55 protein-coding genes and 1 pseudogene (1 of these 56 only partly in view) are annotated in these 55,071 nt (G+C 61.6%); 24 read left to right on the top strand and 32 right to left on the bottom strand.

The window, feature by feature from the left end; all coding sequences use genetic code 11:
* Positions 1–21: 21 nt before the first annotated feature.
* The 8 genes from AB4N92_RS10590 (at position 22) to AB4N92_RS10555 (ending at position 9,588) form a co-directional block, all read left to right on the top strand.
* On the top strand, positions 22–2,280 hold the full coding sequence (locus AB4N92_RS10590; RefSeq protein WP_021492653.1) for a heavy metal translocating P-type ATPase: 2,259 nt from the start codon (positions 22–24) through the stop codon (positions 2,278–2,280).
* Between the two features lie 16 nt (positions 2,281–2,296).
* Complete coding sequence (locus AB4N92_RS10585) at positions 2,297–3,160, top strand: LysR family transcriptional regulator (RefSeq protein WP_042571406.1); 864 nt, start codon at positions 2,297–2,299, stop codon at positions 3,158–3,160.
* 240 nt (positions 3,161–3,400) lie between these two features.
* The gene (locus AB4N92_RS10580; RefSeq protein WP_044288031.1) at positions 3,401–4,465 is read left to right on the top strand and encodes a putative 2-aminoethylphosphonate ABC transporter ATP-binding protein; all 1,065 of its coding nucleotides are present in this window, start codon (positions 3,401–3,403) and stop codon (positions 4,463–4,465) included.
* A gap of 1 nt (position 4,466) precedes the next feature.
* Positions 4,467–6,179, top strand: a complete 1,713-nt coding sequence (locus tag AB4N92_RS10575; RefSeq protein ID WP_031291088.1) for a putative 2-aminoethylphosphonate ABC transporter permease subunit — start codon at positions 4,467–4,469, stop codon at positions 6,177–6,179.
* Positions 6,180–6,201: 22 nt separating this feature from the next.
* Entirely contained in the window at positions 6,202–7,215 is a 1,014-nt protein-coding gene (locus AB4N92_RS10570) for a putative 2-aminoethylphosphonate ABC transporter substrate-binding protein (protein WP_010207286.1), read from the top strand.
* A gap of 54 nt (positions 7,216–7,269) precedes the next feature.
* Positions 7,270–8,403 (top strand): TIGR03364 family FAD-dependent oxidoreductase, encoded by a 1,134-nt coding sequence (locus AB4N92_RS10565; protein WP_042571408.1) that lies wholly within the window; start codon positions 7,270–7,272, stop codon positions 8,401–8,403.
* On the top strand, positions 8,403–8,957 hold the full coding sequence (locus tag AB4N92_RS10560; protein WP_010207283.1) for a phosphonate degradation HD-domain oxygenase: 555 nt from the start codon (positions 8,403–8,405) through the stop codon (positions 8,955–8,957). Before AB4N92_RS10565 ends, AB4N92_RS10560 begins: the two co-directional genes overlap by 1 nt.
* Before the next feature lie 91 nt (positions 8,958–9,048).
* A complete protein-coding gene (locus AB4N92_RS10555) occupies positions 9,049–9,588 on the top strand; it encodes a hypothetical protein (RefSeq protein WP_154847793.1) in 540 nt (179 codons plus the stop codon).
* Between the two features lie 5 nt (positions 9,589–9,593).
* Here AB4N92_RS10555 and AB4N92_RS10550 read toward each other — a convergent pair whose 3' ends face one another.
* The gene (locus tag AB4N92_RS10550) at positions 9,594–10,961 is read right to left on the bottom strand and encodes a DUF3482 domain-containing protein (RefSeq protein WP_236266803.1); all 1,368 of its coding nucleotides are present in this window, start codon (positions 10,959–10,961) and stop codon (positions 9,594–9,596) included.
* On the bottom strand, positions 10,954–12,324 hold the full coding sequence (locus tag AB4N92_RS10545) for a DUF2868 domain-containing protein (RefSeq protein WP_236266804.1): 1,371 nt from the start codon (positions 12,322–12,324) through the stop codon (positions 10,954–10,956). The genes AB4N92_RS10550 and AB4N92_RS10545 overlap by 8 nt, the downstream gene beginning before the upstream one ends.
* Positions 12,325–12,393: 69 nt before the next feature.
* Here AB4N92_RS10545 and AB4N92_RS10540 point away from each other — a divergent pair, with 69 nt between their 5' ends.
* Positions 12,394–12,906, top strand: coding sequence for a dihydrofolate reductase (locus AB4N92_RS10540; RefSeq protein ID WP_106119497.1), 513 nt, complete (start codon positions 12,394–12,396; stop codon positions 12,904–12,906).
* Between the two features lie 95 nt (positions 12,907–13,001).
* Here the strand turns inward: AB4N92_RS10540 and AB4N92_RS10535 are convergent, their stop codons facing one another.
* Positions 13,002–14,393, bottom strand: coding sequence for an L-cystine transporter (locus tag AB4N92_RS10535; RefSeq protein ID WP_069672937.1), 1,392 nt, complete (start codon positions 14,391–14,393; stop codon positions 13,002–13,004).
* Positions 14,394–14,634: 241 nt separating this feature from the next.
* Between AB4N92_RS10535 and AB4N92_RS10530 the strand changes: the two genes are divergently transcribed.
* Complete coding sequence (locus AB4N92_RS10530; RefSeq protein ID WP_021492660.1) at positions 14,635–15,693, top strand: HAD family hydrolase; 1,059 nt, start codon at positions 14,635–14,637, stop codon at positions 15,691–15,693.
* Positions 15,694–15,870: 177 nt separating this feature from the next.
* Here the strand turns inward: AB4N92_RS10530 and ilvD are convergent, their stop codons facing one another.
* The 3 genes from ilvD to AB4N92_RS10515 form a co-directional block, all read right to left on the bottom strand.
* On the bottom strand, positions 15,871–17,712 hold the full coding sequence (ilvD, locus tag AB4N92_RS10525) for a dihydroxy-acid dehydratase (RefSeq protein WP_010207273.1): 1,842 nt from the start codon (positions 17,710–17,712) through the stop codon (positions 15,871–15,873).
* A gap of 363 nt (positions 17,713–18,075) precedes the next feature.
* Positions 18,076–19,275 carry an MFS transporter gene (locus AB4N92_RS10520; RefSeq protein ID WP_236266805.1) on the bottom strand — a complete coding sequence of 400 codons (1,200 nt, stop codon included), beginning with the start codon at positions 19,273–19,275 and terminating at the stop codon, positions 18,076–18,078.
* Positions 19,276–19,408: 133 nt separating this feature from the next.
* On the bottom strand, positions 19,409–20,605 hold the full coding sequence (locus AB4N92_RS10515) for a class I SAM-dependent rRNA methyltransferase (protein ID WP_003195152.1): 1,197 nt from the start codon (positions 20,603–20,605) through the stop codon (positions 19,409–19,411).
* Between the two features lie 293 nt (positions 20,606–20,898).
* Between AB4N92_RS10515 and AB4N92_RS10510 the strand changes: the two genes are divergently transcribed.
* Together AB4N92_RS10510 and mutM are read left to right on the top strand one after the other, a co-directional pair.
* Positions 20,899–21,711, top strand: coding sequence for an HDOD domain-containing protein (locus tag AB4N92_RS10510; RefSeq protein WP_198581779.1), 813 nt, complete (start codon positions 20,899–20,901; stop codon positions 21,709–21,711).
* A 21-nt stretch (positions 21,712–21,732) separates the two neighbouring features.
* On the top strand, positions 21,733–22,545 hold the full coding sequence (mutM, locus tag AB4N92_RS10505) for a bifunctional DNA-formamidopyrimidine glycosylase/DNA-(apurinic or apyrimidinic site) lyase (RefSeq protein ID WP_010207270.1): 813 nt from the start codon (positions 21,733–21,735) through the stop codon (positions 22,543–22,545).
* 133 nt (positions 22,546–22,678) lie between these two features.
* Here the strand turns inward: mutM and AB4N92_RS10500 are convergent, their stop codons facing one another.
* From AB4N92_RS10500 to AB4N92_RS10480, 5 genes are all read right to left on the bottom strand, one after another.
* A complete protein-coding gene (locus tag AB4N92_RS10500) occupies positions 22,679–22,930 on the bottom strand; it encodes a YfhL family 4Fe-4S dicluster ferredoxin (RefSeq protein WP_003195146.1) in 252 nt (83 codons plus the stop codon).
* A gap of 103 nt (positions 22,931–23,033) precedes the next feature.
* On the bottom strand, positions 23,034–23,513 hold the full coding sequence (gene coaD / locus AB4N92_RS10495) for a pantetheine-phosphate adenylyltransferase (RefSeq protein WP_003176711.1): 480 nt from the start codon (positions 23,511–23,513) through the stop codon (positions 23,034–23,036).
* A 114-nt stretch (positions 23,514–23,627) separates the two neighbouring features.
* The gene (locus AB4N92_RS10490) at positions 23,628–25,223 is read right to left on the bottom strand and encodes a GMC family oxidoreductase (protein ID WP_042571415.1); all 1,596 of its coding nucleotides are present in this window, start codon (positions 25,221–25,223) and stop codon (positions 23,628–23,630) included.
* 85 nt (positions 25,224–25,308) lie between these two features.
* Positions 25,309–25,854: a hypothetical protein gene (locus AB4N92_RS10485; protein WP_010207265.1), complete on the bottom strand. Its 546-nt coding sequence runs from the start codon at positions 25,852–25,854 to the stop codon at positions 25,309–25,311.
* A 28-nt stretch (positions 25,855–25,882) separates the two neighbouring features.
* Positions 25,883–27,310, bottom strand: coding sequence for a coniferyl aldehyde dehydrogenase (locus AB4N92_RS10480; protein ID WP_042571416.1), 1,428 nt, complete (start codon positions 27,308–27,310; stop codon positions 25,883–25,885).
* Positions 27,311–27,456: 146 nt separating this feature from the next.
* Between AB4N92_RS10480 and AB4N92_RS10475 the strand changes: the two are divergent.
* Together AB4N92_RS10475 and AB4N92_RS10470 are read left to right on the top strand one after the other, a co-directional pair.
* Positions 27,457–28,127, top strand: a pseudogene (locus AB4N92_RS10475) (TetR/AcrR family transcriptional regulator).
* 33 nt (positions 28,128–28,160) lie between these two features.
* Positions 28,161–29,024 carry a sulfurtransferase gene (locus tag AB4N92_RS10470; RefSeq protein WP_198729467.1) on the top strand — a complete coding sequence of 288 codons (864 nt, stop codon included), beginning with the start codon at positions 28,161–28,163 and terminating at the stop codon, positions 29,022–29,024.
* A 29-nt stretch (positions 29,025–29,053) separates the two neighbouring features.
* Here the strand turns inward: AB4N92_RS10470 and AB4N92_RS10465 are convergent, their stop codons facing one another.
* The 4 genes from AB4N92_RS10465 to AB4N92_RS10450 form a co-directional block, all read right to left on the bottom strand.
* Positions 29,054–30,049, bottom strand: a complete 996-nt coding sequence (locus AB4N92_RS10465; RefSeq protein WP_236266806.1) for a hydrolase — start codon at positions 30,047–30,049, stop codon at positions 29,054–29,056.
* 71 nt (positions 30,050–30,120) lie between these two features.
* A complete protein-coding gene (gene rsmD, locus AB4N92_RS10460) occupies positions 30,121–30,729 on the bottom strand; it encodes a 16S rRNA (guanine(966)-N(2))-methyltransferase RsmD (RefSeq protein ID WP_010207259.1) in 609 nt (202 codons plus the stop codon).
* Entirely contained in the window at positions 30,729–32,219 is a 1,491-nt protein-coding gene (locus AB4N92_RS10455) for a M16 family metallopeptidase (protein WP_010207257.1), read from the bottom strand. The genes rsmD and AB4N92_RS10455 overlap by 1 nt, the downstream gene beginning before the upstream one ends.
* Complete coding sequence (locus AB4N92_RS10450) at positions 32,212–33,567, bottom strand: M16 family metallopeptidase (RefSeq protein ID WP_010207255.1); 1,356 nt, start codon at positions 33,565–33,567, stop codon at positions 32,212–32,214. The genes AB4N92_RS10455 and AB4N92_RS10450 overlap by 8 nt, the downstream gene beginning before the upstream one ends.
* 232 nt (positions 33,568–33,799) lie before the next feature.
* Between AB4N92_RS10450 and ftsY the strand changes: the two genes are divergently transcribed.
* The 4 genes from ftsY (at position 33,800) to rpoH (ending at position 37,859) form a co-directional block, all read left to right on the top strand.
* The gene (gene ftsY / locus AB4N92_RS10445; protein ID WP_010207253.1) at positions 33,800–35,185 is read left to right on the top strand and encodes a signal recognition particle-docking protein FtsY; all 1,386 of its coding nucleotides are present in this window, start codon (positions 33,800–33,802) and stop codon (positions 35,183–35,185) included.
* Entirely contained in the window at positions 35,182–35,853 is a 672-nt protein-coding gene (ftsE, locus tag AB4N92_RS10440) for a cell division ATP-binding protein FtsE (protein WP_003234627.1), read from the top strand. Before ftsY ends, ftsE begins: the two co-directional genes overlap by 4 nt.
* Positions 35,850–36,875 carry a permease-like cell division protein FtsX gene (gene ftsX, locus AB4N92_RS10435; protein WP_010207250.1) on the top strand — a complete coding sequence of 342 codons (1,026 nt, stop codon included), beginning with the start codon at positions 35,850–35,852 and terminating at the stop codon, positions 36,873–36,875. The genes ftsE and ftsX overlap by 4 nt, the downstream gene beginning before the upstream one ends.
* Before the next feature lie 129 nt (positions 36,876–37,004).
* Entirely contained in the window at positions 37,005–37,859 is an 855-nt protein-coding gene (rpoH, locus tag AB4N92_RS10430; protein ID WP_003176698.1) for an RNA polymerase sigma factor RpoH, read from the top strand.
* A 108-nt stretch (positions 37,860–37,967) separates the two neighbouring features.
* Here rpoH and mtgA read toward each other — a convergent pair whose 3' ends face one another.
* On the bottom strand, positions 37,968–38,690 hold the full coding sequence (mtgA, locus tag AB4N92_RS10425; RefSeq protein WP_021492665.1) for a monofunctional biosynthetic peptidoglycan transglycosylase: 723 nt from the start codon (positions 38,688–38,690) through the stop codon (positions 37,968–37,970).
* A 74-nt stretch (positions 38,691–38,764) separates the two neighbouring features.
* Between mtgA and AB4N92_RS10420 the strand changes: the two genes are divergently transcribed.
* From AB4N92_RS10420 to trmB, 4 genes are all read left to right on the top strand, one after another.
* Complete coding sequence (locus AB4N92_RS10420) at positions 38,765–39,142, top strand: DUF423 domain-containing protein (protein ID WP_010207248.1); 378 nt, start codon at positions 38,765–38,767, stop codon at positions 39,140–39,142.
* A gap of 71 nt (positions 39,143–39,213) precedes the next feature.
* Positions 39,214–39,414 (top strand): sulfur carrier protein ThiS, encoded by a 201-nt coding sequence (thiS, locus tag AB4N92_RS10415; protein ID WP_010207247.1) that lies wholly within the window; start codon positions 39,214–39,216, stop codon positions 39,412–39,414.
* A gap of 52 nt (positions 39,415–39,466) precedes the next feature.
* A complete protein-coding gene (locus tag AB4N92_RS10410) occupies positions 39,467–40,261 on the top strand; it encodes a thiazole synthase (protein WP_021492666.1) in 795 nt (264 codons plus the stop codon).
* 9 nt (positions 40,262–40,270) lie between these two features.
* Positions 40,271–40,996, top strand: a complete 726-nt coding sequence (trmB, locus tag AB4N92_RS10405) for a tRNA (guanosine(46)-N7)-methyltransferase TrmB (protein WP_010207243.1) — start codon at positions 40,271–40,273, stop codon at positions 40,994–40,996.
* Between the two features lie 144 nt (positions 40,997–41,140).
* Here the strand turns inward: trmB and AB4N92_RS10400 are convergent, their stop codons facing one another.
* The 9 genes from AB4N92_RS10400 to AB4N92_RS10360 all read right to left on the bottom strand — a co-directional run bounded on the left by AB4N92_RS10400 (position 41,141) and on the right by AB4N92_RS10360 (position 47,846).
* A complete protein-coding gene (locus tag AB4N92_RS10400) occupies positions 41,141–41,464 on the bottom strand; it encodes a DUF3392 domain-containing protein (protein WP_010207241.1) in 324 nt (107 codons plus the stop codon).
* Between the two features lie 19 nt (positions 41,465–41,483).
* The gene (hemW, locus tag AB4N92_RS10395) at positions 41,484–42,686 is read right to left on the bottom strand and encodes a radical SAM family heme chaperone HemW (protein ID WP_236266807.1); all 1,203 of its coding nucleotides are present in this window, start codon (positions 42,684–42,686) and stop codon (positions 41,484–41,486) included.
* A complete protein-coding gene (gene rdgB / locus AB4N92_RS10390) occupies positions 42,683–43,279 on the bottom strand; it encodes an RdgB/HAM1 family non-canonical purine NTP pyrophosphatase (RefSeq protein ID WP_021492667.1) in 597 nt (198 codons plus the stop codon). Before rdgB ends, hemW begins: the two co-directional genes overlap by 4 nt.
* Positions 43,276–43,710: a DUF4426 domain-containing protein gene (locus AB4N92_RS10385; protein WP_010207238.1), complete on the bottom strand. Its 435-nt coding sequence runs from the start codon at positions 43,708–43,710 to the stop codon at positions 43,276–43,278. Before AB4N92_RS10385 ends, rdgB begins: the two co-directional genes overlap by 4 nt.
* A 21-nt stretch (positions 43,711–43,731) precedes the next feature.
* Positions 43,732–44,352 carry a methionine biosynthesis protein MetW gene (metW, locus tag AB4N92_RS10380; protein WP_010207236.1) on the bottom strand — a complete coding sequence of 207 codons (621 nt, stop codon included), beginning with the start codon at positions 44,350–44,352 and terminating at the stop codon, positions 43,732–43,734.
* A 7-nt stretch (positions 44,353–44,359) separates the two neighbouring features.
* The gene (gene metX / locus AB4N92_RS10375) at positions 44,360–45,499 is read right to left on the bottom strand and encodes a homoserine O-succinyltransferase MetX (protein WP_010207235.1); all 1,140 of its coding nucleotides are present in this window, start codon (positions 45,497–45,499) and stop codon (positions 44,360–44,362) included.
* Positions 45,500–45,706: 207 nt separating this feature from the next.
* Positions 45,707–46,297, bottom strand: coding sequence for a YggT family protein (locus AB4N92_RS10370; RefSeq protein WP_010207234.1), 591 nt, complete (start codon positions 46,295–46,297; stop codon positions 45,707–45,709).
* Between the two features lie 9 nt (positions 46,298–46,306).
* Complete coding sequence (gene proC / locus AB4N92_RS10365; RefSeq protein WP_010207233.1) at positions 46,307–47,125, bottom strand: pyrroline-5-carboxylate reductase; 819 nt, start codon at positions 47,123–47,125, stop codon at positions 46,307–46,309.
* 34 nt (positions 47,126–47,159) lie between these two features.
* Positions 47,160–47,846, bottom strand: coding sequence for a YggS family pyridoxal phosphate-dependent enzyme (locus AB4N92_RS10360; protein WP_047542517.1), 687 nt, complete (start codon positions 47,844–47,846; stop codon positions 47,160–47,162).
* 57 nt (positions 47,847–47,903) lie between these two features.
* On the opposite strand from AB4N92_RS10360, the gene AB4N92_RS10355 reads away from it, so the two are divergent.
* A complete protein-coding gene (locus AB4N92_RS10355) occupies positions 47,904–48,938 on the top strand; it encodes a type IV pilus twitching motility protein PilT (RefSeq protein ID WP_236266808.1) in 1,035 nt (344 codons plus the stop codon).
* A gap of 140 nt (positions 48,939–49,078) precedes the next feature.
* Here the strand turns inward: AB4N92_RS10355 and AB4N92_RS10350 are convergent, their stop codons facing one another.
* The gene (locus AB4N92_RS10350) at positions 49,079–49,717 is read right to left on the bottom strand and encodes a C40 family peptidase (RefSeq protein ID WP_021492670.1); all 639 of its coding nucleotides are present in this window, start codon (positions 49,715–49,717) and stop codon (positions 49,079–49,081) included.
* A gap of 268 nt (positions 49,718–49,985) precedes the next feature.
* On the opposite strand from AB4N92_RS10350, the gene AB4N92_RS10345 reads away from it, so the two are divergent.
* A complete protein-coding gene (locus tag AB4N92_RS10345; RefSeq protein ID WP_164673138.1) occupies positions 49,986–50,396 on the top strand; it encodes an NINE protein in 411 nt (136 codons plus the stop codon).
* Positions 50,397–50,545: 149 nt separating this feature from the next.
* Here the strand turns inward: AB4N92_RS10345 and AB4N92_RS10340 are convergent, their stop codons facing one another.
* The 6 genes from AB4N92_RS10340 to AB4N92_RS10315 form a co-directional block, all read right to left on the bottom strand.
* The gene (locus AB4N92_RS10340) at positions 50,546–51,817 is read right to left on the bottom strand and encodes a dihydroorotase (protein ID WP_460130002.1); all 1,272 of its coding nucleotides are present in this window, start codon (positions 51,815–51,817) and stop codon (positions 50,546–50,548) included.
* The gene (locus AB4N92_RS10335) at positions 51,814–52,818 is read right to left on the bottom strand and encodes an aspartate carbamoyltransferase catalytic subunit (RefSeq protein ID WP_010207224.1); all 1,005 of its coding nucleotides are present in this window, start codon (positions 52,816–52,818) and stop codon (positions 51,814–51,816) included. The genes AB4N92_RS10340 and AB4N92_RS10335 overlap by 4 nt, the downstream gene beginning before the upstream one ends.
* Positions 52,819–52,842: 24 nt before the next feature.
* A complete protein-coding gene (gene pyrR, locus AB4N92_RS10330; RefSeq protein WP_010207223.1) occupies positions 52,843–53,349 on the bottom strand; it encodes a bifunctional pyr operon transcriptional regulator/uracil phosphoribosyltransferase PyrR in 507 nt (168 codons plus the stop codon).
* Between the two features lie 81 nt (positions 53,350–53,430).
* Positions 53,431–53,868 (bottom strand): Holliday junction resolvase RuvX, encoded by a 438-nt coding sequence (ruvX, locus tag AB4N92_RS10325; RefSeq protein WP_003195067.1) that lies wholly within the window; start codon positions 53,866–53,868, stop codon positions 53,431–53,433.
* Positions 53,868–54,437 (bottom strand): YqgE/AlgH family protein, encoded by a 570-nt coding sequence (locus AB4N92_RS10320; protein WP_010207221.1) that lies wholly within the window; start codon positions 54,435–54,437, stop codon positions 53,868–53,870. The genes ruvX and AB4N92_RS10320 overlap by 1 nt, the downstream gene beginning before the upstream one ends.
* Before the next feature lie 67 nt (positions 54,438–54,504).
* Positions 54,505–55,071, bottom strand: the 3' portion of a protein-coding gene (locus tag AB4N92_RS10315) for an energy transducer TonB (RefSeq protein ID WP_010207219.1). The gene runs 339 nt beyond the window's last position; the window shows 567 of its 906 coding nt (coding positions 340–906); its start codon lies beyond the right edge, outside the window; its stop codon occupies positions 54,505–54,507.

The following is a 55,071-nucleotide window of genomic DNA, read 5'->3' as shown; positions in this document are numbered from 1 at the left end:
CACCTTTACGGACGCGACAGAATGAGCGACTCCATCCACACCCCGCATAAACACGATCACGACCATGATCACGACCATGGTCCGAAAAAACTGACCCCCGTGCATGACCACGGCCACGGCGGCTCCTGCTGTTCCGGCACCCCAGCCCCTGCGTTGGTGCAACTGAGCGAAGCGCCCACCGCCGGTTCGCGGCTGAGCACCTTTCGCATTGAAGCCATGGACTGCCCCACCGAGCAGACGCTGATCCAGAACAAACTGGGCAAGCTGGCCGGCGTGCAGCAACTGGAATTCAACCTGATCAACCGTATCCTCGGCGTCACCCACGACTTGCCGAGCACCGCGCCGATCATCGACGCGATCAAATCCTTGGGGATGCAGGCTGATCCTATCGAGGAAGGCACTCCGGCTGCTGAACCGCCTGCCAAGAAACACTGGTGGCCGCTGGCATTGTCCGGCGTTGGCGCGTTGGGGGCCGAAGTGCTGCATTTCGCCAATGCTGCGCCGACGTGGGTGATCGCGTTGGTGGCCTTGGTGTCGATCCTCAGCGGCGGCCTCACGACTTACAAAAAGGGCTGGATTGCCCTGAAAAACCTCAACCTGAACATCAATGCCTTGATGAGCATCGCCGTCACCGGTGCGATCCTGATCGGGCAATGGCCGGAAGCGGCCATGGTGATGTTCCTGTTCACCGTGGCCGAGTTGATCGAAGCCAAGTCCCTGGACCGTGCGCGCAATGCCATCAGTGGCTTGATGCAGATGACGCCGGAGCAGGCCACCGTGCAGCAAAGCGACGGTTCGTGGGCTGAACAGGAAGTCAAAAGCATTGAGTTAGGGGCGATCGTGCGGGTAAAACCCGGCGAGCGCATCGGCTTGGACGGTGAGGTCACGGCTGGACAGTCCACCATCGACCAGGCGCCGATCACCGGTGAAAGCCTGCCGATCGAGAAGACCGTGGGCGACAAAGTCTTCGCCGGCACCATCAACCAGGCAGGTTCCCTGGAGTACACAGTCACCGCAGCGGCCAACAACTCCACCCTGGCGCGCATCATTCACGCGGTGGAACAGGCCCAAGGCGCGCGTGCGCCGACTCAGCGGTTTGTCGACAGCTTCTCGAAAATCTACACCCCAGCCGTGTTCCTGTTCGCCTTGGGCGTAGCGCTGATTCCGCCGCTGTTCATGGCCGGTGTCTGGTTCGACTGGGTGTACCGCGCCTTGGTGCTGCTGGTGGTGGCGTGCCCGTGTGCCCTGGTGATTTCCACTCCGGTGACCATCGTCAGCGGCCTCGCGGCGGCTGCGCGCAAAGGCATCCTGATCAAGGGCGGCGTGTACCTGGAAGGCGGATACAAGCTCGACTACCTGGCCCTCGACAAGACCGGCACCATCACCCATGGCAAGCCGGTGCAAACCGATTACCTGGCACTGTTCCCCAATGTCGCAGACAGCGCGCCGGCCTTGGCCGCCAGTTTGGCCGGGCGTTCCGATCACCCGGTGTCGCTGGCGATCGCCAACGCCGCGGTGGATAAAAACCTGCCGAGCCACGCTGTGGATAACTTCGAGGCCCTGGCCGGGCGAGGCGTGCGTGGCGACATCAACGGCGAAACCTATCACTTGGGCAACCACCGCCTGGTAGAAGACCTGGGCCTGTGTTCGCCTGAGCTGGAAGAAAAACTCTTCGCCCTGGAAAAACAGGGCAAGTCCGTGGTGCTGTTGCTCGACAAGTCCGGCCCGCTGGCACTGTTCGCCGTGGCCGACACGGTCAAGGACAGCAGCCGCGAAGCCATCCAGCAACTGCACGATCTGGGCATCAAGACCCTGATGCTCACCGGCGACAACACCCACACCGCCCAGGCGATTGCCGCCCAGGTCGGCATCGACCAAGCCCAGGGCGACCTGTTGCCGACCGACAAACTGCAAGCCATCGAAACCCTCTACGGCCAAGGCCACCGCGTGGGCATGGTGGGTGACGGCATCAACGACGCCCCGGCGTTGGCCCGTGCCGAGATCGGCTTTGCCATGGCCGCAGCAGGCACCGACACCGCCATCGAGACCGCGGACGTGGCGTTGATGGACGATGATTTGCGCAAGATTCCGGCATTCATTCGTCTGTCGCGGCAAACGTCGAGTATCCTCAAGCAGAACATCGCCCTGGCGTTGGTGATCAAGGCGATCTTCCTTGCGGTCACCTTCCTGGGCATGGCCACTATGTGGATGGCGGTCTTCGCCGACATGGGCGTCAGCCTGCTGGTGGTGTTCAATGGCTTGCGCCTGTTGCGCAAATAGACGATGAGAGGGTGGTGTGCTGAGTGCCGAGTTAAAGGCGTTTTTCATGGTCGCCCGCCTGGGCAGTATCACCCAGGCGGCAAAAAAACTCGGCCTGAGTCAACCCACGGTCACCACCCAGGTCCGTAACCTGGAAAGCCAATACGGCGTCGAGCTGTTCTACCGCGGCGGCCGCCGCCTCACCGTCAGCGACGAGGGCGCGCGCCTGCTGCCTATGGTCAAGGCGCTGTTGCAGCAGGAAGCGGACATCGAGTTTTTCCTGCGCAACAGTGGCCAGGTCCAGGGCGCATTGAGGATTGCCGCCACGGCGCCTTACTACATTCTCGACCTGGTCAAAGCCTTTCGCGAACGCTTGCCCCACGTGGAAGTGTCGGTAGAAATCGGCAACTCTCAACAGGTGCTCGAAGCGCTGGATGATTACCGCGTCGATCTCGCCGCCTCCTCTCAACTGCTGGAAGACCCGCGCCTGATTCGCCGTGTGCTGGGCACCGACCCTTTGGTGCTCGCGGTGCATCGTCACCATCCGTTGGCCAAGCTCGATCATGTACCGCTCACTGCATTGGCCGGGCATACCTTGTTGATGCGTGAAGCCGGCTCTACCACGCGGCGCCTGACCGAAAAAATGCTACAGGATGCAGGCGTGAGCTACGGCCCGCTGCTGGAAATCGGCAGCCGGGAATCGATTCGCGAGGCGGTGTTGCGCAATATCGGCATCAGCATCATCGCCCGCCAGGAAGTGCCGCATGATCCACAGTTGCGGGTGTTGACCATCGAGAATGCGCCGCAGATTCCCGAGTATTTGTACTGCCTCAAGGAGCGTAAAGGCGCGCGGCTGCCCGCGGCGTTTCTGGGGTTGGCGCAGGAAATGTCACCTATTTAAGGTTGTGCGGTGGCCTTTGAATCGCCATCGCAGGCAAGCCAGCTCCCACCGTTGAATGTGTTCACAGATCAACACTGTGGGAGCCGGGCTTGCCCGCGATGAGGTTAGGCCAGGCAGCAAATCCCCACCCGTCCTACCCAAATCCACCAATACCACTATCACCGCGTTTTGCCTTTCTGCCACATGAGGGACGCATTGCCTGCCTAGCATGGGCTTCATCAGTTTGATGAGGTGCCTTGCATGAACACAGCCCTGACCCAACCCGGCGCGCCTATGAAGGTGCGCGGTATCCAGAAACGCTTCGGCGCCTTTACCGCGCTGGACAACGTCTCCCTGGACGTCGCCGCCGGCGAGCTGGTGTGCCTGCTGGGCCCGTCCGGTTGCGGCAAGACCACCTTGCTGCGCTGTATCGCCGGCCTTGAGCGCCAGGACAGCGGCGAACTGTACCTGGGCAGTCGTGATGTTTCTCTGCTGCCGCCCCAGGCGCGGGACTACGGCATTCTGTTCCAGTCCTACGCGTTGTTTCCCAATCTCACCGTCGAAGCGAACATCGGCTACGGTCTCACCGGCAGCGGCCGTGAGGAAGTACGCCTGCGCGTCGGGCAGATGCTTGAACTGGTCGGCCTGGTCGGCAGTGAGAAGAAATACCCCGGTCAACTCTCCGGCGGCCAGCAACAGCGCGTCGCCTTGGCCCGCGCGTTGGCGCCTGCACCGTCGTTGTTGTTGCTGGACGAACCGATGTCTGCCCTCGACGCCCGCGTCCGTGAGCATCTGTGCACCGAGCTGCGCCAACTGCAACGCCGCCTGGGCATCACCACGTTGATGGTCACCCACAACCAGGACGAAGCCATGCTGATGGCCGACCGCATCGCCGTGATGAACAATGGCAAGGTCGAGCAATACGCCACGCCCCAGGCGATCTACGACCGTCCGGCCACTCCGTTCGTGGCGGAGTTTGTCGGCCAGGGTAATTGGCTGCCGTTCAGTCGCAACAGTGCCAGCCATGCCCAGGTCGGCGGGATGAACATGCGCTTGGCCGACGATGCTGGCATCGCCAAGTCCGGCCGTCTGTTCTGCCGCCCGGAAGCGATCAGCGTCAACCCGGCGGTGCACGAAGAAAACCTTTTCCCGGCCAAGGTCCGCGAAATCACCTTTCTCGGCAACCGCTGCCGCATGAGCTTCGAGCTGGAGCAATTGCCCGGCCATCCGCTGCTGGCCGAAGTGGCTCCGGAAGCCATGGCACGTCTGGGTGCTCAGGATATTTGGGTCGCCTTACCGCCGCGCAGCCTGCAGGTGTTTGCCTGAGATGGCCAGCGAGATGACACTGCCCATGCCGCGTGAAGTTTCCCGCGCTGAAAGGGGCGACCGCATTTTCGTGGTCGGCGGCAAACTGGTGTGGCTGTTGCTGCTAGGGATTGCCGTACTGCTGCCATTGCTGGCGATCTTCTGGCGCGGCTTCAGCAGCGAAGCCGGGCAGGGCGGTGGTCTGGTGGCGGCGCGGGAACTGCTCACCAGTGACAACTTCCACTGGCTGCTGGGCAATAGCCTGAAAGTCTCCCTCAGCGTCGCGGCCATTGTCGTACCGCTGGCTTACCTGTTTGCCTACGCTCTGCAGCGCACGTTGATCCCCGGCAAGGCGATCTGGCGCGGCATGTCGCTGCTGCCGCTGATGGCGCCGTCGATGTTACCGGGCATTGCGCTGGTTTATCTGTTCGGCAACCAAGGCATGCTGCGCGGGTTGCTCTCGGACAATATCTACGGCTTCTGGGGCATTGTGCTGGGCGAAGTGATCTACACCTTCCCACACGCCTTGATGATTCTGCTGTCGGCGCTGTCCCTGGCGGATGCGCGCTTGTTTGATGCCGCATCCAGCATGGGCGCCAGTCCGGCGCGGGCGTTTCGCAGTATTACCTGGCCGGCCACGCGTCAGGCGGTGTTCGCTGCGTTCTGCCTGGTATTCACACTGACCATTACCGACTTCGGCGTGCCCGTGGTGGTGGGCGGGGACTATCAAGTGCTGGCGCTGGAAGCCTACAAGGCGGTGGTCGGCCAGCAACAGTTTGGTCGCGGCGCGTTGATCGGCATGGTGTTGCTGCTGCCGGCGCTGTTCAGCTTTGCTGTGGATGCCTGGCTGCGCCGCCGTCACGGCGACGCCATGAGCGGTCGTGCCCAAGTGTTCCAGCCGGCGCCGTCGCGCTTGAGGGATGCCTGCTACCTGGCCATCGTCCTGCTGATCTGCGCGGTGTTGCTGCTGGTGTTCGGCATGGCGGTGTATTCGTCGCTGGTGAAGTTCTGGCCCTACAACCTGTCGTTGTCGCTCAACCATTACCAGTTCGAAGACACGGCCGGCGGCGGCTGGCTGGCCTATCGCAACAGCCTGACCATGGCGTTGTGCACGGCGTTGATCGGCAGCGTGTTGATCTTCACCGGCGCGTACCTGATGGAAAAGACCAAGGGCCAGAAGGGCCTCAACCTGGCCCTGCGCATGCTCAGTTTCGTGCCAATGGCTGTACCGGGCTTGGTGCTGGGCCTGGGCTACGTGTTCTTTTTCAACCTTAATGGCAACCCGCTGCATGTGTTCTACGGCACCATGACGTTGCTGGTGGTGTGCACCATTGCTCACTATTTGACCACCGCGCAGATGACCGCGACCACGGCGCTGCGTCAACTGGACGCCGAGTTCGAAGCCGCCGCGTTGTCGCTCAAGGCGCCGTTGTACCGCCATTACCTGAAAGTGACGGTGCCGATCTGCCTGCCGGCGCTGCTGGACATCGTGCGCTACCTGTTTGTGTCGGCGATGACCACCGTGTCCGCCGCAATCTTCCTTTACAGCCCCGACACCCTCCTCGCCGCCGTCGCCGTGTTGAACATGGACGATGCCGGCAACGTGGGCGGCGCGGCGGCCATGTCGACCCTGATCCTGTTCACCTCGGCCAGCGTCTCGCTGCTGCTGGCGTGGGCTTCACGTGGCGCGTTGCGTCGCTCCCAAGCCTGGCGCCAGAGCGCACCCGGCCAATAAACATCCCTGAAGGAGGTGCTCCATGTTCAAGCCCCTGGCGCTGGTCGCTGCCGTACTGACTGCATTCAGCCTGAATGCCTTCGCCAAGACCGAGTTGACCGTCTACACGGCCCTCGAAGCCGAGCAGTTGAAGACCTACAAAAAGGCTTTCGAACAGGCTAACCCCGACATTGAGATCAAGTGGGTGCGTGACTCTACCGGCATCATCACCGCCAAGCTGCTGGCTGAGAAAGATCGCCCGCAGGCCGACGCAGTCTGGGGCCTGGCAGCTTCCAGCCTGGCGATCCTCGACCAGCAGGGCATGCTGGACAATTACGCGCCGAAGGACCTGGAGAAGATCGGCAAGAACTACCGCGACGCCGCCAACCCGCCGGCGTGGGTCGGCATGGACGTGTGGGCCGCGACCATCTGCTTCAACACCGTCGAAGCCGAAAAGCAGGGCCTGACCAAGCCGGTGAGCTGGCAGGACCTGACCAAGCCTGAGTACAAGGGCAAGATCGTCATGCCCAACCCGGCCTCGTCCGGCACCGGTTTCCTGGATGTCAGCGCCTGGTTGCAGACCTACGGGGAGAAGCAAGGCTGGCAGTACATGGACGACCTGCATCAGAACATCGGCCAGTACGTTCACTCCGGCTCCAAGCCCTGCAAGCTGGCGGCTTCGGGTGAATTCCCGATCGGCATTTCCTTCGAATACCCGGCTGTGCAGTTGAAGCGCCAGGGGGCGCCACTGGATATCATCCTGCCGAAAGAGGGCCTGGGTTGGGACATCGAAGCCACTGCCGTCATGAAAGGCACGCCTCACGCCGACGCCGCAAAAAAACTCGCTGATTTCTCCGCCAGTTCGGCCGCCATGGACCTGTACAAAGACAACTTCGCCGTCCTCGCCCAGCCGGGCATTGCCAAGCCGCAGACCGAATTACCGGCTGACTACGAGCAGCGCCTGATCAAAAATGACTTCGCCTGGGCTTCGAAAAACCGCGACAGTATCCTGACCGAGTGGCGCAAGCGCTATGACGGCAAGTCGGAAAAACAATAATGTTCACCTCTACCTGCAGGCGCGGGCTCGCTCCTGCAGAGGACTGCGAAATCCATGACGAAGCACAGTGATCTACTGATTATTGGCGCCGGTATCCTCGGCCTGTCCCACGCCTTCGCCGCCGCCAAGCGCGGCCTCAAGGTCAAGGTGTTCGAACGCAGCGCCACCCCCTTGGGCGCCTCGGTACGCAATTTCGGCCAGGCCCTGGTCACCGGCCAACCGCCGGGGTCGATGCTGGAGCTCGCACGGGAAAGCCGTGAAATCTGGGGCCATTGGGCGCAGGTCGCCGGGCTGCAACTCAAGCGCAACGGCTCGTACCTGTTCGCCCGTACCGAAGCGGAAGAACACTTGCTGGAAGCCTTCTGTGAAGGGCGTGCAAAAGAGCACGGCTACAATGTCGAGCTGCTGCAGGGCACGGCGATGAAGGCGCTGTACGGTGGCCAGTTCCGCCATCACCGCGCTGCGCTGCACGGCAAGGAAGATCAGCAACTGTATTCCCGTGAAGCGATCCCGGCGCTGATCAACTACCTGGCGCAAGAGCTGAACGTGGAGTTTTACTTCTCCACCTTGGTGCGCGACGTCGAGCCGGGGCAGTTGCACAGTACTGCGGGGACCTTTCGCGGCGAGCAGATCATCGTGTGCTCCGGCCATGACTACCAAACCCTGCTGGCCGACGCGATGGCCGCACTCAACCCGAGCATCTGCCGCCTGCAAATGTTGCGTGCCCGGCCCGCGGTCAATCTGAACCTGCAACACGCATTGCTCACCGGTTTGAGCTGCGTGCATTACGGTGCCTTCGCCGATCTGCCGGAAGCGGCGCCGGTGCAGGCGCACATCCTGCAGGAGGCGCCGCACCTGCACGAACACGGCATTCACCTGCTGATCAGCCCGACGCCCCATGGGGAGCTGATCATAGGCGATTCCCATGACTACGGCAGCGACGCGTCGCCCTTCAATGCCGAGCAGGTGGATGACTGGATGATCGAACTGGCTGAACAGACCTTGGGCTGCAAGATCCAGGTGGTAGAGCGTTGGCAGGGGGTGTACGGCTCGCGGGGGCCGGGGCCGTTTTCATTCCTGCGGGCTGCGCCGGGGCTGAGCGCGGCGTTGATGCACACCGGCGTGGGCATGAGCGTGGGGCCGGCGATGGCCGAGCGGAATATCACAACACTGTGGGGCGCTGCGTGATGAACCCGCAACAGACCCTCGCCGAAATCTTCGGCTTGTATGAGCAACACGGCACGGCGGATTACATCGGCGAGCCGGTGTCGCAGATCGAGCACATGTCCCAGGCTGCGCAGCTGGCCATGGCCGAAGGCTTTGACGACGAAGTGGTGCTGGCGGCGTTTTTCCACGACATCGGGCATATCTGTGGCCAGGGTGGGGAAAACATGGGCGGTTTTGGCGTGGTCAGCCACGAACGGTTGGGGGCTGATTATCTGCGTCGCGCAGGGTTCAGCGAGCGCATGGCCAAGTTGGTGGAGTATCACGTGCAGGCCAAGCGTTATCTGACCTTCAGTCAGCCGGACTACTACGCCTGCCTGAGCGAAGCCAGTCGCCGTACCCTGGCGTACCAGGGCGGGGCGATGAGCGCCGATGAGGCTCATGCCTTCGAGCAGGACCCGTTGTGTGCTGTCAGTTTGCGCATGCGTCATTGGGACGAACAGGCCAAGCAGATGCATGTGCCGGTGCTTGACCTGCAGGTGCTCAAGGCAATGGCTGCGCGGCTACTGGCTGCGTAGACAGGCCTTACACCTAACGCAGACTCGCCGTCTGGAGGCGGGTGCAACGCGTCATTAAGGTGTGTGTTTCTTATCTTAAGGAGCAACACTGATGCGTTACTTGAAAGCCAATGCTCAGGACATGAGTGGTAATGGCCACGCCGATACGGTCATCCTGCATTTTTATGAGCATCAGGTGGGTTGCCCGGATGAACTGGTTCACGAGATCTTCGCGGTGGACATGAGTGCCGATGGCCGTGTCGATCTGCATTGGGCTGAGGATCTGAACCCCGCCAGCCGGCCGCGCATGCTGGATACCGAGCGGGTGGATAGCTTTGCCGACAGTTTCTTGAAACTGGGCTGGTTCAATCAGCGCAGCCATTGGCAGCGTACGTTGACGATGTACGTCGATCACTTCGGTAAAACCGGGATGCCCAACGCGATCAAACTCGACTTCCATGAGCGCACGACGTCTGGGTGCACGTCGTCGCTGGTTTACCAAGCGGCTGCTTATGACGGCGACAGTGACGGGGTGTTGGAGTCTTTCACCAATAGCGACATCGACCGCAACGGAATAGCCAATACAGCCGATAAAGAGCTGATTCGCTCGCTCTGCACGGCCTTCCTGGCGTTTGGGTGGTTTAAGCAATAACCCGATCAGGTCTCATCAAGCCGAGCGGCCAGGGCTTCGACCTGATCCTGCCGTTCGGCCTGGCTCAACCTGGCGTGAGGGTTGAGGGACGACCATTGCGGGTGGGCGCGGGCTTTGTGCAGTGCGTCCGGCAACTTGCCTTCGCGCCACGTCTTGTCTTGGGGCGTGTCGACCTTGATGCTGTGCATCGCCGCATGGCCGCGCAGGTTAAGGGCCTTGAGCAGCTGTCGCTGACGCAGGGCGAGCAGGCGCAACACGCTGTCGTCGACGGTCAGTTCGCGCTGGCCTTTGATCTTGCCCAGCAACCGACTGCCATAGCTGCGGGCAGTTTGCAGCGCGCCACCGGCAATCGCGCCGGCCAGGGCGGCGGCGCCCAGGGTCAGGCCGCCGACCAGCAGATCCACCCCCGCGCCGGCCGCCGCGCCTGCGGCGATTCCACCGCCGACGCGCACGCCGAGTTGCTTGAGGGTTTCCGGGTTGAACAGGTCATCGCCCCACCGCCCGTCCAGCAGCGGCAAGTCACTGGCAGCGGCATCTTGCGGGCGGAAGCCGAACAGTTTGAGCAGCGCCTCCACGCATTTTTGTTCGCGTTGCCGCACGGCTTTACGCAGGTCGCCGATGGCTTGTTGCTCATCTTCAGTGACCACACTGCGGCGACAGGCGGCGCAGTCGATCAGCAACTCCGCGATCAGTCGCGCAGCGCTTTGCTGGCGGGTCTTGCGTTGAGCTTCCTGGTCAAGAATCAACCGCTCCAGCTGCGGCCGCGCGGTTTCCAGCAGCAGGGCGAGGCTTTCATACAGGCGCCGTTCGCCGTCTTCCGGCGGTGCCACGCTGTCGAATCGCACCAATGCGTGCAGGCCAAGGCGGGCGAGGGCTTCGCGCCAGTCCGGCTCGCGGTGGTCGCTGCTGCTGACGAAATTGAGCACGGGCAGCAACGGCTTGCCGCAACTGGCCAGTACCTGCAGCTCGTCGCGATACTTGGCCAACACCGGCTCGCGGGCGTCGATCACATAGAGGCCGGCGTCGGAGGCCAGCAGTTGGCGCAGCACCTTGGCTTCCTGTTCGAAACGCTGGCGGGCTTCGCTGCCTTCCAGGAAGCGCGCCAGGCGGGCCGGGCCGTCGAGGCGTTCGCCGGGGCGGTCCAGGCGCTCCAGGTAATCGAGCAGGGCGATGGCGTCTTCCAGGCCGGGCGTGTCGTACAGTTCCAGCAAGGCCTCGCCGTCCACCGACAGCCGCGCACCTTCCACATGCCGCGTGGTGCTGGGGCGATGGGAGACTTCGCCGAAACCCACGTCGCGTGTGAGCGTGCGCAGCAGCGAGGTCTTGCCGACATTGGTGTGGCCGACCACGGCGAGTTTCAGGGGCTTAGTCATGGCCAGTCTCCAACCAGTTCAACGGCGCGCAGTCGGCGAAAGGCAACTCAAGTTGCTGCAACGCGGTGTGCCAGTCACCCAGGCGCTCGGCGTCCAGCGCCTGGCCGGGCGGCGCTTGCAGCAGCCAGACGCGGGTGGCGGTGGCGCTGCGGGCAAGTTCGGCGATCAGCGCCAGGCTGCCGCGATCCGGCGAACGCCGTGGGTCGCAGGCGATAGCCAGGCGCGCGGGTGGGAAGCGTGTGAGTTGTTCCAGCAGTTTGTTGCGCGACTCTCGGCTGTCGAGGATGCCGGCGTTCTTCACGCTGGCGGGCAGTTTGGGGGGCCAGGGATGTTGGTCGTCCAGTTCGATGGCGACGAGCAGGGCGCCATCGCTTTCCAGTTCATTGACGCCGCCGCTGACGTGGTGCAGCTGTTCGGGCGCGGCATCGTTGACGCCAAGACGTTCGCTGCTCGGCATCAGGCGTTCGCGCAATTGGCTGTAGCCGGGCAGGTTGAGGTCCAGGCGCAGGGCGGCGCGCCCACGTTTCCAGCGCCACAGGCACAGCAGGGCGAGGATCAGGCGGGGCAGCAGGCCATAGACCAGCAACACACCCACCAGCCAGGCGGCCCAGGCTTGGCGGGCGCTTTCGATATTCAGGGCGGAGTCGCCGCTGGCGCGGATCATCTCGACGGTCGGCACGTTGAAGCCCAGCAGAGCGGGCAGCGTGCCGAGGGCCTGGGTCACAGCGACGAAAGTATCAGCGCCGAGAATGGTGGTTTCCCACACGAAGCCGTAGCGACGGGTGGCGAGCAGCGTAAGAAGAATCACCATGGCGCTGAGCAACGCCAGCAACCACAGGCTGTTGACCAGCACGCCCACGGCCCAGCGATTGAGCTTCTGCCGTTGCAGTAGCAGTAACAGTGCTGGGGCCAGTTGTGCGGCTTTGGCATCACGGGCGAGTTTCTCGCTGAGCCATAACCACAGTCGCCCAAGGCTGGCACTGTGTTCACCGGCAAACAGCAGGCCCAGGGCCCAACTGATCAACAGGATGAGATTCAACCCGAGCAGGCTGCCGAGAGCCCAGAACACGTTTACCGGGTTGATGCCGTTGCCCAATGCTGCAAACGCCAGCCCTGCGCCGCTGATCACGGCGACAATCGCCAGCAGCACCAGCGCCAGACGTGCGCCTTGCAACCAGCGGGTGAGGGCAATCGTGAGCCCATCGCGCTCGGCCAGGTGCAGGGCACGCTGTTGAATGCGCGTCGGCAGGTCGCCACCGGCCGTGCGGGCCAGGCGGTTGGCTTCCAGGTCTTCCAGCGGGCCCGCGTGTTCTTCGCGCAGGCGCACGGTTTCTGTCAGCCAAAGTGTGTGCAGAGGAGTCACGCGTTGTCCTGTTGTGTTTGTGAGCCTGGAGCATAACCTCTGACTCGGGGCTCTGGTATTCTCGTCGCCATGAAAAAAACTCTCCCTTTAAGCCTGATCGCAGCCCTCGGTGAAAACCGTGTGATCGGCGTCGACAACAGCATGCCCTGGCACTTGCCGGGGGATTTCAAATATTTCAAGGCCACCACCTTGGGCAAGCCGATCATCATGGGGCGCAAGACCTGGGATTCCTTGGGCCGACCGCTGCCGGGACGCTTGAACCTTGTGGTTAGCCGTCAGACCGATCTGGTGCTGGAAGGTGCGGAAGTTTTTCCGTCACTGGACGCGGCAGTAGAGCGCGCTGAGGAATGGGCCAAGGCGCAAGGCGCTGACGAGCTGATGTTGATCGGCGGTGCGCAGTTGTATGCGCAGGGGCTGGAGCAGGCGGATCGCCTGTATTTGACGCGTGTGGCGTTGAGCCCGGAAGGGGATGCTTGGTTTCCGGAGTTTGATGTGGGCCAGTGGAAGCTGGTGTCCAATCTGGAGAATGCGGCGCAAGGGGATAAGCCGGCGTACAACTTCGAGGTCTGGGAGAAAGCCTAAGAGCTTCGCGAGCAAGCCCGCTCCCCCATTTGACCGAGTTCCAACATGAGAATGCGGTCAAAAGGGGGAGCGGGCTTGCTCGCGAATACGGCCTATCAGGCCTGCGCCAATTCGGCATGCTCATCCGCATCCAGCAACGCCTTATCCGTCTGGCCCATGACCTGGCTGGTGATCGCACCCGCCGTCATCGAACCATTCACGTTCAGCGCCGTACGGCCCATGTCGATCAGCGGCTCTACGGAAATCAGCAGCGCCACCAGTGACACCGGCAAGCCCATGGCCGGCAGTACGATCAACGCGGCGAAGGTCGCACCGCCGCCCACGCCGGCGACGCCTGCGGAACTCAAGGTCACAATCGCCACCAGGGTCGCGATCCACAACGGGTCCAGCGGGTTGATGCCTACGGTCGGCGCGACCATCACCGCCAACATCGCAGGGTAGAGGCCGGCGCAGCCGTTCTGGCCAATGGTCGCGCCAAACGACGCGGCGAAACCGGCGATGGATTGCGGGATACCCAGGCGACGGGTCTGCGCTTCGATGCTCAGCGGGATCGCCGCCGCGCTGGAGCGGCTGGTGAAGGCGAAGGTCAGCACCGGCCACACCTTGCGGAAGAAGCGCAGCGGGTTGATCCCGGCCAAGGACAGCAGCAGGCCGTGCACCACAAACATCAGGCCCAGGGCCAGGTACGACACCACCACAAAACTGCCGAGCTTGATGATGTCCTGCAAGTTGGAACCGGCCACTACTTTGGTCATCAGTGCCAATACGCCGTAAGGCGTGAGCTTCATCACCAAGCGCACCAGGCGCATCACCCAGGCTTGCAGGGTGTCGATGGCGTTGAGGACTTTCTGGCCTTTTTCCACGTCATCCTTGAGCAGTTGCAGTGCGGCAACCCCCAGGAAGGCGGCGAAGATCACCACGCTGATGATCGAGGTTGGCTTGGCCCGGGCCAGGTCGGCGAACGGGTTGGCCGGCACGAACGACAGCAGCAGTTGCGGGATATTCAGGTCGGCGACCTTGCCTGCGTAATCACTCTGGATCACTTGCAGGCGCGCCATTTCCTGGGTGCCGGCTACCAGGCCTTCCGCGGTGAGGCCGAACAGGTTGGTCAGACCGATACCGATCAGCGCCGCAATGGCCGTGGTGAACAGCAAGGTACCGATGGTCAGGAAGCTGATCTTGCCCAGGGACGATGCGTTGTGAAGACGCGCCACTGCACTCAGGATCGAGGCAAATACCAGCGGGATCACGATCATTTGCAGCAGTTGCACATAGCCGTTACCGACCAGGTCGAACCAGCCGATGGAGGCCCTGAGCACCGGGTTACCGTCGCCGTAGATCGTGTGCAAGACAGTGCCGAACACCACGCCAAGTACGAGGGCACATAACACCTTCTTGGCGAGGCTCCAGGTTGTGCGACGGGTTTGTGCCAGGCCCAGCAGCAGGGCTACGAACACCAATAAGTTGAGAATCAGGGGCAGATTCATTGAAGCTCCGTTCAGAAGGCAGCCAATCGCGTGAGCCTGCGATTGCGAACCGAAAATCCTAACAGCTTGAAATATAATGATTTAATACCGATATGGAATGGTGACCGTCGTTTTTGGAATAAGCATTTGACGCTCAGGCACATGCCGTTGGCGCTATCACGACGCAAGCGGTCGCGCTCGGGCGGTAACTGTCACAGGGATTTGTTAGCGTCGATGTTTTTAACTCAGGGAGAAAACGCATATGAAGCTTGCTTCGAGATTGTTTGCCGCAGCGCTGTGTCTGGGCCTTGCCGGACAAACCATGGCCGCCACCGAGTTGAAACACTGGCCGGCCCCGGCCGCCGAGCAACTGAGCAAAATGATCACCGCCAACGCCAACAAGGGTAATTACGCGGTGTTTGACATGGACAACACCAGCTACCGCTACGACCTTGAAGAATCCCTGCTGCCCTACATGGAAAACAAGGGCTTGATCACCCGTGACAGCCTTGATCCGTCGCTCAAGCTTATGCCGTTCAAAGACACCGCCGACCATAAGGAAAGTCTGTTCAGTTACTACTATCGCCTCTGCGAAGTGGACGACATGGTCTGCTACCCGTGGGTCGCTCAGGTGTTCTCGGGCTTCACCCTCAAGGAACTCAAGGTGCAGGTCGATGAGCTGATGGCCTCCGGCAAACCCGTGCCCGTCAGCTATTTCGAAGGCGACGTGGTGAAGAAGTCTGAGGTGCAACCGCCGAAAGTCTTCACCGGCCAGGCAGAGTTGTACAACAAGCTGATGGAAAACGGCATCGAGGTGTATGTAATGACCGCCGCTTCGGAAGAGCTGGTGCGCATGGTCGCTGCCGATCCGAAGTACGGCTACAACGTCAAACCCGAGAACGTCATCGGCGTGACCACCCTGCTCAAGGACCGCAAGACCGGCGAGCTGACCACCGCGCGCAAACAGATCACGGCCGGCAAGTATGACGAGAAGGCCAACCTCGGCCTGGAACTCACCCCTTACCTGTGGACCCCGGCGACCTGGATGGCCGGCAAGCACGCGGCGATCCTCACCTACATCGACGAGTGGAAAAAACCGGTATTGGTAGGTGGCGACACGCCGACCAGCGATGGCTACATGCTGTTCCACGATGTGGACGTGGCCAAGGGCGGCATCCACCTGTGGATCAACCGCAAGGACAAATACATGACCCAACTGAATGGCATGATCGCCAAGCATGCGGCGGCGCAGGCCAAGGAAGGGTTGCCGGTGACGGCGGACAAGAATTGGGTGATCGTCAAGCCGGAGGAGATTCAGTAACACAATCAGTGTGGGAGCTGGCTTGCCTGCGATTGCATCGACGCGGTGTATCAGGCATAGCGAGGTGTCAGCATCGCAGGCAAGCCAGCTCCCACTGTTGATCTCCTTTGTTTGGGAAGATTATCTCCAGGCAAAAAAATGCCCCGCACATGGCGGGGCATTTTTTTTGGGCGAAGCTTACAGACCGTCGAGCATCGCTTTGTTACGCACTGCGCCTTTGTCGGCACTGGTGGCCAGCAGGGCGTAAGCCTTCAACGCCGTGGTGACTTTACGCGGACGCTTCTCCACCGGTTTCCAGCCTTTCTTGTCCTGCTCGACCCGGCGTGCGGCCAGTTCTTCATCGCTGATCAACAGGTTGATCGAACGGTTTGGAATGTCGATCAGTACCTTGTCGCCATCCTGCACCAGACCAATGGCGCCACCCGCAGCGGCTTCCGGCGAAGCGTGGCCGATGGACAGGCCTGAGGTGCCGCCGGAGAAACGACCGTCGGTCAGCAGCGCGCAGGCTTTGCCCAGGCCTTTGGATTTCAGGTAGGAGGTCGGGTACAGCATCTCCTGCATACCCGGGCCGCCTTTCGGGCCTTCGTAGCGGATGATCACGATGTCGCCGGCTTTCACTTCGTCAGCGAGGATGCCGCGTACGGCGCTGTCCTGGCTTTCGAAGATCTTCGCGTTGCCTTCGAACACGTGGATGGATTCATCCACACCGGCGGTTTTCACCACGCAGCCGTCGAGCGCGATGTTGCCGTACAGCACGGCCAGGCCGCCTTCTTTCGAATAGGCGTGCTCGACACTGCGGATGCAGCCGTTTTCACGGTCGTCGTCCAGCGTGTCCCAGCGGGTGGACTGGCTGAACGCCGTTTGCGTCGGGATACCGGCTGGGCCAGCCTTGAAGAAGGTGTGCACGGCTTCGTCGTCGGTCTGGGTGATGTCCCACTTGGCGATGCCTTCGGCGATGGACTTGCTGTGCACGGTCGGCAGGTCGGTGTGCAGCAGGCCGCCGCGGGCCAGCGAGCCGAGGATCGAGAAGATCCCGCCGGCGCGATGCACGTCTTCCATGTGGTACTTCTGGATGTTCGGCGCGACTTTGCACAGTTGCGGCACGTGGCGGGACAGGCGGTCGATGTCGCGCAGGTCGAATTCGATCTCGGCTTCCTGGGCGGCGGCCAGCAAGTGCAGGATGGTGTTGGTGGAACCGCCCATGGCGATGTCCAGGGTCATGGCGTTTTCGAACGCCTTGAAGTTGGCGATGTTGCGCGGCAACACCGACTCATCGTTCTCGCCGTAGTAACGCTTGCACAGCTCGACAATGGTACGGCCGGCCTGCAGGAACAGCTGCTCGCGGTCGCTGTGGGTGGCAAGGGTCGAACCGTTGCCCGGCAAGGCCAGGCCCAGGGCTTCCACCAGGCAGTTCATCGAGTTGGCGGTGAACATGCCGGAGCACGAACCACAGGTAGGGCAAGCGCTGCGCTCGTATTCCGCGACTTTCTCGTCAGAAGCGCTGGAATCGGCGGCGATGACCATGGCGTCGACCAGGTCGAGGCCGTGGGACGCGAGCTTGGTCTTGCCGGCTTCCATCGGGCCGCCGGAGACGAAGATCACCGGGATGTTCAGGCGCAGGGCGGCCATCAGCATGCCAGGTGTGATCTTGTCGCAGTTGGAGATGCACACGATGGCGTCGGCGCAGTGGGCGTTGACCATGTATTCCACGGAGTCGGCGATGATCTCGCGGCTCGGCAGGGAATACAGCATGCCGTCATGGCCCATGGCGATGCCGTCGTCCACGGCGATGGTGTTGAATTCTTTTGCTACGCCGCCAGCGCGTTCGATCTCGCGGGCGACCAGTTGGCCCAGGTCCTTGAGGTGGACGTGGCCCGGTACGAACTGGGTGAACGAGTTGGCAATCGCGATGATCGGCTTCTTGAAGTCGTCATCTTTCATCCCCGTGGCACGCCACAGTGCGCGGGCGCCGGCCATGTTGCGGCCGTGGGTGGATGTTTTCGAGCGGTAATCTGGCATGGAGCACTCCGGGCGGCTAATCACTTATTAATCAGGTGCAAAGGGGAGTGAGCTTCTAATTGACGACTGGAACACTCGAAAAATGGCCGTGTGTCCGGAAGTTGCCACTCGCGTCGCGGGATCGCCGCGTGCTTGGGCCTCGAGCTCATAAACCCGCCGGGGGATGACTGGCGATGAATAAGGCCGATTCTACACCGCTGGCGGCTGGAGGGAATGGCCGGAACCGTGAAGATAGCGGCTACAGGACGTGTGGGAGATCCACAACCCACTGTAGGAGCCGGGTCGCCGGCGATAGCGGTGGGTCAGGCGTTGATGCAGCGCCAGGCATAACGCCATCGCCGGCAAGCTGGCTCCTACAGTCGGTTAGCGTCCAGTTCTGGCATTGGTCAGCCAGCCCCACAGGCTAAAGACGATGAAGCTCAGGGCGATGGTGATCAATAGGTTGGACCCGGTCTGCGCCAGGGCGGCACTGCTGATGGCGGCGGTCAGGAACATGATGCTGTTGCCCGCCGAGGCAGCAGTACCCGCACTGCTTGAGAACAGCAGCATTGCCGCAGAAATCGCCGCCGGACGAACCAGGGTCACTGCCAGCGCGCTTATCAGCATCGGGATGAGCAACGTCACTGGGGTGATGGCATCCAGGCTGACGATCAGTGTTAACAGCACGCCCGCGACGAGCAGAAGTCCCAGGCCGATATTGATTTGCCGGGACAGCGAAATCCGCTTTTGCAGGTACGAGGCCGCAACGCCACCAAGCAAGTAGGCCACGCCATATACCATCAACACCAACGCGTACTGGTATTCGGAGAGCTTCAGCGTGTCCATGAAAATCAGCGGTGTCACGCTGATCAAGGCGAAGTAGCAGGCGAATACCAGTGCGGCGATCCACCAGTAGCGCAGGAAGTCGCGATTACGGGCGACGGCTTTCAGCGTGCCGATGATCGACACCGGCGTGCGGTGTGGGCTGGCGGATTTGGACGGTAGGATGCAGAGGGCATGGATCAACATGCCCAGTGCCATTACGGCGAACCCATAAAAGCTGCCTTGCCAGTCGAAGGTGGTTTGCAGCCAGGAGCCGATCAACGGCGACAGCGCAACGAATGAACCGCTCAGGGTCAAGTAGTAAAGGCGCACGCGAGCGCGGTCTTGCTCCTCGAACAGGTCTTCCACCAGTGCGTGGCCCAATACGAAGAACCCGCAACCCATGGCCTGGACACTGCGAAACAGCAGGAAGGTCAGGTAGTCCGTCGCCAGTGCGCAACCGATGGCACCCAGGATCGACAGCGTGATGCACCCGAGCAGGACTTCCTTGCGCCCCCATTTGTCCGACAGCGGGCCGGTGACCAGTTGAGAAATGGAAAAGACCAGGGTGAACAGGCTGATGGACAGCGCGACCTCGGCGGTGGGCGTATCGAACCTTTCAGCCAAGGCAGGGAAGGAGGGCAGCAGGATATTGATCGGGAAAAAACTGATCAGGGAGATGCAGGTGATGAGGATGAAGCGGGAGAGTTGTTGGCGTTTTATCTCGCCACTGAGCGGGGGCGAGTAGGTGGACTCAGACATTGTTTTTGTTTTCCGGAGTAATTCCAGAAACCGATACTAGTCTGCGAACAATGGAATTCAACCAATAACGCCATGAAGCCTGCAAATCCCCTGTAGGAGCCGGCAAGCCGGCTCCTACAGGGGGCGGTGTTAGTTAGCTGTTTGGCAACAACCGGCAAGTAATGCTCTTGATGTAACGCGTCTCTGCAATCGCCGGGTGCACCGGGTGATCCGGGCCCTGACCGCCGCGTTCGAGCATCTGGATATTGCGGTCCAGGTGACGGGCGCTGGTCAGCAGGATGTTTTGCAGGTCGTCTTCCGGCAGGTGCATGGAGCACGACGCGCTGACCAGGATGCCGTCCTTGCTGAGCAGGCGCATGGCTTGCTCGTTCAGGCGGCGGTAGGCGCCTTCGCCATTTTTCATGTCTTTCTTGCGTTTGATGAAGGCCGGTGGGTCAGCGACGATCACGTCGAAGCGTTCTTCGCTGGCTTTCAGTTCTTTCAACGCTTCAAAGACGTCGCCTTCGATGCAGGTCATTTTCTCGGCAAAGCCGTTCAGTGCGGCATTGCGCTCCACGCCGTCGAGGGCGAAGGCGGAGGCGTCGACGCAGAACACTTCGCTGGCGCCGAAGGCCGCGGCTTGCACGCCCCAGCCGCCGATGTAGCTGTACAGGTCCAGCACGCGTTTGCCTTTGGCATACGGGGCCAGGCGCGCGCGGTTCATGCGGTGGTCGTAGAACCAGCCGGTCTTCTGGCCCTGGATCACCGGGGCTTCGAATTTCACGCCGTTTTCTTCCAGCGCGACCCACTCCGGTACCAGGCCGAACACGGTTTCGACGTAGCGGTTGAGGCCTTCGGCGTCGCGCGCGGCGGAGTCGTTCTTGAACAGGATGCCGCTCGGCTTGAGCACTTGGGTCAGTGCAGCAATCACGTCTTCTTTATGGGCTTCCATGGTCGCCGAGGCGATCTGCACCACCAGGATGTCGCCGAAACGGTCGACCACCAGGCCCGGCAGCAGGTCGGAGTCGCCGTAGACCAGGCGGTAGAACGGCTTGTCGAACAGGCGGTCACGCAGGGACAGGGCGACGTTCAGGCGGTGCACCAGCAGCGACTTGTCCAGCGGCAACTTGATGTCGCGCGACAGCAGGCGGGCGCAGATCAGGTTGTTCGGGCTCATGGCCACGATGCCCAGGGTCTTGCCGCCGGCCGCTTCGAGGATGGCCTGGTCGCCCGCCTGGAAGCCGTGGAGTGGGGTGGCGGCCACGTCGATTTCGTTGCTGTAGACCCACAGGTGGCCGTTGCGCAAACGACGATCGGCGTTGGCTTTGAGACGCAGGCTTGGCAGGGACATGACGTCGCTCCGGAAAAAAGAGCGGGAGTATACCTTGTTGTATAGGACTCTGTGACGCCGCCGGACATGTGGGAGCTGGCTTGCCTGCGATGGCATCACCTCGGTATGACCGCTATATCGAGGCGCCTGCATCGCAGGCAAGCCAGCGCCCACATTTGGTCCGGTTCCCATCGGTTTTTGAGGTGTCAGTCAGGTTCCTATAGAGGTTAGAATCCCCGCCTAGCCCAGAGTGTGTACTTATGTCCCAAGAGCTTTCCGCCGAACAGATCCAACAGGCCCTGCAAGGCATCAGCGTGCCGCCCCAACCGCAAATCATGGTGGATTTGCAGATGGAGCAGTACATGCCCGACCCGGACCTGGAAGTGATCGCGCGGTTGATCTCTCAAGACCCGGGCCTGTCCGGTGCACTGCTGAAGATCGTCAACTCGTCGTATTTCGGCCTGAGCAACAAGATCGCCTCGATCCAGCGTGCGGTGAACCTGCTGGGCAGCCGTTCGATCATCAACCTGATCAACGCGCTGTCGATCAAGGGCGAAATGAGCGACGACACCATCGTTACCCTCAACCGCTTCTGGGACACCGCTCAGGATGTGGCGATGACCTGCCTCACCCTGGCCAAGCGTACCGGCGCCCAGGCGGTGGACGAAGCCTATGCCCTGGGCCTGTTCCACGATTGCGGCGTGCCGCTGATGCTTAAGCGTTTCCCCAGTTACATGTCGGTACTGGAGCAGGCTTATGCCAATGCCGGCCCCGACAGCCGCGTGGTCGACACCGAAAACAACGCGTTCAACACCAACCATGCCGTGGTCGGCTACTACACCGCCAAGTCCTGGCGTCTGCCGGAGCATGTGACCGACGCCATCGCCAATCACCACAACGCCTTGGCGGTGTTCAGCGATGAGTCATCGCGCAATTCGCAACTGAAAAACCTGCTGGCGATCCTGAAGATGGCCGAGCATATCTGCTCGTCCTATCGGGTGCTGGGCAACCAGGCGGTGGACCATGAGTGGAATGCCATCGGCCATTTGGTGCTGGACTACGTGGGCCTGTCGGACTACGACTTCGAAAGCATGAAGTTGTCGATCCGCGAACTGGGTGCCCACTGACCCTTTCTTCACGAGGTACACATGCCCGAGTTACCCGAAGTCGAAACCACCCGGCGTGGAATCGCGCCGCACCTGGAAGGCCAGCGGGTCAGCCGCGTGGTGGTGCGTGAACGGCGCTTGCGCTGGCCGATCCCGGAAGACCTCGATGTGCGCCTGTCCGGGCAGCGCATCGTGCTGGTGGAGCGGCGGGCCAAGTACCTGCTGATCAATGCCGAAGTGGGCACCTTGATCAGCCACTTGGGCATGTCCGGCAACTTGCGCCTGGTGGAGGTCGGCATGCCGGCGGCCAAGCATGAGCATGTGGATATCGAATTGGAGTCGGGCCTGGCCCTGCGCTACACCGACCCTCGGCGTTTCGGCGCGATGCTCTGGAGCCAGGACCCGCACAACCACGAACTGCTGATCCGCCTGGGGCCCGAGCCGCTGACTGACCTGTTTGACGGCGAGCGCCTGTTCCAACTGTCCCGTGGCAAGTCGATGGCGGTGAAGCCCTTCATTATGGATAACGCGGTGGTGGTGGGCGTGGGCAATATCTATGCGACGGAAGCGCTGTTTGCGGCAGGGATTGATCCGCGTCGGGCCGCTGGCGGCATTTCGCGCGGGCGTTACTTGAAGCTGGCCATAGAGATCAAACGTGTGCTGGCTGCTGCCATCGAGCGCGGCGGTACCACGTTGCGTGACTTTATCGGCGGCGACGGGCAGCCGGGGTATTTCCAGCAGGAACTGTTCGTCTATGGCCGGGGCGGTGAGGCGTGCAAAGTGTGCGGGAGCGAATTGCGCAATGTGGTGCTGGGGCAGCGGGCGAGTGTGTTTTGCCCTAAGTGCCAGCGCTGATTGATGAGTGATGGCTGATGCAGCCTTCGCGAGCAAGCCCGCTCCCACATTGACCGAGTTTCTTCAGGTTGAATGCGGTCAAGTGTGGGTGCTGGCTTGCCTGCGATGGGGCACCAACAGGTACTGAAAAAGCTCAAGCCTTACCGGTAATCTTCCGGTACTTCTCCATTAACTGCTCTTCCGTCTCCGGATGGGCTTCATCCAGCGGAATGCAATCCACCGGGCACACCTGCTGGCACTGAGGTTCGTCATAGTGGCCGACACACTGGGTGCACAGGTTAGGGTCGATCACGTAGATCTCTTCGCCTTGGGAAATCGCGGCGTTCGGGCACTCGGGTTCGCAGACGTCGCAGTTGATGCAATCGTCGGTGATGATCAAGGACATGGAAACTCCTGCCGCGGCAGTCAGCCAAGGCATCTGAAAAACTAATGCGCGCAATTGTGCCGCATTGGCGCCCGCAGTGCGAGCAGGCGCCGATTCAGCGGTCTTACTTCTTGAAGCGCAGGGTCAGCGCATCGGCCACGGCCGGGTGCACGAACTTGGTGATATCTCCGCCCAAAGCGGCAATTTCACGGACTAACGTCGAGGAAATGAACGAATAACGCTCCGACGGCGTGAGGAAAAGGCTTTCCACATCCGGCGCCAGTTGGCGGTTCATGTTGGCCAACTGGAACTCGTATTCGAAGTCCGACACCGCACGCAGGCCGCGCAGGAACACATTGGCGTTCTGCTCTTTGGCAAAATGCGCCAGCAGCGTCGAAAAGCCCACCACTTCCACGTTGGGCAGGTGCTTGGTGACCTCGCGCGCCAGCTCCACGCGCTGTTCCAGGGGAAACAGCGGGTTTTTCTTGGGGCTGGCTGCGACCGCGATGATCACATGGTCGAACAAGCGTGAGGCACGTTCGACCAGATCGCCATGGCCTTTGGTAATCGGGTCGAAGGTTCCTGGGTACAACACTCGGTTCATCGCGTCGTCCTGGCGGAGTCCGTTGGGGAACCGGATGGTATCGCAGCCATCCCGGTCGGGAAAGTCAACTTATGCAGAAGAAAGCACTATAGACATGACGAATACCGTGTTTTTTCACGCTGTTTTCAGACGTTCGGCCAATGCTGTCGCCAGTTGGGCGGTCAAACCGTACACCGATAATTGTGGGTTGGCCCCAATACTGGTGGGGAATAAAGAGCCGTCATGGATCGACAGGTTGCGCAGTTGGTGATGGCGCCCGAGGCTGTCGGCCACTGCGTTTTTCGGGTCTTCACCCATGGCGCAACCGCCCATCACATGAGCGCTGCCCAGGCAGGTGCGGTGCAACTCCAGGTTCAGGTCGTCAATCATCGTGCGAGCTTCGCCGAGGGTTTTGACGTAGCGCGCATCGTGATGCAGCGGCTTGACCGACTTGGCGCCGGCCGCGAACTGGATCTCGGCCATGCTGTGGAACGCACGGCGCAAGCCATCCCAGGCGTAGGCCGACACCTGGTAGTCGAGCACCGGCGTGCCATCGCCGCGCAACTCCACACTGCCGCCCGGGCTGTCGGGGTGGAAGCCGTCGCGCAGGAGCGCCAGCATCGCGTGGGTGTTGGGCAACTGACTCATGTCCAGGGCGTTCTGGGCGCCATAGCCGCCGAGCAGGGTGCTGGCCAACGCCGGGTGCAAAGGCGGTGCCTCCAGCTTGTATGACATTTTGCCAGTGGTGCCGTCCTGCCACTGGAAGTGATCGGAATAGATCGATTGCGGCGCGCCGTAGAACGGATTGATCACCTCGTCGAACAACCCGGCGGAGAAATTCACCAGGTGCAGGAAGGTGCGTTTGCCCAGCCGCGTATGCGGGTCAGGCGCGTCCGAGCGCATCAGCAGCGCCGGGCTGTTGATGCCGCCGCCGGAGAGCACGTAGTGCTTGGCCTTCACGGTGATCTTGCGGCCAGTCGGCGCCACGCACAGGCTATCCATGGCCACACATTCCAGGCTGCTAATCGTGTCACCGCTGTAGACGAGCCGTTCGGCGCGTGCCAGGTAGAGCAGTTCGCCACCCTTTTCCAGGGTGGATGGAATCGTGGTCACCAGCATCGATTGCTTGGCATTGACCGGGCAACCCATACCGCAATACCCCAGGTTGAAGCAGCCGCGCACGTTACGAGGGATGACATGCCAGCTGTAACCGAGCTGTTCGCATCCTTTGCGGATTACGTCGTTGTTGGGGTTGGGCGGCAGAGCCCAGGGCGCGATGCCCAGGCGTTGCTCCATTTTTTCAAACCATGGCGCCATCTCGGCGCTGCTATGGCCCTTCACCGCGTATTCGCTGGCCCAGTGGCTGAGGGTGGCGTCCGGCGTACGGAAGCTCGACGTCCAGTTGATCAGCGTCGTGCCGCCTACCGCGCGACCTTGCAGGATCGTGATCGCGCCATCCTTGCTCATGCGGCCGATGCCTTCCTGATAGAGGCTGGTGTAGGCCTCGTCTTCCAGCAGCTTGAAGTCGCTGCTGGTCTTGAGCGGGCCTTCTTCGATCAGCAGCACCTTGTAACCGGCGGCACTGAGGATTTCGGCGGTGGTGCCGCCACCGGCGCCGCTGCCGATGATCACGACGTCGGCTTCCAAGGTCAGGTCGTTGTCGAGGGTGGCGCCATTGTGGGTTTTCCAGCCACGGGCCATGCCGTCGCGGAACAGATCAGGTACGGGCATAGGAATGCACTCTTATTTTTGTACGGAGTTGCGGTCAATGTGGGAGCTGGCAAGCCAGCTCCCACATTTGATTGGGTTATCAAGGCTAAATCTTCGGCGGGCCTGGATAACCGCAGTGCGCCCATGACGTCGGCTGGAAGTACCAGGCCATGATCACCAGCTTGAGCAGCGAGCCCTGGCCCATGCGCAGCAGGTTCAGGTAGCTGTTTTCCCAACGGTGCAGGAAGTTGCGGATCTGCTCGCTGCTGGCGTTTTCCCAACTGCCCCAGATCCCGGTCAAGGGCCCACGGGTGATGGCCATGCCCAACACGTCGAACAGTTGCTGGGTGAGCTTGAACATCTCTGGCGACAGATGCTGCAGGCTGAAGTCGAGTTTTTTGAGGGTGCCCTCAATGCCGCTCGCAACCGCCTGGGCGCTGGCCACGCCTTCCAGCAACACAGGGATCACCGCGCGCAGGAACGGCAGATCACTGCTACGCAACATCACGAAACCGCTGGCCGGCGTGCTGCTGGAACAACCCGTGAGACTGGCGCCCAGCCCGGCGGTAGCCAGGAAGGCGCTGGCACACAGGCCGATTTTCAGGACGCCGCGCCGCGTCAACGCGGGTGAATCAGTCAGGCTAGGGTTCATTGTTGTTGTTATCCCGTGAGTGGCGGTTTCAGCGGATGAACAGCTTTTGGATCAACGTCTGGATCGATTTTCCGTAGGGCGGGTAGATCAACTTCGCTGCGTTCAGGCGCTGTTTCACCAGCACACCCTTGGCTTTGCTGAACGTGAGGAAGCCTTCATGGCCGTGGTAGTGGCCCATGCCCGACGGGCCGATACCGCCAAACGGCATGTCGTCCTGGGCCACGTGCAGCAGGGTGTCGTTCAGGCACACACCGCCGGAATGGGTTTCGTGAAGCACGCGGTTTTGCTCGCCCTTGTTGTAGCCGAAGTAATACAGGGCCAGCGGGCGAGGGCGCTGGTTGATGTAGGCAAAGGCCTGGTCGATGCCGCGATACGGCACGATCGGCAGCACCGGGCCGAAGATTTCGTCCTGCATCACGGTCATGTCATCGCTGACGTTCAACAATAGGCTGTGGGCCATGCGCCGCGCCTGGCCTTGGTCGTACAGTGGAATCAAGGTGGCGCCTTTGTCGGTGGCGTCCTTGACGTAGGCATTGAGTCGCGCGAGCTGTCGCTCGTTAATGATGGCGGTGTAGTCCGGGTTGTCGGCCAGGGTCGGATAAAACCCGCGAACGGCCTGGGTGTAGGCCTCGACAAATCCCTCGACGCGATCTTCCGGCACCAGCACGTAGTCCGGGGCCACGCAAGTTTGGCCGGCGTTCAGCGCTTTACCGAAGGCGATGCGCTCGGCGGCGTCCTTGAGCGGTACATCGGCGGACACAATGGCGGGCGACTTCCCGCCCAGTTCCAGCGTGACCGGCGTAAGGTGTTCGGCCGCCGCACGCATCACATGCTTGCCAATGCTGGTGGCCCCGGTAAACAACAAGTGATCGAAGGGCAACTTGGAGAACGCCATGCCGACTTCGGCCTCACCCAGCACCACGCACACCAGGTCCTCGGGGAAGATCTTCGCCAGCAGCGCCTTGAGCAGCTCGCCGGTGGCAGGCGTGGATTCGCTCAGCTTGAGCATCACCCGGTTACCCGCCGCCAATGCGCCGACCAACGGACCGATGGCCAGGTACAGCGGGTAGTTCCAGGGCACGATCACACCGACCACGCCCAAGGGTTGATAGATGACTTTGGCTGACGCGGGCTGGAAGGCAATGCCTACGGCGCGGCGGGAAGGTTTCATCCAGCCCTTGAGGTGTTTGCTGGCATAGTGAATGCCATGCAGGCTGGGCATCAGTTCGGCGAACAGGGTTTCGTCAGCGCTGCGGTGGCTGAAATCCTGGCTGATCGCATTGATCAGCGCCTGGCGCTCGTCGCTGAGCAGGTCACGCAGGGCCTTGAGCCATTGCTGGCGCTGTGCGGCTGGCGGCATCGGGTTGGCGGCGTAGGCATGGCGTTGGGTGTCGAACAGCGCCTGGAGCTGGTCCAGCACCTGGGTATCTTGCAGATAGGCAACGTTGGCAGACATGGCGGCGTTCCCGATTGTTATAGGTCTGCCTGGATTTTTAGAGTCATTACTCTAAATTGTCAAATGTCATTACGCCCAGATGCGGATTTATCCCTGTAAGAATAGGCCGTAAGATGCCCCATCACGTGTACAGAAGCTGATCCCCTATGGCACCACGAGTAAAGACCAGCGAGCGCATTGTGCAAACCAGCCTGGAGCTTTTTAACCAGCAGGGCGAGCGCAGTGTGAGCACCAACCACATTGCCGCCCATATGGAAATTTCGCCGGGCAACCTGTACTACCACTTCCCCAACAAGCAGGCGATCATCGCCGTGCTGTTCCGCGAATACGAAGCACTGGTGGACAGTTTCCTGCGCCCGCCCCAAGGTCGCGCCGTCACCGTCGAAGACAAACGTTTCTACCTGCAGGCCGTGTTGGCCGGCATGTGGCGCTACCGTTTCCTGCACCGCGACCTCGAACACTTGCTGGAAAGCGACCCGGAGCTGGCGACCGGCTATCGGCGCTTCTCCCAGCGCTGCCTGACCCAGGGGGCGCTATTTACCAAGGGTTTGTCGACGCCGGCATCCTCAATATGGACCCGGTGCAAACCGAAGCCCTGACCCTCAATGCCTGGATCATCCTCACCTCCTGGGTGCGTTTCTTGTGCACCACCAACGAAAACTCTGCCCACTTGAGTGCTGAGGCGATCAAACGCGGGGTCTATCAGGTGTTGGTGCTGGAGGCTGGGTTTGTCACGCCTCAGGCCAAGGACGCCGTGGATGCATTATTCAAAGAGTTTTACGTGCCGTTGAATCAGGCATTGGAAGAAGTGAAGTAGGACCTTTCCCGAATCTGTTCATAGGAGTCCGTCATGCCGCTTGCCCAATTGATCAGCCCCCAGCAACTGGCCGAGCGCCAGAAGGCCGCCTCGGTGGTGATCCTGGATTGCCGCTTTGCCCTGGAAGACCCGGACTACGGGCGTTGCAGCTATGCCGAAGGGCATATCGAGGGCGCGCAATACGCCGACCTGAACCGACACCTCAGTGGCCCGGTGATCAAGGGCGTGACCGGGCGTCATCCATTGCCGGCGGCAGAGACGTTGGTTCAGCAATTGCGGGCGTGGGGCATCAGCGCTGACACCGATATCGTGTTGTATGACGACGGCCCCGGCGCCTATGCCGCCCGCGCCTGGTGGCTGCTGGCCTGGCTGGGTAAGCGTGACGGTGTGTTTATCCTGGATGGCGGCCTCAAGGCCTGGCACGGCGCAGGTTTCCCACTGAGTCTGGACGCGCCGCTGGTGGCGCCTGGGACATTCGCCGGTACGCCGGACAACCGACTGTTGCTGGACGCCGAACAGCTGGAAAAACGCTTGGGCCAGCCGGAACTGACACTGATCGATGCCCGCGCTCAACCACGCTTTCGCGGTGACGTGGAGCCCATCGACCCCGTCGCAGGGCATATCCCTGGCGCACAATGTGCGGCGTTCAATGAAAACCTGGACACCGACGGCCGCTTCCTGCCGGCTGCACAGCTCAAGCAGCGCTTCGCTGCCCAATTGCAGGGACGCTCGCCGGACGAGCTGGTGGCGTATTGCGGTTCGGGCGTGACGGCGTGCCACAACCTGTTTGCCCTGAGCCTGGCGGGTTACCCGTTGGGCAAGTTGTACGCAGGGTCGTGGAGCGAATGGATTACCGATCCAAAGCGCGAAATCGCTACAGGCGACTCAGTCAGTTGAGATGTAAACCCAAGCCAGCGCCCACAGGGTTAACCGTGTTGTGCCAGCAGCCATTGAGGAATGCGCCGCTCCAGGTAGTAACCCGGGCGTTTCAGGGTGCCATCGACAAATCCGACATGCCCACCCTTGGCCAGTAGCTCAAGCTCCGTGCACGCCGACAGTTCGCTCGCTTCAGGTAGGCTGTGGGCGAACACAAAGGGGTCATCGGCGGCCTGGATGATCAGGCTTGGGGTGCGGATATCGCCCAGGTAATAGCGGCTCGATGCACGGCGGTAATAGTCCTCGGCACTCAGAAACCCGTGCAGAGGCGCGGTGACCCGGCCGTCGAAATCCCAGAACGTGCGCATCTTTTCCAGTGGGCCCAGGTCTTCCAATGCCTTGAGCCCGTCTGTCCGGCCGTCCAGCAGGAAACGGCTCTGCTTGACGCGGATATACGCCAGCATTTCACGCATGAAATGCTTTTGATAAACCCGCGAAAAGCCCAGGCCGATGCGATCCGCACACTGGTCCAGACGAAACGGCACCGACACCGCCGCCGCGCCTTGCAGCCCTGATGCCGAGCCGGTTTCGCCCAAATGCTTGAGCAGCACATTGCCGCCCAGTGAATAACCCACGGCATACAACGGCGCCAACGGCCGTTTGGCCCGCAGATGGGCAATCGCCGCCGCCAGGTCTTCGCTGGCACCCGAGTGATAGCTGCGCGCCAACAGATTCGGTTCGCCCGAACAACCACGCCAATTCAATGCAGCGCTGGCCCAGCCTTGCGCGGCCAGGGCTTTCTGCAGGCCGGCCACGTAGGGCGAGTTGGAGGAACCGGTCAGCCCGTGCAGCACCAGCACCAACGGCGCTTGCGCGTCGTGGGGGCCATGCCAGTCGAGGTCCAGGAAGTCGCCGTCTTCCAGCCACAGGCGTTCGCGTTGGCGTTCGATATGAGTAGTGGGGCGCCACAGCGGCCCCCACAGCGTTTGCAAGTGGGGGTTGCCGAGGCCGAAGGCGGGGGTGAATGTGTTAGCGCAAGGGTTCATGCCGATCTCTGTAATGAGCGGTGCGACGATTCGACAAGCCCGCTCACCACAAAAGCTCGCTCGCCCGGAGGTCAGGCGGCGCTGCGGTGCCACAGCGCGTAGTACACCCGCCCGGATTTCTGTTCCCGGTGCAGGCGCCACGCTGCCGGCAGGCCCAGGGTAGAGGGCGCGGTCTCGCTTTCAGTGTAGATCCACGCATCCGGTGCCAGCCACTGACGTTCTTCCAGCAGTGCGCACACGGTTGGCAGCAGGTTCTGGTTGAACGGCGGGTCGAGGAACACCACGTCGTATTCGCTGGCCGGCTGGGTTTCCAGGTAGCGCAGGGCGTCGGCGGTCTGGACCTGACCGGTGGTGCAGCGCAGCGTGCCCAAGTGTTCCTTGAGGCTGGAGACCGCCACGTTGCTGGCGTCCAGCGCCTGGCCCAGGGCGGCCCCACGGGACAGTGCCTCCAGGAACAGCGCGCCGCTGCCGGCGAAGGGGTCGAGCACCTTGGCCCCGGCAATGTACGGCGCGAGCCAGTTGAACAGGGTTTCACGCACACGGTCCGGCGTCGGGCGCAGGCCCACCACGTCGGGGAAGCTCAGCTTGCGGCTGCGCCATTCGCCGCCAATGATGCGCAGCTGGCCCACACCGTTATGCACGTTGTGGACGGGTTTTTTCGGGCGAGATGAACTGGCCATTAATGCTCCGGAACCCCGAGCGGCTGCTCGGCGATTTTGTCAGTGGGGGGCGGTAGTGGCTTTTGCGCAATCGTCGGGCCGGCGGTCACGATGACCATCTTGTCGGCGCTCAAGTGTTTGTTCATTGCAGCCTTGACCTGCTCTACGGTCAGGGCCTGGGATTGTTTCATGAAATCTTCCAGATAGGTCAGCGGCAGGTTATAGAAACCCATGGCACCCAGCTGCCCGGCGATATCGGCGTTGCTCGCGGTCGACAGCGGGAAGCTGCCGGCCAGTTCGCGCTTGGCGTCATCGAGTTCCTTTTGCGTCGGGCCGGTCTTGAGGTAGTCGGCTACCACGTCCTCCACCAGGCGCAGGGTGCCGCCGCTCATTTCTGCACGGGTTTGCAGGTTGATCATGAACGGGCCACGCACCTGCATCGGCGAGAAGCCGGAGTACACACCGTAGGTCAGGCCGCGTTTCTCGCGCACTTCGCTCATCAAGCGGGTGCCGAAACCACCGCCGCCGAGGATCTGGTTGCCCAGGGACAGGGCTGCATAGTCCGGGTCGGCACGGTCGATCCCCAGTTGGGCGAACAGCAGGTGAGTCTGCTTGGAGGGGAATTCGATGCGGTTCAGACCCGGCTTGGGGTCGGTCGGCTGGGCGATTTTCGGCAACGCCGGGCCTTTAGGCAGCGAGGCGGAAATCTTGCCCGTCATGGCTTCGGCCTCGGCGCGGGTCAGGTCACCCACCACCGCGATCACTGCGTTGCCGGCCGCATAGGCCTTGGCGTGAAACGCCTGCAACTGTGCCAGGGTGATCTTCGGAACGCTCTGCGGCGTACCTTCGCTCGGGTGCGCGTAAGGGTGGTCGCCGTACAGCCGCTTGAACAACTCAAGGCTCGCCAGCTTGCCGGGGTTCTGTTTCTGGTACTCGAAGCCGGCGAGGATCTGGTTCTTGATCCGCGCCAGAGAGTCGGCCGGGAAGGTCGGCTTGCCGATTACCTGGTCAAACAGGGTAAGGGCTGCGTCACGTTTATCGCTGGCGCTGAGGCTGCGCAGGGACACCAGCGCCATGTCGCGATAAGCGCCATTGCCAAAATCTGCGCCCAGGCCTTCGAAGTCACGGGCGATCTGGCTTACATCCTTGCCCGGCACGCCTTCGTTGAGCATGGCGTTGGTCATCAGCGCCAGGCCCGGCACGTTGCCATCCTGGCTGCTGCCGGCGGCGAACAGGATGCGCACGTCGAACATCGGCAGTTCATGGGCTTCCACGAACAGCACCTTGGCGCCTTCGGCGGTGGTCCAGGTTTGCACGTCGAGCTTGCGGTTGGTCGGTGCCTTGTCGTCCAGTTCCGCCAGCGATTGCAGCGTGTTGCTCGATTGGGCTTTTTCCAGCGCGGGGCTGGCGACGGAGTCGCTCGGACGCAGGAAATACACGGCACTGGCGGCGATCAGGGTGACAACGATCAGGCCGGGGAAGATCAGGCGGCTGCTTTTGCGATCACTCATGAGCGGTCTCCAGAGGCAAGACATGGGCGACGCTGAGACGTTCGCGGATGAAATAGGTACGCGCGGCTTTCTGGATATCTTCCGGGGTCACGCTTTGCAGGTCGGCAAGCTCCGTGTCCATCAGCTTCCAGGACAGGCCGACGGTCTCCAGGGAGCCAATGGCCGTAGCCTGGCTGGTAATGGAGTCACGCTGGTAGACCAGGCCGGCAATGACCTGGGCGCGGATACGTTCCAGTTCTTCAGCGGTCGGAGGCTTAGCCTTCAGTTCTTCCAGAAGGCGCCACAGGCCGGCTTCAGCTTGGGCGACGGTCTTTTTCTTCTGCTGATTGGGGGTGGCGGTCAACATGAACAGGGTGTCGCCACGGGTGTAGGCGTCGTAGTTGGTGGAGGCCGCGGAGACCAGCTCTTCACCGCGCTCCAACTGTTCGGAGATCCGTGCGCTGTAGCCGCCGTCCAGCAAGGCCGAGATCAGGCGCAGGGCCTGTACCGAGCGTTTGTCTTCGGCGGTGGCCAGGCCTGGCACGTTGAAGCCCAGGATCACGCTGGGCAGTTGGGTCTGCACCTTCATGGTCAGCAGGCGCTCGCCAGGCTCGGCCAATTCCATCGGGATCTTGGCCGGTGGCACGTCACGCTTGGGGATCGGGCCGAAGTAGCGCTGGGCCAGGTTCTTCACCTCGTCTGGGGTGACGTCGCCGACCACCACCAACGTGGCATTGTTCGGCACGTACCAGGATTGGTACCAGTGGCGCAGTTCTTCGACCTTCATGCGGTCCAGGTCGGCCATCCAGCCGATGGTCGGCGTGTGGTAGCCGCTGGCCGGGAATGCCATGGCCTTGAAGCGCTCGTAGGCTTTGGACATCGGGTTATCGTCGGTGCGCAGGCGGCGCTCCTCCTTGATTACCTCGATTTCGCGACTGAATTCGTCGGCCGGCAGGCGCAGGCTGGCCATGCGGTCGGCTTCCAGCTCGAAGGCGACGCCCAGGCGGTCACGGGCCAGTACCTGGTAGTAGGCGGTGTAGTCGTCGCTGGTGAAGGCGTTCTCTTCGGCACCCAGGTCGCGCAGGATCAGCGAGGCTTCGCCAGGGCCGACCTTGGCGCTGCCCTTGAACATCATGTGTTCCAGGGCGTGGGACAAACCCGTCTGGCCCGGGGTTTCGTAGCTCGAACCCACCTTGTACCAGACCTGGGAAACCACCACAGGCGCGCGATGATCTTCGCGCACGACCACCTTCAGGCCGTTATCCAGGGTGAATTCATGGGTGGGTTGTGGGTCGGCAGCCAAGGCTGAAAGAGGCAGACAAACTGTGCTGAACAGCAGGCCTGCGGCGCAGCGGGCTAGAGCATTCATTCGTTTTTAAACCTGTTGGGCTGCCCGCTTGGTCTTAGCGTCGGCGGGCGAGGAGGTGCTAGGATACTGATCCGACTTAGGGACGGCCACTGCGGCTGTCCTGTTAAGGCCCCATTTTGGCCTTACAAAATGTTGCGCATGAACGAGCTGGCTAAAAAACAGTCTGTTACGCATCGAATTTTATTTACCGACGCGCCCCGTGGCGCGTCGCTACCTTGAGATAGCCGTCTCCATGTTTGGTTCCAACGACGACAAGAAGACCCCAGCTGCGGCTGGCGAGAAAAAAGGCCTGTTCGGATGGCTGCGCAAAAAGCCGCAGGAAACCGTCGACGAACAGCCACAGGTTCAAACTGAACCGGTCCCTGAGCCTATAGTAGAAGCCGAACCGGTCGCCGAAACGCCTGCGCCGGTGGTGTTGCCGATGGCTGAGCCGGTTCTGCAGCCGCTCGCCGAGGCGGAGCCTGAACCTGAGCCGGAACCCGCGCACAAGCCGTGGCCGGAACTGCCGGTAGCGGAAGAGCCCGTGGCGCTGGTTGAAGATGTGCAGGCCGAGCATGTGGTTCCGCCGATTCCGGTAGTCATTGAGCCTCAGCCGGTTGTCGCTGAAGCACCCGCACCCGTGACGGTCGAGCCAGCGATTGCGGCTCCCGTCATTGTCGAAGAACCTGCCGCTCCTGCTGAAACCAGCAAGACCGGCTTCTTCGCCCGTCTCAAGCAAGGCCTGAGCAAGACCAGCGCCAGCATCGGCGAAGGCATGGCCAGCCTGTTTCTCGGCAAAAAGGTCATTGATGACGAACTGCTGGAAGACATCGAAACCCGTCTGCTCACTGCCGACGTAGGCGTAGAAGCCACCGCCGTGATCATCCAGAGCCTCACCCAGAAGGTCGCGCGCAAGCAGCTGACCGACGCTGACGCCCTGTACAAATCCCTGCAGGCTGAGTTGGCCGCCATGCTCAAGCCGGTGGAAGCACCGCTGGTGATCACCCCGAAAAAACCCTTTGTAATCCTGGTAGTCGGCGTCAATGGCGCCGGCAAGACCACCACCATTGGCAAGCTGGCCAAAAAACTGCAGTCCGAAGGCAAGAAAGTCATGCTGGCGGCGGGCGACACCTTCCGTGCCGCAGCGGTTGAACAGCTGCAGGTCTGGGGCGAGCGCAACAAGATCCCGGTGATCGCCCAGCATACTGGCGCCGATTCCGCCTCGGTGATCTTCGACGCCGTGCAAGCCGCCAAGGCCCGTAACATCGACGTGTTGATCGCCGATACCGCCGGACGCCTGCACACCAAAGACAATTTGATGGAAGAGCTGAAAAAGGTCCGCCGCGTGATCGGCAAGCTGGATGCAGACGCGCCGCATGAGGTGCTGTTGGTGCTTGACGCGGGCACCGGCCAGAACGCCATCAGCCAGGCCAAACAATTCAACCAGACGGTACAACTGACCGGCCTGGCATTGACTAAGCTCGACGGCACAGCCAAGGGCGGCGTGATCTTCGCCCTGGCCAAACAGTTCGGGTTGCCGATTCGTTATATCGGTGTCGGTGAAGGCATCGACGACCTGCGCACCTTTGAAGCCGAACCCTTTGTACAGGCACTGTTTGCCGAGCGGGAGCGTTCATGATTCGATTCGAGCAGGTCGGTAAACGCTATGCCAACGGGCATGTGGGCTTGCATGAGCTGAGCTTTCGGGTGCGTCGCGGCGAGTTTCTGTTTGTAACCGGCCACTCAGGCGCCGGCAAAAGTACCTTGTTGCGCCTGCTGCTGGCCATGGAACGCCCGACCACCGGCAAGTTACTGCTGGCGGGCCAGGACTTGGCCACCATCAGCAATGCACAGATTCCGTTCCTGCGCCGCCAGATCGGCGTGGTGTTCCAGAATCACCAATTGCTGTTCGATCGCACCGTGTTCAACAACGTGGCACTGCCGTTGCAGATCCTCGGGCTGTCCAAGGCCGAGATCGTCAAACGTGTGGATTCGGCCCTGGAGCGCGTGGCGCTGTCGGACAAAACCGATCTCTACCCTGGCGACCTGTCCACCGGCCAGCAACAGCGCGTTGGCATCGCCCGCGCCATCGTCCACCGCCCGGCCCTGCTGCTGGCGGACGAACCCACCGGTAACCTCGACCCGCGCCTGGCGGCCGAGATCATGGGCGTTTTCGAAGACATCAACCGCCTGGGCACCAGCGTGCTGATCGCCAGTCACGACCTGGCGCTGATCGCGCGCATGCGCCATCGCATGCTCACCTTGCAACGCGGCCGCTTGATCGGTGACGGGGAGGCCGGCGTATGAGTGCGACACGCAGCCCTAAAGTTTCCGAGCGCGTGGCGCCGAAACCGGCCGACCCGCAACCACCGAAGAAAAAACACGATCACGACGATGACGGCCCGGACTTCAGTACCTTGCTGCGCGCCTGGATCGAAAGCCATCGCGCCAGCCTGGTCGACAGTCTGCGCCGCCTGGGCAAGCAGCCGATCGGCAGCTTTTTCACCTGCCTGGTAATGGCGGTGGCCCTGAGCCTGCCGATGGGCCTGTCGCTGCTGCTCAATAATGTGGAGCGCCTGGGCGGTTCATGGCAGCGCGCAGCGCAGATTTCCCTGTACCTGAACATCGATGCCAGCGCCAAAGATGGCGAAGCGTTGCGCGACGACATCAAGAACATTCCAGGCGTGGCGGATGCCGAGTACATCAGCCGCGATCAGGCCCTTGAGGAGTTCCAGCAACAATCCGGCCTGGGCGAGGCGCTCAAGGAGCTGCCGCAGAACCCGCTGCCGGGTGTGGTGCTGGTAACGCCGAATGAAGTCGACAAGCCGGCGCTGGAAGCCCTGCGACAAAAACTCGCAGAGATGCCCAAGGTGCAACAGGCGCAACTTGATCTAGTCTGGGTAGAGCGCCTGGCGGCCATCCTCAAGCTGGGCGACCGCTTTGTGTTCGGCCTGACGGTGCTGTTGGTGTCTGCATTACTTTTGGTGATAGGTAATACCATTCGTCTTCATATTGAAAACCGTCGCACCGAGATAGAAGTGATTAAACTGGTCGGCGGCACGGACAGCTATGTGCGTCGTCCTTTTCTGTACATGGGCGCGCTTTATGGCTTCGGCGCCGGGATTTTGTCCTGGTGCGTGCTGGCATTTGGCCTGGACTGGCTGAACGACGCGGTTGTCGGGCTTGCCGGACTCTACGGCAGTGATTTCGCACTGGCCGGTGTGCCGGTAGCCGATGGTCTGAGTCTCTTGCTTGGCGCGGTATTGTTGGGGTATATCGGTGCGTGGATTGCGGTCGCTCGTCATTTACGCGAGTTGGCACCGAAGTAGTTAATGTCAGATTAATGTGGTTTCGTTTGTATTGACCGTATTGGTGGTTTAGGGAACTTGTCCTACGGTTCCCGGTCAATTTTCGCAGTGCTTCACTGCACGAGTTATGTGAGTCGGAGGTTTTTTCGTATGACCACTTCTTTGCAACCTGCCTATGCCTTGGTCCCGGGTGCGAACCTGGAAGCCTACGTGCACACGGTCAACAGCATTCCATTGCTGACGCCTGAGCAGGAGCGTGAACTGGCCGAGAGTCTCTACTATGAGCAGGATTTGGGGGCGGCTCGGCAGATGGTGCTCGCCCACCTGCGTTTTGTCGTACATATCGCCCGTAGCTACAGTGGCTACGGCCTGGCCCAGGCTGACCTGATCCAGGAAGGCAACGTCGGCCTGATGAAGGCCGTGAAACGTTTCAACCCTGAAATGGGTGTGCGTCTGGTGTCGTTTGCTGTGCACTGGATCAAGGCGGAAATCCACGAGTTCATCCTGCGCAACTGGCGCATTGTGAAAGTCGCGACCACCAAGGCCCAGCGCAAGCTGTTCTTCAATCTGCGCAGCCAGAAGAAACGTCTGGCGTGGCTGAACAACGAGGAAGTCCACCGCGTGGCCGAAAGCCTCGGTGTGGAACCCCGTGAAGTGCGTGAGATGGAAAGCCGCCTGACCGGCCATGACATGGCCTTCGACCCGGCCGCCGAAGCGGACGACGACAGCGCCTTCCAATCGCCGGCCAACTACCTGGAAGACCACCGGTACGACCCGGCGCGTCAACTGGAAGACGCCGACTGGAGCGACAACTCCAATCACAACCTGCACGAAGCGCTGGAAGTGCTGGACGACCGCAGCCGTGACATCCTCTACCAGCGTTGGCTGGCGGAAGAAAAAGCCACGCTGCACGACCTGGCGCAGAAGTACAACGTTTCGGCCGAGCGGATTCGTCAGCTTGAGAAAAGCGCGATGAACAAGCTGAAGTTGTCGATCGCCGCCTAAAACGCTGCGAAAAGCCAAAAAAATGCCCCGATCAAAAGATCGGGGCATTTTTGTTTGCATCTATTTACTGACCGTAACAGCTGTCGAGCCCTGGCGAGAGAGGTTGGGTCAGTCGGACCAAGGGGCCTTGCGGGCGTTATTCAACTCAGCCAGATATCCATCCCCACCCAACTGGCTCATCTGCTGCCGAATCCACGCCGCGCGCCTTGTCACATACGCCGTCGGATGACTGGCACTCCAGACCCGCGGGTTAGGCAATACGGCAGCCAGATAGCTGGCCTGCTGCCGTGAAATACCCTTGGCGCTGACCCCAAAGTGATGCCGTGCAGCCGCTTCCGCACCAAACACCCCTTCATCCCATTCAACGCTGTTGAGGTAGACCTCAAGGATCCGTTGCTTGGGCCACAACACCTCGATCAACCCGGTAAACCAGGCTTCCAGCCCTTTGCGCAGATAACTGCGGCCGGCCCACAGGAACAGGTTCTTCGACACCTGCTGGCTCAACGTACTGGCGCCGCGGATCGAGCCACCGCGCTCGTTGTGCAGGATGGCCGCCTGGATCGCGCCGAAATCAAAACCCCAATGCTGCGGGAAACGCTGGTCTTCACCGGCCATCACCGCCACTTTGAGGTCATCGGAGATCTCATCCCACGGCACCCAGCTGCGCTGCAGGTCAATGGGCTCGCCGTCGAACCAGGATTCGACCTTGCGCTCTACCATCAGCGCGGTGAAGGGCGGCGGGACGACACGAAACAGCAGCACCAGCAGCACACTGCCGATGGCAAACCATTTCACGACGTTGAGAAAGCGTTTGAAAAGGAGACGCAGCATAGAGATGGCTTGGCCGAACCCGTTGAGCGGGCCATTATACAGACCCGGCCCTTTGAGTCTGACTGGAGTTCCTCATGTTGCGTGGCTTTCTGATGTTGGCTGCCTTTTTCGGCTTCACGGGTGTCGCTCTCGGCGCGTTCGCCGCCCATGGCCTGAAAAACCGCCTGAGCGCCGAGTACCTGGCGATCTTCCACACCGGCGTGACCTACCAGTTGGTGCACACCCTGGCATTGTTCGGCGTGGCGTTGCTGGCGGCACATATTCCTGGCCGATTGGTCAGCTGGGCAGGCATCTCGTTTACCCTTGGCATCCTGCTGTTCTCCGGCAGCCTGTACGTGCTGACCCTGACCGGAATCAGCAAACTCGGGATCATCACCCCGTTTGGCGGGCTGGCCTTCCTGCTGGGCTGGTTTTTCCTCGGTTTGGCAGCGTGGCGTCTACAGGCCGCCTGACCAAGGGGCTTGGGCCAGCAACCCCAATCGGGCTAGAATGCGGGCCCCTTAAAACGATGGCGGCCCGTGGCATGCGCATTCAGTTGAACGGCGAATCCTTTGAACTGCCCGACGGCGAAACCGTTGCGGCCCTGCTGACCCGCCTGGACCTGACCGGGCGTCGCGTCGCAGTGGAACTCAACCTGGATATCGTCCCGCGTAGCCTGCACGCCGACACTGCGCTCACCGAGGGTGACCAGGTCGAAGTGGTCCACGCCATCGGCGGCGGCTAATCGCGCAGCTTCCTGAATTCTGCAGAACCTCACCCCATTTCGAGGATTTCCCATGAGCATCGTTCGTAGCGATAAGCCTTTCGTCCTGGCCGGTCGTACCTACCAGTCCCGTCTGCTGGTCGGCACCGGCAAGTACCGCGACATGGAAGAAACCCGTCTGGCCATCGAAGCCTCGGGCGCCGAGATCGTGACCTTCGCCGTGCGCCGCACCAACCTCGGCCAGATCGAAGGCGAGCCAAACCTGCTCGAAGTGCTGTCGCCGGATCGCTACACCTTTTTGCCGAACACCGCCGGTTGCTACGACGCCATCGAAGCCGTGCGCACCTGTCGCCTGGCCCGAGAGCTGCTCGACGGCCACAACCTGGTGAAGCTGGAAGTGCTGGCCGACCAGAAAACCCTGTTCCCCAACGTCATCGAAACCCTCAAGGCCGCTGAAACCCTGGTCAAGGAAGGTTTCGACGTGATGGTCTACACCAGCGATGACCCCATCATCGCGCGCCAGCTGGCGGAAATCGGCTGCATTGCCGTGATGCCGCTGGCCGGTCTGATCGGCTCGGGCCTGGGTATCTGCAATCCCTACAACCTGCAGATCATCCTCGAAGAAGCCAAGATCCCGGTGCTGGTGGATGCGGGCGTGGGCACGGCCTCCGACGCAACCATCGCCATGGAACTGGGCTGCGACGCGGTGCTGATGAACTCCGCCATCGCCCATGCCCAGCAACCGGTCATGATGGCCGAAGCCATGAATCACGCCATCGTCGCGGGCCGCCTGGCCTACCTCGCCGGTCGCATGCCGAAAAAACTCTACGCCAGCGCCTCCTCGCCGCTGGATGGTCTGATCAAGTAAGAGCCATTGATGACTGAATCAAACGAAACGCCGAACACCCTGGAAACCGGTGACGAGTCCAAGCACCGCCGCATCAAGAGTTTTGTGATGCGTGCTGGTCGCATGACCGAAGGCCAGCAAAAAGGCCTGGAGCAAGGTGCGCCGCTGTACGTGTTGCCCCTGGCCGACGCGCCGGTGGACTACGATCAGGTGTTCGGCCGTTCGGCCCCGCGTTCCCTGGAAATCGGCTTCGGCATGGGCCACTCCCTGCTGGAAATGGCCGCCGCTGCGCCGGACCAGGACTTCATTGGTGTGGAAGTGCACCGTCCAGGTGTTGGCGCGCTGCTCAACGGCGTGCTGACCCAAGGCCTGACTAACTTGCGGGTCTACGACTGCGACGCGATCGAAGTGCTCAACCGCTGCATCGCCGACAACAGCCTCGACCGCCTGATGCTGTTCTTCCCCGACCCATGGCACAAAGCCCGTCACCACAAGCGCCGTATCGTCCAGGCCTCCTTCGCGGAGCTGGTACGCAGCAAGCTCAAGGTCGGCGGCATTCTGCACATGGCCACCGACTGGGAACCCTACGCGGAATACATGCTGGAAGTGATGAACGTCGCCCCTGGCTACCGCAACATCGCCGAAGACGGCAAATGCGTGCCACGCCCGGCTGAGCGCCCGATCACCAAGTTCGAACGCCGCGGCGAGCGGTTGGGGCATGGGGTGTGGGATCTGAAATTCGAAAAGGTTGACTGACAGGCCACTCGCTTGGAATGCAGTCAACAATGTGGGAGCGGGCTTGCTCGCGAATGCGGTGTGTCAGTCACTGAAAATGTCGACTGATCCACCGTATTCGCGAGCAAGCCCGCTCTCACATTTGCTTCTGTGTTGTAGCGGAGGTCAGCGGCGGTCAGCGACTACGCCAATCAACACCAGCACCACCACCAACACCGGCGCCAGGCTGTAGTTATTGAACTGGCTCAACCCCCGCACAATCCACGGCGTGGCGTAGATCAGCGCCGCGCCGCTGCCGATCATGCACAGCAACGCCATTAACGGGACGCGCAATGCGCCTGCGACGCTGCCCAAACGCGCTTCCACCCAACCCTTGATATCGGCGCCAAACAGCACCAGCAGGCAGCCCACAAGGGCCAGGGAGATTTCCGACAGGTTGCTACGGCTCCAGCGGGATACGGTGGCGAGCAGGTCGAGTACCAAATCCATTCGATTTCCTTAAGAGCGATCAGCTCAAAAACTTCTGCAACAGGTCATTGAGAAAGAGTTGCCCACGGTCGGTCGCCGCCAGGCGTGACGGTTCGACCTGCATTAAGCCACTTTGTTCTGCCTCGCGACGGCCTTCATCCAGGCTGGCCAGCTCCAGGCCGGTACGCTCGGCGTAGAGCTTGGCCTCGACGCCGTCGGTGAGGCGCAAGGCGTTCATCAGGAATTCGAACGGCAGTTCTTCGTTGGTCAGTTCTTTCGCGCCGGCCTGGAAGCTTTTGGCCGGGTTGAGGTAGTCCTTCGGTGCTCGGGTCTTCCAGGTGCGCACGATGCGCCCGTCGGGGTGGCTAAGCTTGCCGTGGGCACCGGCGCCGATGCCGATAAAGTCGCCGAAGCTCCAGTAATTCAGGTTGTGCCGCGCCGGGCGACCCGGTTGTGCGTAGGCCGACACTTCATATTGCGCGTAACCGTGTTCGGCGAGCAGCGCCTGGCCGGCCTCCTGGATGTCCCACAATGTGTCGTCTTCCGGCAGCGCAGGCGGCTGGTTCCAGAATACGGTGTTGGGCTCCAGGGTCAGTTGATACCAGGACAGGTGCGTCGGCCTCAGCGCGACGGCCTGGCGCAGGTCGCTCAGGGCGTCGTCCAGGGACTGATCGGGCAAACCGTGCATCAGGTCCAGGTTGAAGTTGTCGAATCCGGCCTGACGCGCCATGCCGGCGGCGCGCACGGCTTCGTCGCCATTGTGGATGCGGCCGAGGGCCTGGAGTTTTTCCTGCTGGAAGCTCTGGATGCCAATGGACAGGCGGTTGATCCCCAGCGTGCGATAGGCCACGAACTTTTCTTGCTCGAACGTCCCTGGGTTGGCTTCCAGGGTGATTTCGATATCACTGGCAAACGGGATACGCGCTTGCACACCCTTGAGCAGGCGGCCCAATGCGGCGGCGCTGAACAGGCTTGGCGTACCGCCGCCAAAGAAGATCGAACTCAGCTCGCGACCGTACACGGCGTGCAGGTCCTGATCGAGGTCGGCCAGCAGTGCGTCCACATACTCTTCTTCCGGCAGCACTTTATTGGCGGTGTGGGAGTTGAAGTCGCAATAAGGGCATTTGCGCACGCACCACGGAATGTGGATATACAGCGACAGGGGCGGCAGTACCGGCAAGGCCGCCCGAGGTGTTTGCGCGCCGCCGTGGATCAGCGGCTGCGCAGAGGTGTTCTGGGTCATTTCAGGCTCAGGCGTTGGCGCAGCAAATCCATTGCGCGAGCACGGTGGCTGATCTGGTTCTTGTCGGCCGGGCTCAGTTCGGCGCTGGAGACATTGCGCTCCGGCACCCAGAACAGCGGGTCATAACCAAAACCCTGTTCACCGCTGGCCGCATGCAGGATGCGCCCGTGCCACAGGCCTTCGCACAGGATAGGCAGCGGGTCATCGGCGTGGCGCACCAAAGCCAGCACACAGACGAACTGCGCGCCACGCTCGGCGTCCGGCACGTCCTTGAGCGCATCCAGCAATTTGGCGTTGTTGGCGGCGTCGCCCTTGCCGTCGGCATAACGCGCCGAGTAGATGCCAGGGGCGCCGCCGAGGAAGTCCACCGCCAGGCCCGAGTCATCCGCCAGCGCCGGCAGGCCGGAAATGCGTGCAGCGTTGCGTGCCTTGAGGATGGCGTTCTCGACGAAGGACAAGCCGGTCTCTTCCGGCTCCACCTGGCTGAATTCGCCAATGGAGCGCAGTTGCACGGCGTCGCCGAGCATCGCCTGCAGCTCTTTGAGTTTGCCGGCGTTATGGCTGGCCAGTACGAGTTGAGTAAGGTTCATCATTCGGCCGGGAACAGTTCTTGGTTGAATTGGAAGCTATGGGCTTTGCCGCCGGTTTCAACGTTGATGGTAAACGTCTTGTATTCCCGCTGGGTCACGGAGTAGGGCGCGAGATAGTTGACGCCGCCTTTTTCGTTGATTTGCTTGAAGGTAAGGATCTCGCTCTTGCCGCCCAGGTCCTTGATGGTGCCTGTGACCTGCGCGGCCACCGGGGTCACGCCCTTGATCACGGTCACGTTGATCAAGCCCTTTTCCTTGCTGCGTACCACGCCCACAGCCTGGGCGGTTTCCGGTTGCAGGAAGCTGGAGGTGAAGGTGTTGTAGTGCACGGTGATATCACCGAAGTCTTTCTTGCGGTTAGCGTCTATAGCGTCCGCGGCCATGGCGCTGGCGCCCAGGCAGGCGGTCAATAGAAAAATAGCCAAACGACTCATGAGCGTCCCTCTTGAAGATGATTAGACGGCAATCTTGTGGTCGGTCAGGCCAGGACTGCTGACCCGGTAAATACCAATTTCGCCCAACAAGTTGGGCCATAGCTTACTCGCCCAGCCGTGGCGGTGCTGTTGATCGACGGCAAGGCGGTTGATCACCTTGGCTTCACGCTCGCCACACAAGGCTTCGAAGTCTTCGAAGGTGCAGAAGTGGATGTTCGGCGTGTTGTACCAGGTGTAGGGCAGGAAATCCGACACCGGCATGCGGCCCTTGGTGGCCAGGTACCAGCGGCAGCGCCAGTGGCCGAAGTTGGGGAAGGTGATGATGCACTGGCGGCCGACGCGCAGCATTTCGTCGAGGATCCGGTCCGGATAGTGCACCGCCTGCAGGGCCTGGGTCATCACCACGATGTCGAAGCTGTTGCTGGCAAAGTTGCCGAGGCCCTTGTCCAGGTCCTGCTCGATTACGTTGATGCCCTTGGCCACACACTGGGCGATGTTGTCCGGGTCGTTTTCCAGGCCGTAGCCGGTGACTTGCTTGTTGTCGCGCAGCCAGCTCAGCAGTTCGCCATCGCCGCAGCCCAGGTCGAGCACGCGGCTGCCGGCGGGGATCCATTCTTGGATGATTTCCAGGTCGGCTCTCATGGCGTTCTCACACAGTAATCCGGTTCATGTAATTGCCGAACGCCTGCAAATAACGCGGGATCGGAATCAGGAAGGCGTCGTGGCCTTGCGGCGCATCGATTTCCAGGTAGCAGACGTCCTTGCGCGCGGCCATCAGCGCATCCACCAGCTCGCGGGAGCGGGCCGGCGAGAAGCGCCAGTCGGTGGTGAACGACATCACGCAGAACTTGGCGGTGGCGCCTTCGAACGTTTTCGCCAGGTCGTCATCAAAGTTGGCCGCCGGGTCGAAGTAGTCCAACGCCTTGGTCATCAGCAGGTAGGTGTTGGCGTCGAAACGCCCGGAGAACTCCTCGCCCTGATAACGCAGGTAGCTTTCCACTTGGAACTCGACGCTGTGGAAGTCGTAGTTGAGCTTCTCGCTCTTGAGGCCACGGCCGAATTTCTCGCCCATGGAGTCATCGGACAGGTAGGTGATATGCCCGACCATCCGCGCCAGCATCAGGCCGCGCTTGGGAATCACACCGGCTTCCTGGAACGAACCGCCGTGGAACTCCGGGTCGGTCAGGATCGCCTGGCGCGCCACTTCGTTGAAGGCGATGTTCTGCGCCGACAACTTGGGGGCCGAGGCGATGGCCAGGCAATGGCGCACGCGATCCGGGTAGGTGATGGTCCATTGCAGCGCCTGCATGCCGCCCAGGCTGCCACCGATCACGGCGGCCCACTGGTTGATGCCGAGCAGGTCGGCGAGGCGGGCCTGGCTGTGCACCCAGTCTTCCACGGTCAGTACCGGGAAATCGGCGCCGAACGGCTTGCCGGTTTCCGGATTGATACTGCTAGGGCCGGTGGAACCGTTGCAGCCGCCGAGGTTGTTCAGGCTGACCACGAAGAACTTGTTGGTGTCGATGGGCTTGCCGGGGCCGATGCAACTGTCCCACCAGCCGGGCTTGCGCTCGTCGACCGAATGGAAACCGGCGGCGTGATGATGGCCGGACAAGGCGTGGCAGATCAGCACGGCGTTGCTCGCCGTGGCGTTCAGTTGGCCGTAGGTTTCATAGATCAAGTCATAGGCAGGCAGCGCACGCCCGCAGGCCAGGGCCAGCGGTTCGCTGAAGTGCGCCACTTGGGGCACGACCAGTCCAACAGAATCGGGGGGGAAGGCAGTTGGCATCGACCCTGCTCTCGTTTAAATGAGGCGTAAGTCTAAAGACCGCTGCACCCAGCGGCAAGCAAAGGCCGGCCAGGATTGAATTCAATATGCAGATACAAAATGTGGGAGCTGGCTTGCCTGTGATAGCGGCGTGCCAGTCAGCCAATCCGTTGACTGATACATCGCTATCGCAGGCAAGCCAGCTCCCACACGTTATCGCGCCGATCGTTAGATCAGCAGTCGCAGGATTTCTGGCATTCCGGTCATGGCCGCCAGGTTGTTGATTACCAGCATGTCCAGCAATTTGAGCACCATGAACGCCAGGATCGGCGAAATATCCAGGCCGCCCAGGTTCGGCAGCAGGCGGCGGAATGGCGCCAGGGCCGGTTCGCAGATCTGGTTCACCAGCTCGGCGCCAGGGTTGTGGCTGCCCGGTGCGACCCAGGACAGGATCACGCTGATGATCAGGGCGAAGAAGAAGATCTTCAGGAACAGCGCGGTCACGCCGATGATGGCCCAGACCAGCAACTGGAGGAAATTACCGGTGGTGCCGTAGGTCAGCAACAGGGTCAGCGCCATCAAGGCCAGCTGTACCAGGATCGCCAGGACCAGCGACGACATGTCCAGGCCGAACAGGCTCGGGATCACCCGGCGCAGCGGCTTGAGCAGCGGCTGGGTGGCCTTCACGATGAACTGGCAGAGCGGGTTGTAGAAGTTCGCACGCACCAGTTGCAGCACGAAGCGCAACAGCACGATCAACAGGTACAGGCTGCCGAGGGTTTGCAGCACGTAGACGGCCGCGGTGTTCAAACCAATCATGTTGGCTCCTTATTTGCCCAGTTGTTCGGCGAGTTCCGCCGAGCGGTGCGCAGCGGCACCCAATGCTTTTTCCACCAGGGCTTCAAAGCCCCCGGCCTGGAACGACTCGATGGCCGCCTGTGTGGTGCCGCCAGGCGAGGTTACGCGACGGCGCAACTCGGCGGCGTCCACATCGCTGGCAACCGCCATATGCGCGGCGCCCAGGGCAGTCTGCTCGGCCAGTTGCTCGGCAACGTCCTTGGACAGGCCCAGCTTCACGCCGGCGGCGGTCATGGCCTCGATCAGCAGGAAGAAGTACGCCGGGCCGCTGCCGGACACGGCGGTGACCGCATCCAGTTGCTGCTCCTGCTCCAGCCACAGGGCGATGCCCACGGCGGACAACAACTCGTGCGCCTGGTCACGTTGTTCGGCGGTCACCTCGGCGGTGGCGTACAGCCCGCTCACGCCTTGGCTGACCAGTGCGGGGGTGTTAGGCATGCAGCGCACGATCGGCTGGGCACCGAGCCAGGTGTTCATGCTGGCGCAGGTGATGCCGGCGGCGATGGACACCACCAGTTGGTGCGGCTGCAGGCTCGGACGCAGGCTCTCGCACACGGCTTTCATAGCCTGCGGCTTCACGGCCAGTACGATGACATCGACGCCCTGGATGGCCTCGGCGTTGTCGGCAAAGGTTTCAATGCCGTGCTCGGTGTTGACGCGGGCGCGGGTGTCGGCGCCTGGGTCGCTGGCGCGGATCTGCGCGGCGTCCAGGCCCTTGGCCCGCAGGCCACCGATCAGGCTGGCCGCCATGTTACCGGCGCCGATAAAGGCAATACGCGTGTTGCTCATGACAGGTCCTTACTCAGAGGGAAGTCAGCCATGTTCATGGCTGGCCGTAGTCGCGGGCGCCAAACAGGGCGGTACCGATCCGCACCCAGGTGGCGCCTTGGGCGATGGCCGACTCAAGGTCGTGGCTCATGCCCATGGAAAGTGTGTCCAGCGGCAGGTTCAGGCTGTTTTGCAGGTCGCGTACCGCGGCGAACGCTGCGTCTTGCGCGGTCCGATCTTCAGTCGGCTCAGGAATCGCCATCAGGCCGCGCAGCTTCAGGCGCGGCAGGGCACTGATTGCATGGGCCAGGGCCGGCAGGTCGGCGGGCGTACAGCCGGACTTGCTGGCTTCGCCGCTGACATTAACCTGGATGCAGATATTCAGCGGTGGCAGGTCGGCCGGGCGTTGTTCGGACAAACGTTGAGCGATTTTCAGGCGATCCACGGAATGCACCCAAGCGAAGTTCTCGGCGATAGCGCGCGTCTTGTTCGATTGAATGGGGCCGATGAAGTGCCAACTCAAGGGCAGGTCAGTTAATTCGGCCTGTTTGCCCAGCGCTTCCTGCAGGTAGTTCTCGCCAAAGTCGTGCATCCCGGCGGCATAGGCTTCGCGCACGGCTTGCGCGGGTTTGGTCTTGCTCACGGCCAGCAGGTGGATGCTGCTTGCGTCACGTTGCACGGCGTCGGCTGCGGCGCGGATGCGCTGGCTAACCTGGCCGATGTTGTCTGCTATCGTCGACATTCAAGATGCGCCCGTGGATATGGAGTCCGCGGCATTCTACTGGAAATGGAAAGCCCTATGGATATCACTGAACTACTCACGGCCAGCGTGCGCCGTGGCGCCTCCGACCTGCATTTGTCCGCCGGCCTGGCGCCGATGCTGCGGGTTGATGGCGAGGTCTGGCCGCTGGAGGGGCCGGTGCTTTCACCTACGCAAGTAGCGGACTTATTGAGCCCTTTGCTCAATCAGCATCAACAAAAGGATTTCGAAACATCTCTTGAAACGGATTTTGCGTTCGAGTTGCCCGACGTGGCGCGTTTCCGGGCCAATGTGTTCCGGCAGGATCGCGGGCTGAGCGCGGTGTTTCGTACCATACCGTCCGAAGTCCGGAGCTTGGAAAGCCTTGGTCTCGGTGAAGTATTCCAGCGTATCGCCCAACTGCCCCGGGGCCTCGTGTTGGTCACCGGCCCGACCGGTTCAGGCAAGTCCACCACCCTGGCGGCGATGATTGATTTTCTCAATCAGCATCGGCGCCATCACATCCTCACCCTTGAAGACCCCATCGAATTTATCCACTCGCCGAAAATGGCGTTGATCAACCAACGCCAGGTGCATCGCGACACCCATGGCTTTTCGGTTGCCCTGCGCTCGGCCCTGAGGGAAGACCCGGACGTGATCCTGGTGGGCGAACTGCGTGACTTGGAGACCATCCGCCTGGCGCTGACGGCGGCCGAGACCGGGCACCTGGTATTTGGCACCCTGCACACCAGTTCGGCCGCAAAGACCGTAGACCGGCTGGTGGATGTGTTCCCGGCCGGGGAAAAGGCCATGGTCCGCTCGATGTTGTCGGAGTCGTTGCAAGCGGTGGTGTCCCAGGTGCTGGTGAAGAAGATCGGCGGCGGGCGGGTGGCGGCTCACGAGATCATGCTGGGCACGCCGGCCATTCGGAATTTGATCCGCGAGGACAAGGTGGCGCAGATGGTCTCAGCGATCCAGACGGGTGGGGCGTTGGGGATGAAGACGTTGGATATGAGCTTGAAGGTGCTGGTCGGGGAGGGGCTGGTCAGCCGGGAAGACGCGCGGGAGAAGGCGAGGGTACCGACAGACATATGAGGTCTTTAGAGCGATGTAAATCAAATGTGGGAGCGGGCTTGCTCGCGAAAGCGTTAGATCAGTCGATTAGTCTGTTGACTGACACTCCGCTTTCGCGAGCAAGCCCGCTCCCACATTGGGTACTGCATTTCAGCCTGAAATCAGCGCTGAACGATCCGCAGGTTATTCTGCTCTTTCGGCAGCACCCGCTTGGCAATCACGTAGTTCTTGTTCCAGAACGGCTTCTTCAGCGTGTCGATGCTGACCGATTTGCCACGGCGCGGTGCGTGGATGAAGCGATCATTGCCCAGGTAAATGGCAACGTGGTTCACCTGGCGGCTCTTGAGTTTGAAGAACAGCAGGTCACCTGGTTTCAAGTCCTTGCGATCAACCTTCTGCCCGTGGCCAGCGGCCATGGCATTGGAAGTACGCGGCAGGTCCACGGCGGCTACGTCGTTGAACGCGTATTTTACCAAGCCGCTGCAGTCGAACCCTTTACTTGGGCTGCTGCCGCCCCAACGATAAGGAGTACCGAGCACGTTGACGGCGCGGCTGAGGACGGTGCTGCTCTGCTTGGTGTTGACGCCGACCAGGCCTGGAACTGCTTTGCCGTTGTGGGCCTTGCTCACTTGAGTCGGGCGGTTGACGGTCAGCTTTACCGATTTGGCGGTGCTTGGCGTGCTGTGGACTTTAGGGGTGAAACCGTTAACGTTAGGAAGTCGTTGCTCACGATTGGTGGCGTGGGCGGCCAGTGGCATTAATAGGCAAATGGTTAGCCATGTCTTGAAAAATGGTCGCATTAGGCGTGGCTCTTATGGGTTTGCGCGCAACTTTATAACAGCTTTTTGTGTCGTTCTCAGGCCGTTTGTCGACTGAACCTTGACGTCAAAATCAGGAAAAACGCGACGATTCGCCGCAATTGTCCTACACAAGTCAGGTGGCATAAGGCTTTCAGGGCAGGGAAGATACCATTTGCCGTACGTCGGGCGCCTGTAAAAAAGTCACAAAGAAAGTGAAAAAATTTATCTATCGAAGCAAAAGAGGTACGCGATGAACACCTATCAGCAGATTGGTCCGCAGCAAGATACCCACAGTAAGGTGATCGGCTACCTGCTGTGGATTTTCGGTTTTACCGGGGCGCATCGCTTCTATTACGGCAAGCCGGTGACCGGCACGATCTGGTTTTTCACCTTGGGCTTGCTGGGTATCGGCTGGCTGATCGACCTGTTCCTGATCCCGGCCATGGACCGTGAAGCGGACCTGCGCTTTACCGCCGGACCCATCGAATACAACGTGGCCTGGATCCTGTTGGCGTTTCTAGGTGTGTTTGGCGTGCACCGCATGTATCAGGGCAAATGGATCACCGGCCTGATCTACCTGCTGACCGGCGGTTTGTTCCTGGTGGGGGTGCTGTATGACTTCTGGACGTTGAATACGCAGATTTCGATCCGCAATGCCGAGCGCAACGCCGGACGGTAAGTCTGCACACAATCAAATCTGGGAGCTGGCTTGTGTGGGAGCTGGCTTGCCTGCGATAGCATCACCTCGGTTTGGCTCAAAGACCGAGGTGTCTGCATCGCAGGCAAGCCAGCTCCTACATGGGCCGTGTCCACATTGGATGTGTTCTATCAGGCCTGGTAGCTGATCCGCCCATCCACCAAGGTGTAACGCACCGCCGCCGGCAGGCTATGCCCGATGAACGGGCAGTTCTCACCCTTGGACAGCCACTGTTCCCCGGCAATCGTCGAGCTGGCCGGATCAAACAGCACCAGATCCGCCGCCGAACCCACCGCCAACTTACCGGCCGGCAGGCGCAAGGCCTCGGCCGGGCCGGCGCTCAGGCGGGCCAGCAGTGTCGGCAAGTCCAGCAGTCCATCTTCCACTAACGTCATCGCCAGTGGCAGCAACAGTTCGACACTGCTGATGCCAGGCTCTGTCGCGCCAAACGGTGCCAGCTTGGCATCTCGCTCATGGGGCTGGTGATGGCTGGAAATCGCCGAGACCACACCGGACTTGACCGCCGCCCGCAAACCTTCACGGTCGGCCAGGGTGCGCAGCGGCGGTTGCACGTGGTACAGGCTGGAGAAATCGATCAGCGCCTCATCCGTCAAAATCAGCTGATACAGCGCCACATCCGCTGTGACCGGCAAACCACGGGCCTGGGCCTGGGCGATCAGGGCGACGCCGCGAGCGCTGGTCAATTGACTGAAGTGCGCGCGCACACCGCTTTGCTCCACCAGCAGCAGGTCACGGGCCAGGGCCACGGTCTCGGCGGTTTCCGGAATGCCCGGCAGGCCGAGGAAGCTGGCCACGGCGCCTTCATGGGCCAGGCCGCCTTCGGCCAGGTCGCGGTCCTGGGAATGGAAGATCACCGTCAGGTCGAAGGTCGCTGCGTATTCCAGGGCGCGTAACAGCGTGCGGGTGCTGCGAAAGCTTTCCAGGCCATTGCCGAAGGCCACGCAACCGGCGTCACGCAGGGCGATCAGTTCAGCGAGTTGTTCGCCTTCCAGGCCTTTGCTCAGGGCGCCGATGGGGAACACCTTGCAATTGCCGGCTTCGCGGGCGCGGTCGAGGATCAGCTCGGTCACGGCCGAGGTGTCGAGAACCGGTTTGGTGTGCGGCGGGCAGCACAGGCTGGTCACGCCGCCGGCTGCCGCGGCGCGGGTTTCGCTGGTGATGTTGCCCTTGCGGCTGTAGCCCGGTTCGCGCAGGGCAACGTTCAGGTCGACCAGGCCAGGTGCGGCCACCAAGCCGTTGGCGTCGATGGTTTCAGTCGCGCTGAAACCCGCGGGGGCGCCGCCGATGGCGATGAGCTTGCCGGCTTCCAGATGCAGATCGGTGACGTGATCCAGGCCGCTGGCCGGATCGATGACGCGGGCGCCGAGGATGCTGAGCTTCACTGGGCGTTCTCCTGCTCGAATTGACGTTGCGCGGTTTGCCCGCTCATGGCCATGGACAGCACGGCCATGCGGACGGCGATGCCGTAGGTGACCTGGTTCAAGATCACCGATTGAGGGCCGTCGGCCACTGCCGACTCAATCTCCACCCCACGGTTGATCGGGCCCGGGTGCATCACGATGGCATCCGGCTTGGCGCCGGCCAGGCGCGCGGTGGTCAGGCCGAACAGGCGGTAAAACTCGCCTTCGCTCGGCAACAGGCCACCGGCCATGCGCTCGCGCTGCAGGCGCAGCATGATCACCACGTCCACATCCTTGAGGCCTTCGGCCATGTCGGTGTAGACCTTCACACCGTACTGCTCGATGCCGATCGGCAGCAGGGTTTTGGGTGCGATCACGCGGATATCCGGGCAACCCAGGGCCTTGAGGGCCAGCATGTTCGAGCGCGCAACCCGCGAGTGCAGGATGTCGCCGACGATGGCCACCGAGAGGTTTTCAAAGCTGCCCTTGTGCCGACGGATGGTCAGCATGTCGAGCATGCCCTGGGTCGGGTGGGCGTGACGGCCATCGCCGCCGTTGATGATCGCCACCTGCGGGCACACGTGTTCGGCAATGAAGTGCGCGGCGCCGGAATCGCCGTGGCGGACCACGAACATGTCGGCGGCCATGGCTTCCAGGTTGCGCAGGGTGTCGAGCAGGGTTTCGCCCTTGCTCGCCGACGAGGTGGACACGTTCAGCGTGATCACGTCGGCCGACAGCCGCTGGGCCGCCAGTTCAAACGTGGTGCGGGTGCGCGTGGAGTTCTCGAAGAACACATTGCAGATGGTCTTGCCGCGTAGCAGCGGGACCTTCTTCACCGCGCGGCCACCGACTTCGAGAAACGAGTCGGCGGTGTCGAGGATTTCGGTGAGCAGTTCGCGGGGCAAACCGTCGAGGGACAAGAAGTGTTGCAACTGGCCCTGAGCATTGAGCTGCAGCGGGCGCTTGGCATCTAGAGGCGTCATCGCGGGGACTCTTTACAAGGCGGTTTAAAGGGCGAGGTCTTGCAGTTCGAGTTCGAGCGGCGTGGGACCGGACAATTTTACCCGCTGGTGGGCTTGCAGCGACAGTGTGGCGCCGACCACATCCGGGCTGATCGGCAGTTCGCCGGCATCCAGGTCCAGCAGGCACACCAGGGTCACGCTTGCCGGGCGGCCGTAGTCGAACAGTTCGTTCATGGCGGCGCGGATCGTGCGGCCGCTCATCAGCACGTCGTCGATCAGCACCAGATGCTGGCCCTCGATCTCGAACGGCAGGGCCGACGGGCGCACTTGCGGGTGCAGGCCGTTCTGGCTGAAATCGTCCCGGTAAAAGGACACATCGAGGGTGCCGAGGGGCGAGTCGCTGCCCAGTGCTTCCAGCAGCGCCTGGGCCACCCACACACCGCCGGTGCGAATGCCGATGAAGCGCGGCTCGCTGATAGAGCGGTGTTGCAGATGGGCCGTGAGGCTTGTGGCCATCTGGCTGATCAGTTCGGCGGGGTTCGGCAGGCTCATGGTGGCTCCTTCAAGGCCTTGCGCGGCGGGGGCCTGCAAGGTCCGGGCTCAAACGTAAAAAGACGCGGCAAGCCGCGTCAGTCAGGATTCAAATAAAGCAGTGTTTTCATCCAGCCATCCCTGCAACAACAGGGCGGCGGCGATGGCGTCCACGGGATTGTCGCGGTAGCTGCCTTTCTGTCCGCCACGGTCACGGCGCTCGCCTTTGGCTTCAAAGGTGGTGAGGCGTTCGTCATGGGTATAGAAGGGCAGGTTGTAGCGGCCATTGAGGCGGCGGGCGAACTTTTCGGCGCGCAGGCACATGTCGCTGGGGGTGCCGTCCATGTTCAACGGCAGCCCGACCACGACCGCATCGGGTTTCCACTCTTTAATGAGGGCCTCGACCTGGTTCCAGTCCGGCACGCCGTTCTGGGCTTTCAAGGTGCACAGCTCGCGGGCCTGGCCGGTGATCACCTGGCCGACCGCGACGCCGATCTGTTTGGTGCCGTAGTCAAAGCCGAGGATCAGACGTAAAGCCATCAGGCGTGCCCCGCCTGGCTGGTCAACAAACTGAGGTTGACCCGCAGCTTGGCGGCAGCCGCTTCCAGGCGCAGTTCGCTGGGGGTGTTGAACAGGATTTCCGCGTCGAAGGGGCACGTCAGCCAGGCATTGCTGGCCAGCTCGGCTTCCAATTGGCCGGCTTCCCAGCCCGCGTATCCGAGGGTGATCACACTCTGCTCGGGGCCTACACCGTCCGCGATGGCGAATAACACGTCCTGGGAGGTGGACAGCGACACACCGTCCAGATCGACCGTGGCCTGGAACTTCGGCCCCGTCGGGTGCAGCACAAAACCACGATCGGTCTGCACTGGCCCGCCGATGTAGATCGGCACACCCTGGCAACGGGCCGGTGTGTCGACTTCCGGGCGCAGTTGTTCAAGGATGTCCGCCAGGTTCAGCTCCTGCGGGCGGTTGACCACCAGCCCCATGGCACCATTGGCCGTGTGCTCGACGATGTAGGTCAAGGTCTGCGCAAAGTTCGGGTCGGCCATATGGGGCATGGCGATCAGGAATTGATGCTTGAGGTAGGTCGGGCTGACGTTTTTCATGTTCGATAGTGTGGCGGTGGAGGGGCGAACTGACAAGCTGGTGATGGGCCGCAGGTGGCAATTGTCATCAATTGCTCGACAACCGATCGCCCTTGGCGAACTTCCACGTGCGGATAATTTCCAGGCGGTCGACGTCGTTCAAATCGCCGCTGAACGGCGCGAAGGGCGCGGCCAGGCGCACGATGCGCTGGGCGGCCTGGTCCAGCAGCGGTTGGCCGGACGATTCCAGCACCTGCACTTCATATAACGTGCCGTCGCGGTTGATTGAAACCAATAGACGCAAATTGCCGTAAATCTGCTGACGCCGGGCTTCTTCCGGGTAGTTGAGGTTGCCGATGCGCTCGACCTTCTTGCGCCATTCGTCCTTATACCAGGCGCCTTTGTCGCGCATGGTCGAGGCCGCGTTCAACCGGTAGATGCGCGGGCGCTTGGCGTACAGCTGTTGTTCATTGGCCAGTTCGGCTTCGAGGCTGGAGATCTCGTCGGACAACGTCGAGCTGTCGAATGTCGGTGCCGGCTTTACGGGCTCGGGCGTGGGTTCGGTCTTGGTCTTTTCGCGCTGGGTCGGGGCTTTCTGCGGCTTGGGCGCGACGGTGGTCACCGCAGCCTTGGGCGCGGCCTGCTTGACCTCCGG

The organism is Pseudomonas sp. S3_A09 (assembly GCF_054668065.1).
Note: the sequence above shows the minus strand (reverse complement) of the source record. Positions and strands in the feature narration are given on the sequence as shown.

Excerpts from the sequence above, each read along its gene's own strand:
- AB4N92_RS10540 (WP_106119497.1), top strand. The coding sequence starts at position 12,394 with ATGAAAAAAACTCTCCCTTTAAGCCTGATCGCAGCCCTCGGTGAAAAC.
- mtgA (WP_021492665.1), bottom strand. The coding sequence starts at position 38,690 with ATGCTGCGTCTCCTTTTCAAACGCTTTCTCAACGTCGTGAAATGGTTT.
- ftsX (WP_010207250.1), top strand. The coding sequence starts at position 35,850 with ATGAGTGCGACACGCAGCCCTAAAGTTTCCGAGCGCGTGGCGCCGAAA.
- ftsY (WP_010207253.1), top strand. The coding sequence starts at position 33,800 with ATGTTTGGTTCCAACGACGACAAGAAGACCCCAGCTGCGGCTGGCGAG.
- coaD (WP_003176711.1), bottom strand. The coding sequence starts at position 23,513 with ATGAACCGAGTGTTGTACCCAGGAACCTTCGACCCGATTACCAAAGGC.
- ftsE (WP_003234627.1), top strand. The coding sequence starts at position 35,182 with ATGATTCGATTCGAGCAGGTCGGTAAACGCTATGCCAACGGGCATGTG.
- AB4N92_RS10560 (WP_010207283.1), top strand. The coding sequence starts at position 8,403 with ATGAACCCGCAACAGACCCTCGCCGAAATCTTCGGCTTGTATGAGCAA.
- AB4N92_RS10565 (WP_042571408.1), top strand. The coding sequence starts at position 7,270 with ATGACGAAGCACAGTGATCTACTGATTATTGGCGCCGGTATCCTCGGC.
- proC (WP_010207233.1), bottom strand. The coding sequence starts at position 47,125 with ATGAGCAACACGCGTATTGCCTTTATCGGCGCCGGTAACATGGCGGCC.
- AB4N92_RS10570 (WP_010207286.1), top strand. The coding sequence starts at position 6,202 with ATGTTCAAGCCCCTGGCGCTGGTCGCTGCCGTACTGACTGCATTCAGC.
- AB4N92_RS10360 (WP_047542517.1), bottom strand. The coding sequence starts at position 47,846 with ATGTCGACGATAGCAGACAACATCGGCCAGGTTAGCCAGCGCATCCGC.
- AB4N92_RS10555 (WP_154847793.1), top strand. The coding sequence starts at position 9,049 with ATGCGTTACTTGAAAGCCAATGCTCAGGACATGAGTGGTAATGGCCAC.
- AB4N92_RS10450 (WP_010207255.1), bottom strand. The coding sequence starts at position 33,567 with ATGAATGCTCTAGCCCGCTGCGCCGCAGGCCTGCTGTTCAGCACAGTT.
- AB4N92_RS10485 (WP_010207265.1), bottom strand. The coding sequence starts at position 25,854 with ATGAACCCTAGCCTGACTGATTCACCCGCGTTGACGCGGCGCGGCGTC.
- AB4N92_RS10355 (WP_236266808.1), top strand. The coding sequence starts at position 47,904 with ATGGATATCACTGAACTACTCACGGCCAGCGTGCGCCGTGGCGCCTCC.
- AB4N92_RS10370 (WP_010207234.1), bottom strand. The coding sequence starts at position 46,297 with ATGATTGGTTTGAACACCGCGGCCGTCTACGTGCTGCAAACCCTCGGC.
- ilvD (WP_010207273.1), bottom strand. The coding sequence starts at position 17,712 with ATGCCAGATTACCGCTCGAAAACATCCACCCACGGCCGCAACATGGCC.
- AB4N92_RS10400 (WP_010207241.1), bottom strand. The coding sequence starts at position 41,464 with ATGGATTTGGTACTCGACCTGCTCGCCACCGTATCCCGCTGGAGCCGT.
- AB4N92_RS10385 (WP_010207238.1), bottom strand. The coding sequence starts at position 43,710 with ATGAGTCGTTTGGCTATTTTTCTATTGACCGCCTGCCTGGGCGCCAGC.
- AB4N92_RS10410 (WP_021492666.1), top strand. The coding sequence starts at position 39,467 with ATGAGCATCGTTCGTAGCGATAAGCCTTTCGTCCTGGCCGGTCGTACC.
- AB4N92_RS10520 (WP_236266805.1), bottom strand. The coding sequence starts at position 19,275 with ATGTCTGAGTCCACCTACTCGCCCCCGCTCAGTGGCGAGATAAAACGC.
- AB4N92_RS10580 (WP_044288031.1), top strand. The coding sequence starts at position 3,401 with ATGAACACAGCCCTGACCCAACCCGGCGCGCCTATGAAGGTGCGCGGT.
- AB4N92_RS10470 (WP_198729467.1), top strand. The coding sequence starts at position 28,161 with ATGCCGCTTGCCCAATTGATCAGCCCCCAGCAACTGGCCGAGCGCCAG.
- AB4N92_RS10420 (WP_010207248.1), top strand. The coding sequence starts at position 38,765 with ATGTTGCGTGGCTTTCTGATGTTGGCTGCCTTTTTCGGCTTCACGGGT.
- AB4N92_RS10320 (WP_010207221.1), bottom strand. The coding sequence starts at position 54,437 with ATGAAAAACGTCAGCCCGACCTACCTCAAGCATCAATTCCTGATCGCC.
- AB4N92_RS10535 (WP_069672937.1), bottom strand. The coding sequence starts at position 14,393 with ATGAATCTGCCCCTGATTCTCAACTTATTGGTGTTCGTAGCCCTGCTG.
- pyrR (WP_010207223.1), bottom strand. The coding sequence starts at position 53,349 with ATGAGCCTGCCGAACCCCGCCGAACTGATCAGCCAGATGGCCACAAGC.
- rsmD (WP_010207259.1), bottom strand. The coding sequence starts at position 30,729 with ATGGCCAGTTCATCTCGCCCGAAAAAACCCGTCCACAACGTGCATAAC.
- AB4N92_RS10490 (WP_042571415.1), bottom strand. The coding sequence starts at position 25,223 with ATGCCCGTACCTGATCTGTTCCGCGACGGCATGGCCCGTGGCTGGAAA.
- rpoH (WP_003176698.1), top strand. The coding sequence starts at position 37,005 with ATGACCACTTCTTTGCAACCTGCCTATGCCTTGGTCCCGGGTGCGAAC.
- AB4N92_RS10575 (WP_031291088.1), top strand. The coding sequence starts at position 4,467 with ATGGCCAGCGAGATGACACTGCCCATGCCGCGTGAAGTTTCCCGCGCT.
- rdgB (WP_021492667.1), bottom strand. The coding sequence starts at position 43,279 with ATGATGAACCTTACTCAACTCGTACTGGCCAGCCATAACGCCGGCAAA.
- AB4N92_RS10500 (WP_003195146.1), bottom strand. The coding sequence starts at position 22,930 with ATGTCCTTGATCATCACCGACGATTGCATCAACTGCGACGTCTGCGAA.
- AB4N92_RS10590 (WP_021492653.1), top strand. The coding sequence starts at position 22 with ATGAGCGACTCCATCCACACCCCGCATAAACACGATCACGACCATGAT.
- mutM (WP_010207270.1), top strand. The coding sequence starts at position 21,733 with ATGCCCGAGTTACCCGAAGTCGAAACCACCCGGCGTGGAATCGCGCCG.
- hemW (WP_236266807.1), bottom strand. The coding sequence starts at position 42,686 with ATGACCCAGAACACCTCTGCGCAGCCGCTGATCCACGGCGGCGCGCAA.
- AB4N92_RS10455 (WP_010207257.1), bottom strand. The coding sequence starts at position 32,219 with ATGAGTGATCGCAAAAGCAGCCGCCTGATCTTCCCCGGCCTGATCGTT.
- AB4N92_RS10465 (WP_236266806.1), bottom strand. The coding sequence starts at position 30,049 with ATGAACCCTTGCGCTAACACATTCACCCCCGCCTTCGGCCTCGGCAAC.
- AB4N92_RS10550 (WP_236266803.1), bottom strand. The coding sequence starts at position 10,961 with ATGACTAAGCCCCTGAAACTCGCCGTGGTCGGCCACACCAATGTCGGC.
- metW (WP_010207236.1), bottom strand. The coding sequence starts at position 44,352 with ATGAGAGCCGACCTGGAAATCATCCAAGAATGGATCCCCGCCGGCAGC.
- AB4N92_RS10335 (WP_010207224.1), bottom strand. The coding sequence starts at position 52,818 with ATGACGCCTCTAGATGCCAAGCGCCCGCTGCAGCTCAATGCTCAGGGC.
- AB4N92_RS10515 (WP_003195152.1), bottom strand. The coding sequence starts at position 20,605 with ATGTCCCTGCCAAGCCTGCGTCTCAAAGCCAACGCCGATCGTCGTTTG.
- AB4N92_RS10480 (WP_042571416.1), bottom strand. The coding sequence starts at position 27,310 with ATGTCTGCCAACGTTGCCTATCTGCAAGATACCCAGGTGCTGGACCAG.
- trmB (WP_010207243.1), top strand. The coding sequence starts at position 40,271 with ATGACTGAATCAAACGAAACGCCGAACACCCTGGAAACCGGTGACGAG.
- AB4N92_RS10530 (WP_021492660.1), top strand. The coding sequence starts at position 14,635 with ATGAAGCTTGCTTCGAGATTGTTTGCCGCAGCGCTGTGTCTGGGCCTT.
- metX (WP_010207235.1), bottom strand. The coding sequence starts at position 45,499 with ATGCCAACTGCCTTCCCCCCCGATTCTGTTGGACTGGTCGTGCCCCAA.
- ruvX (WP_003195067.1), bottom strand. The coding sequence starts at position 53,868 with ATGGCTTTACGTCTGATCCTCGGCTTTGACTACGGCACCAAACAGATC.
- AB4N92_RS10350 (WP_021492670.1), bottom strand. The coding sequence starts at position 49,717 with ATGCGACCATTTTTCAAGACATGGCTAACCATTTGCCTATTAATGCCA.
- thiS (WP_010207247.1), top strand. The coding sequence starts at position 39,214 with ATGCGCATTCAGTTGAACGGCGAATCCTTTGAACTGCCCGACGGCGAA.